The 55,501-nt window shown below is 66.9% G+C and carries 54 protein-coding genes and 3 pseudogenes (2 of these 57 only partly in view); 34 read left to right on the top strand and 23 right to left on the bottom strand.

The annotated features are described in order from the left end of the window. Window positions 1–199: the final stretch of a hypothetical protein gene (locus ACFMRZ_RS13840; protein ID WP_400179468.1), read on the top strand. It extends 608 nt beyond the left edge of the window; only the last 199 of its 807 coding nucleotides appear in the window; its start codon lies beyond the left edge, outside the window; its stop codon occupies window positions 197–199. Window positions 200–1,014: 815 nt separating this feature from the next. Here ACFMRZ_RS13840 and ACFMRZ_RS13835 read toward each other — a convergent pair. Further along, window positions 1,015–2,709: a hypothetical protein gene (locus tag ACFMRZ_RS13835; protein WP_400179467.1), complete on the bottom strand. Its 1,695-nt coding sequence runs from the start codon at window positions 2,707–2,709 to the stop codon at window positions 1,015–1,017. Window positions 2,710–3,758: 1,049 nt separating this feature from the next. On the opposite strand from ACFMRZ_RS13835, the pseudogene ACFMRZ_RS13830 reads away from it, so the two are divergent. Beyond that, window positions 3,759–3,893, top strand: a pseudogene (locus ACFMRZ_RS13830) (alpha/beta hydrolase); the annotation flags it as partial. A gap of 151 nt (window positions 3,894–4,044) precedes the next feature. Here the strand turns inward: ACFMRZ_RS13830 and ACFMRZ_RS13825 are convergent. Genes ACFMRZ_RS13825 through ACFMRZ_RS13815 form a run of 3 tightly spaced genes read right to left on the bottom strand, consistent with a single transcriptional unit; the run spans window position 4,045 to window position 6,520 of the window. Continuing rightward, window positions 4,045–4,944, bottom strand: coding sequence for an SDR family oxidoreductase (locus ACFMRZ_RS13825; protein ID WP_400179466.1), 900 nt, complete (start codon window positions 4,942–4,944; stop codon window positions 4,045–4,047). After that, window positions 4,941–5,894, bottom strand: coding sequence for an RNA polymerase subunit sigma-70 (locus ACFMRZ_RS13820; protein WP_400179465.1), 954 nt, complete (start codon window positions 5,892–5,894; stop codon window positions 4,941–4,943). The genes ACFMRZ_RS13825 and ACFMRZ_RS13820 overlap by 4 nt, the downstream gene beginning before the upstream one ends. Continuing rightward, window positions 5,891–6,520, bottom strand: a complete 630-nt coding sequence (locus ACFMRZ_RS13815) for a nuclear transport factor 2 family protein (protein ID WP_400179464.1) — start codon at window positions 6,518–6,520, stop codon at window positions 5,891–5,893. The genes ACFMRZ_RS13820 and ACFMRZ_RS13815 overlap by 4 nt, the downstream gene beginning before the upstream one ends. A 151-nt stretch (window positions 6,521–6,671) precedes the next feature. Between ACFMRZ_RS13815 and ACFMRZ_RS13810 the strand changes: the two genes are divergently transcribed. Beyond that, window positions 6,672–7,112: a hypothetical protein gene (locus ACFMRZ_RS13810; RefSeq protein WP_400179463.1), complete on the top strand. Its 441-nt coding sequence runs from the start codon at window positions 6,672–6,674 to the stop codon at window positions 7,110–7,112. Between the two features lie 41 nt (window positions 7,113–7,153). Here ACFMRZ_RS13810 and ACFMRZ_RS13805 read toward each other — a convergent pair. Then, window positions 7,154–7,386 (bottom strand): annotated as a pseudogene (locus ACFMRZ_RS13805) (hypothetical protein); the annotation flags it as partial. Window positions 7,387–7,503: 117 nt separating this feature from the next. Further along, complete coding sequence (locus tag ACFMRZ_RS13800; RefSeq protein WP_400179462.1) at window positions 7,504–8,235, bottom strand: helix-turn-helix transcriptional regulator; 732 nt, start codon at window positions 8,233–8,235, stop codon at window positions 7,504–7,506. A 68-nt stretch (window positions 8,236–8,303) separates the two neighbouring features. Here ACFMRZ_RS13800 and ACFMRZ_RS13795 point away from each other — a divergent pair, with 68 nt between their 5' ends. After that, a complete protein-coding gene (locus tag ACFMRZ_RS13795; protein WP_400179461.1) occupies window positions 8,304–8,687 on the top strand; it encodes a VOC family protein in 384 nt (127 codons plus the stop codon). Window positions 8,688–8,812: 125 nt separating this feature from the next. Here the strand turns inward: ACFMRZ_RS13795 and ACFMRZ_RS13790 are convergent, their stop codons facing one another. Beyond that, window positions 8,813–9,769: an SDR family NAD(P)-dependent oxidoreductase gene (locus ACFMRZ_RS13790; RefSeq protein WP_400179460.1), complete on the bottom strand. Its 957-nt coding sequence runs from the start codon at window positions 9,767–9,769 to the stop codon at window positions 8,813–8,815. A 93-nt stretch (window positions 9,770–9,862) separates the two neighbouring features. On the opposite strand from ACFMRZ_RS13790, the gene ACFMRZ_RS13785 reads away from it, so the two are divergent. The 3 genes and pseudogenes from ACFMRZ_RS13785 to ACFMRZ_RS13775 all read left to right on the top strand — a co-directional run bounded on the left by ACFMRZ_RS13785 (window position 9,863) and on the right by ACFMRZ_RS13775 (window position 12,394). Then, window positions 9,863–10,717 (top strand): helix-turn-helix transcriptional regulator, encoded by an 855-nt coding sequence (locus ACFMRZ_RS13785; protein WP_400179459.1) that lies wholly within the window; start codon window positions 9,863–9,865, stop codon window positions 10,715–10,717. A gap of 632 nt (window positions 10,718–11,349) precedes the next feature. Continuing rightward, a pseudogene (locus tag ACFMRZ_RS13780) lies at window positions 11,350–11,571 on the top strand (hypothetical protein); the annotation flags it as partial. Window positions 11,572–11,623: 52 nt separating this feature from the next. Next, window positions 11,624–12,394, top strand: a complete 771-nt coding sequence (locus ACFMRZ_RS13775; protein ID WP_400183064.1) for a transposase — start codon at window positions 11,624–11,626, stop codon at window positions 12,392–12,394. A 100-nt stretch (window positions 12,395–12,494) separates the two neighbouring features. On the opposite strand, the gene ACFMRZ_RS13770 is transcribed toward ACFMRZ_RS13775, so the two are convergent. The 3 genes from ACFMRZ_RS13770 to ACFMRZ_RS13760 form a co-directional block, all read right to left on the bottom strand. After that, a complete protein-coding gene (locus tag ACFMRZ_RS13770) occupies window positions 12,495–12,992 on the bottom strand; it encodes a hypothetical protein (RefSeq protein WP_400179458.1) in 498 nt (165 codons plus the stop codon). A gap of 377 nt (window positions 12,993–13,369) precedes the next feature. Further along, window positions 13,370–14,635 carry an IS256 family transposase gene (locus ACFMRZ_RS13765; RefSeq protein ID WP_400177628.1) on the bottom strand — a complete coding sequence of 422 codons (1,266 nt, stop codon included), beginning with the start codon at window positions 14,633–14,635 and terminating at the stop codon, window positions 13,370–13,372. A gap of 138 nt (window positions 14,636–14,773) precedes the next feature. Beyond that, on the bottom strand, window positions 14,774–15,046 hold the full coding sequence (locus tag ACFMRZ_RS13760) for a tyrosine-type recombinase/integrase (protein WP_400179457.1): 273 nt from the start codon (window positions 15,044–15,046) through the stop codon (window positions 14,774–14,776). 581 nt (window positions 15,047–15,627) lie between these two features. Between ACFMRZ_RS13760 and ACFMRZ_RS13755 the strand changes: the two genes are divergently transcribed. The 4 genes from ACFMRZ_RS13755 to ACFMRZ_RS13740 all read left to right on the top strand — a co-directional run bounded on the left by ACFMRZ_RS13755 (window position 15,628) and on the right by ACFMRZ_RS13740 (window position 19,018). Then, window positions 15,628–16,686, top strand: coding sequence for a helix-turn-helix domain-containing protein (locus ACFMRZ_RS13755; RefSeq protein ID WP_400179456.1), 1,059 nt, complete (start codon window positions 15,628–15,630; stop codon window positions 16,684–16,686). A 117-nt stretch (window positions 16,687–16,803) separates the two neighbouring features. Next, window positions 16,804–17,361, top strand: coding sequence for a hypothetical protein (locus tag ACFMRZ_RS13750; protein ID WP_400179455.1), 558 nt, complete (start codon window positions 16,804–16,806; stop codon window positions 17,359–17,361). A 152-nt stretch (window positions 17,362–17,513) separates the two neighbouring features. Next, a complete protein-coding gene (locus ACFMRZ_RS13745) occupies window positions 17,514–18,146 on the top strand; it encodes an oxygenase MpaB family protein (RefSeq protein ID WP_400179454.1) in 633 nt (210 codons plus the stop codon). A gap of 131 nt (window positions 18,147–18,277) precedes the next feature. After that, entirely contained in the window at window positions 18,278–19,018 is a 741-nt protein-coding gene (locus ACFMRZ_RS13740; protein ID WP_400179453.1) for an NADPH-dependent F420 reductase, read from the top strand. 169 nt (window positions 19,019–19,187) lie between these two features. Here ACFMRZ_RS13740 and ACFMRZ_RS13735 read toward each other — a convergent pair whose 3' ends face one another. Both ACFMRZ_RS13735 and ACFMRZ_RS13730 read right to left on the bottom strand, forming a co-directional pair. Then, window positions 19,188–19,829: a hypothetical protein gene (locus ACFMRZ_RS13735; protein ID WP_400179452.1), complete on the bottom strand. Its 642-nt coding sequence runs from the start codon at window positions 19,827–19,829 to the stop codon at window positions 19,188–19,190. Between the two features lie 148 nt (window positions 19,830–19,977). Further along, complete coding sequence (locus ACFMRZ_RS13730; RefSeq protein WP_400179451.1) at window positions 19,978–21,189, bottom strand: esterase/lipase family protein; 1,212 nt, start codon at window positions 21,187–21,189, stop codon at window positions 19,978–19,980. Between the two features lie 316 nt (window positions 21,190–21,505). On the opposite strand from ACFMRZ_RS13730, the gene ACFMRZ_RS13725 reads away from it, so the two are divergent. Then, the gene (locus ACFMRZ_RS13725; protein WP_280271207.1) at window positions 21,506–22,690 is read left to right on the top strand and encodes a spirocyclase AveC family protein; all 1,185 of its coding nucleotides are present in this window, start codon (window positions 21,506–21,508) and stop codon (window positions 22,688–22,690) included. A gap of 64 nt (window positions 22,691–22,754) precedes the next feature. Here ACFMRZ_RS13725 and ACFMRZ_RS13720 read toward each other — a convergent pair whose 3' ends face one another. The 5 genes from ACFMRZ_RS13720 to ACFMRZ_RS13700 form a co-directional block, all read right to left on the bottom strand. Next, the gene (locus ACFMRZ_RS13720; RefSeq protein WP_400179450.1) at window positions 22,755–23,498 is read right to left on the bottom strand and encodes a YoaK family protein; all 744 of its coding nucleotides are present in this window, start codon (window positions 23,496–23,498) and stop codon (window positions 22,755–22,757) included. A gap of 351 nt (window positions 23,499–23,849) precedes the next feature. After that, a complete protein-coding gene (locus ACFMRZ_RS13715; RefSeq protein ID WP_400179449.1) occupies window positions 23,850–24,500 on the bottom strand; it encodes an enoyl-CoA hydratase/isomerase family protein in 651 nt (216 codons plus the stop codon). A gap of 20 nt (window positions 24,501–24,520) precedes the next feature. Continuing rightward, complete coding sequence (locus ACFMRZ_RS13710; RefSeq protein ID WP_400179448.1) at window positions 24,521–25,165, bottom strand: TetR/AcrR family transcriptional regulator; 645 nt, start codon at window positions 25,163–25,165, stop codon at window positions 24,521–24,523. A gap of 38 nt (window positions 25,166–25,203) precedes the next feature. Beyond that, window positions 25,204–26,049: a pyridoxamine 5'-phosphate oxidase family protein gene (locus ACFMRZ_RS13705; protein WP_400182855.1), complete on the bottom strand. Its 846-nt coding sequence runs from the start codon at window positions 26,047–26,049 to the stop codon at window positions 25,204–25,206. Between the two features lie 60 nt (window positions 26,050–26,109). Further along, complete coding sequence (locus ACFMRZ_RS13700) at window positions 26,110–26,559, bottom strand: VOC family protein (RefSeq protein ID WP_400179447.1); 450 nt, start codon at window positions 26,557–26,559, stop codon at window positions 26,110–26,112. 152 nt (window positions 26,560–26,711) lie between these two features. Here ACFMRZ_RS13700 and ACFMRZ_RS13695 point away from each other — a divergent pair, with 152 nt between their 5' ends. After that, complete coding sequence (locus tag ACFMRZ_RS13695) at window positions 26,712–27,227, top strand: CGNR zinc finger domain-containing protein (protein ID WP_280368516.1); 516 nt, start codon at window positions 26,712–26,714, stop codon at window positions 27,225–27,227. A 10-nt stretch (window positions 27,228–27,237) separates the two neighbouring features. Here the strand turns inward: ACFMRZ_RS13695 and ACFMRZ_RS13690 are convergent, their stop codons facing one another. Beyond that, window positions 27,238–27,864 (bottom strand): TetR/AcrR family transcriptional regulator, encoded by a 627-nt coding sequence (locus ACFMRZ_RS13690; protein WP_400179446.1) that lies wholly within the window; start codon window positions 27,862–27,864, stop codon window positions 27,238–27,240. Window positions 27,865–27,969: 105 nt separating this feature from the next. On the opposite strand from ACFMRZ_RS13690, the gene ACFMRZ_RS13685 reads away from it, so the two are divergent. The 5 genes from ACFMRZ_RS13685 (at window position 27,970) to ACFMRZ_RS13665 (ending at window position 33,714) form a co-directional block, all read left to right on the top strand. Further along, the gene (locus ACFMRZ_RS13685) at window positions 27,970–29,142 is read left to right on the top strand and encodes a spirocyclase AveC family protein (RefSeq protein ID WP_400179445.1); all 1,173 of its coding nucleotides are present in this window, start codon (window positions 27,970–27,972) and stop codon (window positions 29,140–29,142) included. 2 nt (window positions 29,143–29,144) lie between these two features. Further along, on the top strand, window positions 29,145–29,960 hold the full coding sequence (locus ACFMRZ_RS13680) for a CbbQ/NirQ/NorQ/GpvN family protein (RefSeq protein WP_280271216.1): 816 nt from the start codon (window positions 29,145–29,147) through the stop codon (window positions 29,958–29,960). Further along, window positions 29,957–31,648, top strand: a complete 1,692-nt coding sequence (locus tag ACFMRZ_RS13675) for a nitric oxide reductase activation protein NorD (RefSeq protein WP_400179444.1) — start codon at window positions 29,957–29,959, stop codon at window positions 31,646–31,648. The genes ACFMRZ_RS13680 and ACFMRZ_RS13675 overlap by 4 nt, the downstream gene beginning before the upstream one ends. Window positions 31,649–31,682: 34 nt before the next feature. Continuing rightward, the gene (locus ACFMRZ_RS13670) at window positions 31,683–33,023 is read left to right on the top strand and encodes a cytochrome P450 (RefSeq protein ID WP_280271217.1); all 1,341 of its coding nucleotides are present in this window, start codon (window positions 31,683–31,685) and stop codon (window positions 33,021–33,023) included. Window positions 33,024–33,090: 67 nt separating this feature from the next. Then, on the top strand, window positions 33,091–33,714 hold the full coding sequence (locus ACFMRZ_RS13665) for a TetR/AcrR family transcriptional regulator (RefSeq protein WP_280271218.1): 624 nt from the start codon (window positions 33,091–33,093) through the stop codon (window positions 33,712–33,714). Here the strand turns inward: ACFMRZ_RS13665 and ACFMRZ_RS13660 are convergent. Beyond that, window positions 33,693–34,490 (bottom strand): alpha/beta fold hydrolase, encoded by a 798-nt coding sequence (locus tag ACFMRZ_RS13660; protein ID WP_400179443.1) that lies wholly within the window; start codon window positions 34,488–34,490, stop codon window positions 33,693–33,695. The genes ACFMRZ_RS13665 and ACFMRZ_RS13660 overlap by 22 nt on opposite strands. 131 nt (window positions 34,491–34,621) lie before the next feature. Here ACFMRZ_RS13660 and ACFMRZ_RS13655 point away from each other — a divergent pair, with 131 nt between their 5' ends. The 6 genes from ACFMRZ_RS13655 (at window position 34,622) to ACFMRZ_RS13630 (ending at window position 40,549) form a co-directional block, all read left to right on the top strand. Next, a complete protein-coding gene (locus ACFMRZ_RS13655) occupies window positions 34,622–35,548 on the top strand; it encodes a D-alanyl-D-alanine carboxypeptidase family protein (protein WP_400179442.1) in 927 nt (308 codons plus the stop codon). 4 nt (window positions 35,549–35,552) lie between these two features. Further along, window positions 35,553–36,917, top strand: a complete 1,365-nt coding sequence (locus tag ACFMRZ_RS13650; RefSeq protein WP_400179441.1) for an NAD(P)/FAD-dependent oxidoreductase — start codon at window positions 35,553–35,555, stop codon at window positions 36,915–36,917. A 105-nt stretch (window positions 36,918–37,022) separates the two neighbouring features. Continuing rightward, the gene (locus tag ACFMRZ_RS13645) at window positions 37,023–37,607 is read left to right on the top strand and encodes a hypothetical protein (RefSeq protein ID WP_400179440.1); all 585 of its coding nucleotides are present in this window, start codon (window positions 37,023–37,025) and stop codon (window positions 37,605–37,607) included. Between the two features lie 154 nt (window positions 37,608–37,761). Further along, window positions 37,762–38,868 (top strand): hypothetical protein, encoded by a 1,107-nt coding sequence (locus ACFMRZ_RS13640; RefSeq protein WP_400179439.1) that lies wholly within the window; start codon window positions 37,762–37,764, stop codon window positions 38,866–38,868. Between the two features lie 83 nt (window positions 38,869–38,951). Then, complete coding sequence (locus ACFMRZ_RS13635) at window positions 38,952–40,181, top strand: cytochrome P450 (RefSeq protein WP_400179438.1); 1,230 nt, start codon at window positions 38,952–38,954, stop codon at window positions 40,179–40,181. 167 nt (window positions 40,182–40,348) lie between these two features. Next, a complete protein-coding gene (locus ACFMRZ_RS13630; protein ID WP_280271224.1) occupies window positions 40,349–40,549 on the top strand; it encodes a hypothetical protein in 201 nt (66 codons plus the stop codon). Here the strand turns inward: ACFMRZ_RS13630 and ACFMRZ_RS13625 are convergent. After that, the gene (locus ACFMRZ_RS13625; RefSeq protein WP_400179437.1) at window positions 40,539–40,919 is read right to left on the bottom strand and encodes a hypothetical protein; all 381 of its coding nucleotides are present in this window, start codon (window positions 40,917–40,919) and stop codon (window positions 40,539–40,541) included. The genes ACFMRZ_RS13630 and ACFMRZ_RS13625 overlap by 11 nt on opposite strands. 83 nt (window positions 40,920–41,002) lie before the next feature. Here ACFMRZ_RS13625 and ACFMRZ_RS13620 point away from each other — a divergent pair, with 83 nt between their 5' ends. The 7 genes from ACFMRZ_RS13620 (at window position 41,003) to ACFMRZ_RS13590 (ending at window position 50,151) form a co-directional block, all read left to right on the top strand. Beyond that, window positions 41,003–41,851, top strand: a complete 849-nt coding sequence (locus tag ACFMRZ_RS13620; RefSeq protein WP_400179436.1) for a helix-turn-helix domain-containing protein — start codon at window positions 41,003–41,005, stop codon at window positions 41,849–41,851. Between the two features lie 132 nt (window positions 41,852–41,983). Then, window positions 41,984–43,795 carry an ABC transporter ATP-binding protein gene (locus ACFMRZ_RS13615; RefSeq protein WP_400179435.1) on the top strand — a complete coding sequence of 604 codons (1,812 nt, stop codon included), beginning with the start codon at window positions 41,984–41,986 and terminating at the stop codon, window positions 43,793–43,795. Continuing rightward, the gene (locus ACFMRZ_RS13610; RefSeq protein WP_400179434.1) at window positions 43,792–45,507 is read left to right on the top strand and encodes an ABC transporter ATP-binding protein; all 1,716 of its coding nucleotides are present in this window, start codon (window positions 43,792–43,794) and stop codon (window positions 45,505–45,507) included. Before ACFMRZ_RS13615 ends, ACFMRZ_RS13610 begins: the two co-directional genes overlap by 4 nt. Before the next feature lie 116 nt (window positions 45,508–45,623). Beyond that, on the top strand, window positions 45,624–46,985 hold the full coding sequence (locus tag ACFMRZ_RS13605; RefSeq protein ID WP_400179433.1) for an LLM class flavin-dependent oxidoreductase: 1,362 nt from the start codon (window positions 45,624–45,626) through the stop codon (window positions 46,983–46,985). A 113-nt stretch (window positions 46,986–47,098) separates the two neighbouring features. Then, window positions 47,099–47,878: a hotdog domain-containing protein gene (locus ACFMRZ_RS13600; protein WP_280271230.1), complete on the top strand. Its 780-nt coding sequence runs from the start codon at window positions 47,099–47,101 to the stop codon at window positions 47,876–47,878. 290 nt (window positions 47,879–48,168) lie between these two features. Further along, window positions 48,169–48,945, top strand: a complete 777-nt coding sequence (locus ACFMRZ_RS13595) for a PRC and DUF2382 domain-containing protein (RefSeq protein ID WP_280271231.1) — start codon at window positions 48,169–48,171, stop codon at window positions 48,943–48,945. Window positions 48,946–49,077: 132 nt separating this feature from the next. Beyond that, window positions 49,078–50,151, top strand: coding sequence for an alpha/beta hydrolase (locus ACFMRZ_RS13590; RefSeq protein WP_400179432.1), 1,074 nt, complete (start codon window positions 49,078–49,080; stop codon window positions 50,149–50,151). A 10-nt stretch (window positions 50,152–50,161) separates the two neighbouring features. Here ACFMRZ_RS13590 and ACFMRZ_RS13585 read toward each other — a convergent pair whose 3' ends face one another. Beyond that, window positions 50,162–51,319 carry a lipase family protein gene (locus ACFMRZ_RS13585; protein WP_400182854.1) on the bottom strand — a complete coding sequence of 386 codons (1,158 nt, stop codon included), beginning with the start codon at window positions 51,317–51,319 and terminating at the stop codon, window positions 50,162–50,164. A gap of 222 nt (window positions 51,320–51,541) precedes the next feature. Here ACFMRZ_RS13585 and ACFMRZ_RS13580 point away from each other — a divergent pair, with 222 nt between their 5' ends. Continuing rightward, window positions 51,542–52,036, top strand: a complete 495-nt coding sequence (locus tag ACFMRZ_RS13580) for a hypothetical protein (RefSeq protein ID WP_280271234.1) — start codon at window positions 51,542–51,544, stop codon at window positions 52,034–52,036. On the opposite strand, the gene ACFMRZ_RS13575 is transcribed toward ACFMRZ_RS13580, so the two are convergent. Beyond that, complete coding sequence (locus ACFMRZ_RS13575) at window positions 52,017–53,297, bottom strand: glycosyltransferase 87 family protein (protein ID WP_400179431.1); 1,281 nt, start codon at window positions 53,295–53,297, stop codon at window positions 52,017–52,019. The two genes, ACFMRZ_RS13580 and ACFMRZ_RS13575, sit on opposite strands and share 20 nt — an antisense overlap. An 89-nt stretch (window positions 53,298–53,386) precedes the next feature. Then, window positions 53,387–53,977 (bottom strand): TetR/AcrR family transcriptional regulator, encoded by a 591-nt coding sequence (locus tag ACFMRZ_RS13570; protein WP_400179430.1) that lies wholly within the window; start codon window positions 53,975–53,977, stop codon window positions 53,387–53,389. 71 nt (window positions 53,978–54,048) lie between these two features. Here ACFMRZ_RS13570 and ACFMRZ_RS13565 point away from each other — a divergent pair, with 71 nt between their 5' ends. Continuing rightward, window positions 54,049–54,885 (top strand): class I SAM-dependent methyltransferase, encoded by an 837-nt coding sequence (locus tag ACFMRZ_RS13565; RefSeq protein WP_400179429.1) that lies wholly within the window; start codon window positions 54,049–54,051, stop codon window positions 54,883–54,885. A gap of 86 nt (window positions 54,886–54,971) precedes the next feature. Further along, window positions 54,972–55,501: the 5' portion of an alpha/beta hydrolase gene (locus ACFMRZ_RS13560; protein ID WP_400179428.1), read on the top strand. 466 nt of this gene lie beyond the right edge of the window; 530 of the gene's 996 nt are visible here — the first part of the coding sequence; it begins with the start codon at window positions 54,972–54,974; its stop codon lies off the right edge, out of view.

The following is a 55,501-nucleotide window of genomic DNA, read 5'->3' as shown; positions in this document are numbered from 1 at the left end:
CTCAGCCACCCCCAAACACTCACCGGCACAACCGATCCCGGCACCTAGCGCGCCATCACGGCCTCTCAGGCTTCCCGGCAACGTCGCCGGGAGGAACCCCGACCCTCGAAACCCCTTGGAAGGAGGTGCATTTCGCATGTTCCACGACTTCGACCCCGAAGACGACGAGACCGGCGGTGAAGGCAAGCACGGCCAGTAACACGCACGCCCGGCCATGGGCACGCGGGTACTCGGCACCCAACCGCCGCACCCCCGACAGCAGACAGGCAGGTGATTCCGTGACACGGTAGGGGCTGCGCGTCCCCGTTCCCGTCCGTAAACACAGAGGCATCTGAATCCGGGACCGGAACGCACACCCCCAAGGCGAACCTTCCTTTCGTTTCTCGGAGCAGCCCTCCAGCACAATGCCGTGCTGGAGGGCTACTCTCATCCCGCGCAACACACTGGTGTTCGCGGCCGTGCTCTCCGTGTTCTCGTTCCCTGGGTCCCCAGGATGCCGGGGACCGCCCGCGCGTCGCGTCGCTACGCACCGGAGTGCCAACAGCATTCGCGCAACCAAGAGCATCCGAATCCATGACACCCTGTGCAGAAGTGGTTAGGTCGGGTCCTCCACAAAAGAAGAAGAAAAAGGGGGAAAGAAGAGTGGAAACCACCGACATGCTTTTCTGCCGAATACCCCTCTACAAAGTCAAGAACGGCGCGCTTCGCGCGCCGCCGGGGCACGCCCGTGCTCGCTCCGCTCCGCGCGGGCGACCCCGGACCTGCCACCCAAGAACGAAACCACCAAACATCTCCGGTCCCTTCAAAACTGCCGAGGCACCCACAAACTGCTTGCACAAGCGGTCTTAAGCGCCGACGCACCACTCTTCATCGCAGATACTGTGGGGTTGTCTGCTGCACAACCGCAACCATCTCAATAGCACCGATCGATCATGCCAGCCATGCCGCGATGCACCTCCTGGCATATCTATTAGCCGACCAAAGGTGCTGCCGCGCCCCTTCGGGGCTTGCCATCTATTCACCTACCACAGGCGCTTCATTTACCACCACGATCGAGATGTCCCTAGGTATCCTTTTACCGAATGTCTTTCTTCTCGGAAGGCTCAACCTGAAGCGAAATGAAAGCATCAGTATCATACATAGGGAAATCGATAAGATCGCTACGTAAATCCACAACGTGGCCGGATCGCGTCCTCCGAAGATGCTGTCGATCTTGCCGACAAGACTCGCTGCCCACCCCCCCTTTCTAGCAAACTCTTCCAACGTCTCAGATATTCGTGGCAGTAACGCGAAGAGAACTACCATAAATCCTGCAACGGAAATGCCCACGGACCGGCGACTCTGCATTCTTGAGTACCGTGCCGAAACGAGGCTTTCAAGCAGTTTTACACGCTCCAAAAGGCGCGTGTACAAGCTATGGTAGTCGTTAATTTCAAGTACAGCGTCTACAATAGCGGAATCGTCTGGGCCTGCCAGTAGATACCTTCGATACTCTTGAAGACCAACAGCTAGAATGTTTTGAGACTTAAACAGCGACCGGTCCCTTACGACGGCGTCTGAGGTAATACCGTCAATTTGCTCGAGCTGCTTCGCCTGAAGCATTGCCGACTCAATCGGTATGAGTATGTGAATATCATCTATGAGGTCCGGACCTGCGCCATTCCAGTCCACATATATGGCATTCCGAGCTGATAACCAAAGCTCCTTGTCCAGTATCTTTAGATGGTTCTTCAGAAGAGAGTGCTTAGTCGACTCCTCAAGTTCGACATCGTGCAGAGTCCTAAGCATCAGCTGTGAAAATTCATCGCGATGCACGATCTTCGCATCATGGTCATAACAGCAGATAGGAGCGCCGAGAGATAGCGTCGAATAGCAATCCCATCCGTCAGTCGACTGGCGTCCAGCAATACTCTCGACTGCCTTCAAATAAGCCTCGAAAACCGACTGCACAGAAAGGGGCTTGTCATCGAACTTCGCGGCTTCCGCACTTGCGGATATCTTCAACCATTTCTGGTTTTCGGCGTGCTCAAGGTTCGATCGACGCAAGGTGCGGTATTTGAACCTAATACCTTCCCTGCGCGCAAATCTCGCCATAATCGGGACGGATATCTTCACCCAGCGAAGATGCCTGTCTCCACTATATATGCAGCGTCGCAGATCTTTGATACCCAAGCACCGACCAACCCCGGCGCTGAAGGTCATTGCGCAAACCCCTGAACGATGAATCATCAACGAGATCTCGAACGCATCCTCTTCATCTCCACGTTCATCCTCGAAAAATGCGCGATTCAACGCAAGCCGTATATATGGTTCGACGGAGAAATATCTCGGAAGATGCCGCTGCTGCTCCATGCGGACTCTTAATGCACCAATTGTAGCGTACTCCATCAGCGCCGATTGAAGCATCTCTTTCGACTCTGTTGCGGATCTTAGTATGTCGCCGTAACCACTCTCAGCAGACGGCTCTGGCTCCTTCGCTGGTCGAAGCTTGAGCCACGTCATTAGTATTAAGGCTAGATTCCTCAAAAATTTCACTAGCGCCCAGCGAGGTGTTAATAGAAAAAAGCGAACGATGCCCAACTTTCCTGAAGCAAGCTCTCGCGTGAGTGATTCGAACTTCTCAGCTTCCTTCAAGGACCTGTCGGTATCAACTATCCCGTTACTCACCCTAAGTTCGTTGTTTGTGGGACTAGCGGCGATTGTTGCCATATTTTCGCGCAAAAGACGATCAGCGAGAAAATGTATGTTTAATCCAGGACCCAGGTCGAAGAAATACGAGTAATGGACACCTCGGCCGGTAATCAGTAGCGGATGTTTATCATCGCGATCACGCTTCGCAGCCTTCCGAACCACCTCTAGCAGCTTTCTCGCTCTTACCACTATTCCGCTTACCTCCCACAATGCCCTGACGCACTACCGCGCGCCCACGCTCCACCAGCAAACGCCTACCTGAGCCACGCCTAATACCATAAGGCAAGGCTGCCGCGCCCCTTGGGGCTTGCCGCACAACCCTATGTAGTGCTTAACCGAAACGTGACCCCGCGACCGCTACCTACCTCCAGGCTGGCATGTCCCAACATCACCGACGCCCGTCCTGGCCACTGGCCCATTCGGTGACTAGGAGTTTGCTGTGACGCTATTCGATCGGCGTGTCTTGCTCGCGACACGCCGCCAGGAGCGGCGGGGAGCGCCCAACTAAGTCCCAACAAATCCCCGCATCGCCCTACGGGATAGAAGGTGTGTGCGATCCCGCAAAGTTGCGCACCGTTGCAGTTTCCGCTGGTCATCAGGTCTTTGTTACATCACTTGGTCGTCTCTAGTTGCCTGTGGTAGTCGAGCCTTCCCGCACTGTGGGGGTCAGGGGTTCGAGTCCCCTTAGCTCCACCGAAAGATGCAGGTCAGGACCGGTATTGTACCGGTCCTGACCTGTCTAGTTTGGCCTGACCCCGCGGAAACCCCACGTTTTCGATTCGGCATTTGTTGTGGCCAGGCATGGAAGCCGAGCGATATCTGTCCTGTTGTTTATTCGTCGGATTCGAGCGGAGCGGCGAGAATGCTCAGAGCACCTTCGTACCAGGCGTGCACCGCTAGCCAGACGTATGGGGGCGATCCTTCCGCATCTTCTAATTCCCGGGCCTTGCGGACGAGGTGGTACCCGTGAATGCAGTATCGACATGGGTGCTCCCCTCCGGGGTCACGGTCGGGCGATAGGGGTCGTCCGCGAGCGCCGTTGCAGAGCGATCCCGAAAGGCACGACCATGCACTTCACTTCTGAACAGCGCTTCGATGAAGGCGTCCTCGAACGCGAATTCACCCTCGGCGCGATCCCCGGCATCCTGTGGACGCCCGCATCCGCCCACACGCCGACTCCACTGATGCTGCTCGGCCCTCCTCTATCGGAGGCGAATTCCAGTCAAGGGTTCGGGACCGTATGACCTCAACTATAGTTGAGGTCAAGTGTGGCCGCTGCAAACGCGCCACTGCGCGTCGGTCAGACCCCGACCGCTGTCGTTCGGAGCATTACGAAGACGGATACCGGTCTGGTCACCGCACGGGGGCTCCTTCCGCGAGGTCTTCGAAGGTGGCGGCGTAGCGACGGGCGAACGCAGCGAAATTGGTCGGCTCGATACCGAATTCGCGATGGGTGTCGAGGACCACCTGCGATTCGGGGGATTTCGCTCGGCCGCGGTAGATTTCGTCGAGGAGGTCGAGCACGTCGGGTGGGAGTCCTTCGGCCTGATGCAGGGCTCGCTTCTGCTCGAGGGTTACCGCTGTGTAGCGGTACCGGCGACCGGTGGCCGCGGTAATCCGGGCCGCGATTTCGTCCATCGTGAGCGCTTCGGGTCCGGTCATGTCGAAGGCCCGGCCCGCGATGCCGTCTGCTTGCATCATCGCGACGGCCACTTTGGCGATATCGGCGATGTCGACCGGTGCCAGGCGACTGTCTCCGATGGGCATGACCAACTCTCGCCGTTGGCGGTCCACGCCGGTCAGCGTGCCGGGTAGGTAGAACTGCATGAACTGGCTCGGTCGCAGGTGGGTCCAGGCCAGCCCCGATGCCTCGAGATAACGCTCGATTTCCAGGTGCCAGCGGGTGCCGCGAAAACTGTTCGGGTCGAACGTGGTGCCCGATTCTCTGCCGCTGAACTTGATGATGTGCCCGACGCCGGCATCCTTCGCGGCGTCGATGAACCGGCACTGGGTCTCGACCATGTTCTGCCTGGGCGAAGAGATCATCAGAACACGGTCGATATCGGCCAGCGACGCTGTGAGTGTGTCCGGCTGGAGCATGTCGCCGTATACGATCTCGACGGTGGGGAGATCGTCGAGCCAGCGTCCTTTGCCGCGGTCGCGGACGAGTACTCGGACAGGAACCTGTTGAGCTGCGAATTCACGGACCACCATCGAGCCCGCGTAACCGGTGACCCCTGTGAGAAGTTTCATCGTTCTGCTTTCTGAATGAGATCGGGAAGGTCGAAGAGTGGGAAAAGTGCGGGGTCGTGAAACATGTCGATGCGTGCGATACCCGGTTCGGCGAGGGTGAGAAGCTGCAGGGCATGCGGGTGATGGGCGCCGCCGTGACCGTGCAGGTACACACCGAATGCAGGCTGGGTATTGGCAGCGGTAGGCACCAGCCGGACGGCACCGGGCGTGGTCAACCTGGAGCGCAGGAATTCTCCGACATGGTCGCGGCCCCGGAACCAGGTGGGGACAGGAGGCATTTCCAGCACCGCGTCTTCGGTGAGCACTCGCACCAACTCGGCGATATCGGCGTTTTCGAACGCGATGGCATATCGGTCGAGTACTTCGCGCCGCCTCGGATCCGTTGGTTCGGACAGGTCGTATCCAGTCGGGGCGAGTGCGGCCAATTGGGTCCGTGCGCGCTGCAGTGCGCTGTTCACTGCCGTGGTCGTGGTGGCCAGCAGAGTGGCGACCTCGGCGGCCGGGAACATCAGTACGTCACGCAGGATGAGTATGGCTCGCTGTCGTCCGGATAGGTGTTGCAACGCGGCGATGAACGCCAACCGGGTCGCGTGCCTCGACTCGACCGTCGCTGCCGGGTCCAGTGCCGTGTCGGGTGCCGGCTCGACCCAGGACAGTTCACGCAAGCGTGGGTGCACCGGCTCTGCCGGGTCACCTGGCCCGCCCAGCCCCGAGGGCAGCGCGCGACGACCGCGGCGGTCAATCGCTTTCAGGCAGACCCGGGTCGCGATGCGGTAGAGCCAGGTCCGCAGCGATGCACGGCCTTCGAAATCGTCGTATCCGCGCCACGCCAGCAGATATACCTCTTGAATCGCGTCTTCCGCATCGTGGGGCGAACCGAGCATTCTGTAGCAGTAGGTGAACAACTCGCCACGAAACTGTTGGGCGGCGGACTCGATCGGGTGCGTCATGCACGGATCCGATGAGTATCGAAAACCACGGTGTCTGCGGCGATTCGACCGTCCCGGACGACCACATGGTCCACGGTGCGCAGCGTTCCGAACGGCCCGGTGTGCATGTCGTAGACGACCACGGCGCGCTCGTCATCACCGAAGGCGTCGATAATGTCGACTCCGGTGACCGCCTGGGCGAAGTCGGTGACAGCCGCCAGCACGTCCGTCGCGTTGGTGATACGCACCCGCGGGCTCTCGAACAGCACATCATCGGCCAACAGCGCCGATACCGCGGACATGTCACGTTTGCCGAACGCCTCGACGAACGCCACCGCAACAACCACCGCTGCCTGGCCGGCACCGGCGGCCGGGTAAGAGCCGACGACCGTGGCGGGCGACGACCGTGGTGCTTCCTGCACACGGGAACGAATATCGCGCTGAAACTCCGCGAACGCCGTCAACTCGGTCAACGACGTACCGTCACGCTCATCGGCAGCGACGTGCACAAAACTCGCATCGTCATCCAGCCGATACACTACGTAGCGCAATCCCGCTGGTTGTCCCCGATGCAGCTGGGCGAAAACACCCTCGATCAACCGCTGGTTCTCGTCCGCGGCCGCCGCATGCGTCCGATACTGCACCATGACAGTCGTGGTCATCCTGGCTCCTTCAGTGAATCAGTGTCACCAGTACTGATCCGAAAGAACCCGCGAACTCATCGGCCCAGCATGTAATCAGCTGCCACAGACGGTCTGATCCGCCGAGCCGGGCCCTCTACCGCTGAGATGGCGATTTTTGCCGGGCACGCGGTATCACCAGCCGGTCACCGACGAGGAAGTCGCCGATGCGCTGATCGCATTTACCCAGTCGGTCCTCGATGACGAACCCCGCGCCGAACGCGACCACGAGTCCAGCCTCACCGGTGGAGTACGTCAGAGCCGCCTGCTCCTCGACAGCCCCGGCATTCCCCCAGGTCTCGAATCATCGGAACTGCCGCCGGTCATCACGACACCGACCGCCACCACCGCCGCCGGGATCAGGAATCCCACACCGCAAACACCCAAGTCGAACCACGCCCCGGCCGACGCCGCGGCTGGGCCGAGCCCTGCAGGTGGTACCGCGGAGGAGCCGACTGTGCCGGGCCCGCACCGTAGGACCCCGGACTCGGCGGCGGCCCGCTCGTATTCGGCGCGGGACTCGGCAGTGACGGCGGTCGCCACTGTCCTGTGCCGCTGAATCTGAGCCAGTCGTCGGGCTGTGACCTGGCTGGCTCATCTTCAGTGACAACGGCTCGAAGTGAATCCCCCCGGTGAGTCCGGAAAGATGATGTTCCCCGGCATGCCGGGGGATTCAAATGAACACCGCTCGACCGGCGTGTCGGTCGAGCGGTGTTGTGGTGTCGGGCTCGAGGTCAGTTCTTGGAGCGAGTGTGGGCGAGCCGGTAGGAGTCGGTGCCGGTTTCGATGATGTGGCCGCCGAAGGTGAGCCGGTCGACTATCGCGGCGCTTATCTCGACTCTGGGCACCAAATCCGCTGTCTGAACTGCTTATTCGTGTTGTGGACATCTGTCTTCGAGTATTGGCCGGTGGTGGTGAGGCGGTGTTCGGTACGTGGCTGTGAGCGTGAGTCAGTGATTGCCGGTGCCGATGGACCATCGGTGTGCGTAGGGGTCGACGAGGATGCCGTAGCGGTCGCCCCAGAATCGGTCGGCCATGGGTGAGACGACGGTGGCGCCGGCGGCGAGCGCTCGTTCGAAGGTGGTGTCGGCGTCGGGGACGTAGAGGTGGATGGTGACCCCGGTGTCGCAGGTCGGGGCAGCAGGGCCGTCGAGGTCGCTGAAGTCGTCGTGGACGAGCAGTATCGAGTCGCCGATATTGAGTTCGGCGTGACTGATGCGGCCGTCGCTGTGGTGGTGGCGGCTGAGTTCCCGGGCGGCGAACGCGTTGGTGTAGAAGCTGATTGCCGCGTCAGTGTCGCGGACGGTGAGCTGGACGGTCAGACTGTGAAATCGTTCGGGGATGCCGCGGGCGACGGCCTCACCCACGAGCGCAGCCATTCGGCGGCCTTCAGCGGCGACGGCGTGCAGGCCGTCGTCTGTGAGCCGATAGGGCCTGCGCCGCTCGTCGACAGTCGTTTCGGTGGTGTCGGCGTGGGCAACCAATCCGTCGTCGAGCATGCGCCGCAGGGTGCGGTACAGGGTGGCAGCACCGAGAGCAGTGGCGTCCTGCTCGATCTGGCCTGCGCGTTGCATCAGCCGGTACCCGTGCGCAGGTCCCTCGGCCAGCGCCAGGGCGATCAGTAACTCCGCATGCGTCAGCCGCCGCGGCTGCCGCCCTTCTTCCGCTGTCGTGTCCCTCACCTTGCCTATTCTCTCACCCCAACTATACTCACCGTGGATATAGTCACTGTGAACATAGGAGGAGATTCGTGATCACCGGTATCAGCATCGTGTCCGTCCCGGTGGACGACACCGACGACGCCATCGAGTTCTACTGCGGCGTTCTGGGCATGGAAAAACGCAAGGATCTGCCGATGGGTGGCGATACCCGATACGTGGAGGTGGCGCCGCCCGGATCACTGACGGCGTTGTCGCCGTACACCTACTACACCGGCGGTCCGGCCCAAGCCACGATCGGCGAGTACTCACGCATGGTGTTGCGGGTCGACGACGTGCACCGCGCCTACACCGAGCTGGGCGCGAAGGGCGTGAAGTTCGTGGGCGAGCCGTTCAGCGCTCCGGGCGGCATCTTCGTCAAGTTCGTCGATCCCTGGAACAACCTGTATCTGCTGACCGACAACACCGACTTCTGAACTCGCACCCCGGATTTGCGTGATACCAGCCGAATCCGTGTGGCGTGACGACCCGGAGCGCACCACCGAACCATAGACAGCTCCGGCATCCGCACATGCCGCTGATCGTATGTCGGGCTCGCCGGTCATATCTTTGTGTCCGAGGTAGGCGACGCGCCTGCGCGTTCCAACAACTCGGCGGTCGCCTCCCACAGGCGCCGCTCCCGGCCGCGGTCGTGGGCCACTGGCTGGACCTCGGTCAGCTTGGTCTTCACGACGAACGCGCCGTCACGCAGGTGTGCCCACCGCTTGTCGAGGGCCATCGCCGCCAGCAGCGGCCCCGAGCGCTGCGGCGTCGAGACCCCGGGAATCCGACCCAGGGCGCGGCTCATCACCTGGAACGCCGCGGGGGCGCCGCGACCCAGCGCGGTGCCGGGCATCCAGCCCGGCTCGAACACGGACACGTTGATCCCCGGGCCGGCCTGACGCTGCAACTCGTGGGCGTAATAGAGGACCGCGAGCTTGGCGTTGGAGTACGCGATGCCGGAGGCCTCCATGCCCGGGGCTCGCTCACCACCGGCCGGGCGGGCGAGTTCGACGGGATCGGTCCACTCGGCCTCGGCCACGTGTAGCAGCTTGCGCCAGAAGTTCGCGTGGTAGGTGTTCGAGCCGACCAGCACGACCCGCGCCGGGGCGGCGAACGAGCTGAGCAGGTCACCGATGAGCTGTGCGTGGGCGAGGTGGTTGACGGCGAAAGTCAGCTCGTAGCCGTCGGCCGAGACCCGCCTGGTGTCGGCCGACATGGTGCCGGCGTTGGCAACCAACGCGCGCAGCGGACGGACGGCGCCGTCGGCGAGGAGGCCGCGAGCGGTAGCCGCGGCGGCACGGACCTCCGCCAGGCTCGCCAGGTCGCAGCCGATCTCGTGGACGCGCGCCCCGAGGGCACGAGCCTCGTCGGCGACCGCGGTCAGGTCACGCCCGGCGCGGCCGACGAGCAGCAGGTCGGGTCGCTGCCTGTCCGGGCGGTCGGCCATTGCCAGCATGGCGTGGCGGCCCAGATTGCGCGTGGGGCCGGTGATGAGGACGGTTCCGGGTTCGGTCATGGCTCCAGCCTGCGAGCACGAGGGGGTCGCAGCCAGTCGTCCGGTTTTCGTAGGACCGTCAGGGCCACGACAACCGGTGCGGACTCGTCCAGAATGGACCGCGTGGAAGCGTGGGAGTTCGGCCCGACTGTGCGTCGCTGGCGCGACCGGCTGGCACCCGAGGCCGTCGGTGTCTCGGCGGGCCGGCGGCGCCGGGCCAACGGGTTGCGCCGCGAAGAACTGGCCGCGCTCGCCGGCATCTCGGCCGACTACCTGACCCGCCTCGAGCAGGGACGCGCGACCGCGCCGTCGACGCAGGTCGTGGAGTCGCTGGCCCGCGCGCTGCGCCTGGCCGACACCGAGCGCGACCTGCTATACCGGCTGGCCGGGCACGCCGCGCCCGGCCCGGACGTCGTACCGTCGCGGGTCACCCCCAGTGTGCAGCGGCTGCTCGACCGGCTGTCGCACACGCCGGTGGTGGTCTACGACGCCACTTGGACGCTCGTGCTTGCCAATGCGCCGTACGACGCGCTCATGGGCGACACGACCACCTGGCGCGGGCTGGAACGCAACGCCATCTGGCGCAACCTCACCCGGCTACCCTCTCGGGTCGTGCACACCCCGCGCGAACAGGCCGAACACGAAGCCCGGCTCGTGGCGGACCTGCGCCTAACCGTGTCGCGTTACCCCGCCGACGGCGCGCTGCGGCGCCTGGTCGCCGACCTGGCCGACGGTAGCGCGCGGTTCGCCGAACTCTGGGACGTCGAACCCTCACCGTCCCTGGCCGCCCCATCCCGGCGCAAGACCATCGACCACCCAGCGGTCGGCCGGATCACCCTCGACTGCGACACGCTGCTCGTTGCCTTGGACGACCTGCGTATCAGCGTCTACACCGCAGAGCCCGGCACCGAGGACGCCAACCGCCTGGCCCTGGCCGCCGTCCTCGGCACCCAGTCGCTACAGCTCTGAACGCAAACGTTGGCAATGTCGGGCAAGATGCCGTCGGCACCCGGCCGCGTTTCTACCCAACATCCGCTCATGCCGCGACCCGCGCGCTCGAACCGGCTAGCACCGGCGCGTGGAAGATCAACGGGCCGAGAGACTCCCGGCCACCGTGTGTGCACGCTCATGCCGACGAGCGGGCACTTCTCGCTGCGCCATCCGCTCATGCCACTGGCAGGCGAACCGCAGTGTCACTGAGGCCCGACTGTGCTATCATGCGCGCGACTTAGACTGCGGCGGAATATGTCTCGGTCGGAAGGCGGCAAATGCGCACTTCGCGGATCTTTTCACTGTTGGCGCTGACGCTGTTCGCCACGGCGTGTGGGATTCTGTCCGAGGACCCCTTCGAGAAGGGGGACTGCCTGACACGGCGTGGTAGCGGTAACTTCATCAAGGTGTCCTGCTCTGATGCCGCTGCGGACTTTGTGGTGCTCGACCGTGTACCCTTCGATGAGAAACAGATGAGCTGCCGCGGCAGCGTCGCTGGCACCGACAGGGCATACTCCGACGGCGCCACTGGGTACGATTACTGCCTCGGCGATCTAAAGTCACACTCCGCGCCAGGTTGAGGAATCTCAGCACACAGCACCACCCCGTCGATGACCCGGTCCCGGCCCCACGGTTTCCGCGTCAATGCTCCCGAGCGCGGTACCAGAAACATCCGCACATGCCGCATTCCGCTCGTCCGGGTAGTGCTGTCGGTACTGACCGGTGAAGTCAGCGCTTCCGAAGCCGCCCGACGGCGTGGAGTGAGTTCGATGGCGGTCGGGAAATGGAAGCAAGCGTTCCTGGACGCGGGAACCAAAGCCCTGGAAGACCGCCCGAGTGGACCGGCCGGTGCGCAGGGGTACACCGGAGCAACGGCGACTGCGGATGGAGAACGAGCAGCTGATCCCCGAACGCACCTACCGCCGACGACGAGCACGCCTGCACGACAGCGCCCCACCGCGCGGGCCGTGGCCCGCGCCCAAGGTAGAGCGATTCGAGCCCATCGCCGCCAAGTACGCCAACGAGTGGCCGGCATGGGGACATCGCAAGATCGCCGCCATGATGCGCGCCGACGGATACGAGGTGTCGACCTCCACGGTGGAGCGGGCACTGCGTCGCCGTGGTTTGCTGCTGCCGCGCGGGTATCGCGCCGACCGGAAATCGTGGGCGGTGTTGCGGCGCAAAGTGTTCCGCGACCCGCCCACGCGGCGGAACCGGGTGTGGCAGACGGACTTCAGCGAGTTCGAGACGACCGGCGGCGGTATCTGGCGGATCTGCGCGGTGATCGACTACGCCACCAAGTACTGCCTGGCCGTCACCGTGACACCGACCGGGCGCGGCGCTGATGCGCTCGCCTGCCTGATGCTCGCGGTCGCCGAGGCCGAGCGGGTCCTCGGCCTGGATGACCTGCGTGCCGATCGCGGGCAGGTTGAGGTCTTCGGGCCCGCAGGGGAAGTGCTCGGCATGGCGCCCGCGCCGATCGCGGTGGTGTCGGACAACGGTCCCTGTTTCCGCGGGGAGGTGTTCAAGACCGCGTTCGACGGGCCGGACCCGCTGTTGCGGCATGTCCGCACCCGAGTGCGCTCGCCACAGACCAACGGGGTGATCGAGCGATTCTTCGGCACCCTGAAGTACGAGCACCGTTCCGGGACGTGATCGCCGACGGCAACGCCCTGGATATGGAAGTCCACCGCGTGGCAATCGCTCTCGTGCTCAGGGTGCCGGCCCGGCGGTGTCTTGTGACGCACGGAGAGTCTTAGAATGAGTCGTGATCGAAGGTGTACCAGGGGCCGTCGAAGTGTCTGTAGCTGGTCTTATGACTGGTCGGGCGGGGGGCGCTATCGGGGAAGTATGCGAATCCCACGGAGGAGCCCATGAAGCTGTCCTCGGTGTAGAGCCAGCATCCCCCGTCTCGCTTGGCGATCGACGAGACGTGATAGACGCCGAGCCTGGTGCCGTTCGAGGGGGCGCAGGTAACGGCCGCGTGCTCCAGCGCGTCTTTCGACAGCGTCCAGCCGAGCTTTTCCGGCATCCCGGTCCACAACATGGAATAGGCCAGTACCGCTACCGCCGGAGCAATGAGGCTCCGGCGCCAAATGCGGTAGCGCCACAATCCGATCACGCTGATCGCCAACCAAACCAGGCCGACTAGCTGGAGCAGAATGTAGGAGCTGTAGGCGAACCCGAATGACTCTCTCGACATCGAAACCCAGAGCAGGGCGAGGCAGAGGGCAACTGCGGCAACGGCAACCACGGCGGATGCGCGCCTCCACGCCAGGGATGGCATCCGGTCATGCACTTGTCGGCTCCCGGGGTCGATATGGTCAGCGCTGCCGCGTGACCGTAGCAGCTGATGCGAGCTCCCGGCAGCCCCCTTTCCACGCGGGGGTTCGGACCTACTTGTCTGGGTTCGCGTCACCAGCCGTGCCGTAGCCCGCACGGCTGAACTCCCGGCTGGAGACGTTCGAACACACTCAATTCGGCAGAAGAGTGTGGTCAGGCGACCTCATCGAGCCGCCTTGCCGGACAACCGATCAGCGGCATTTCCGGATACTTCACCGGACTAATACTCCAGCATCACTTCGTGATGTGGGACTGTCGGTTTAACGGCGGATCCGACCTCGGTGTGGGTTAGTTCCCGGTCGGGTGGATCCGGCCTTCGAAGGTGATGGCGAAGGCGTTCAATGCTGGTTTCCACCGCATCGCCCATCGTGCCCGACCCTTCCCGGTCGGGTCCAGGGAACGGGTCACCAGATACAGGCATTTCAACGCGGCCTGCTCGCTGGGGAAGTGGCCACGGGCGCGGATCGCGCGCCGGTAGCGAGCGTTCAGGGACTCGATCGCGTTGGTGGAGCAGATGATTCGCCGGATCTCGACGTCGTAGTCGAGGAACGGCACGAACTCGGGCCAGGCGTTGTCCCAGAGTTTGACGATCGCGGGGTAACGCTCGCCCCATTTCGCCGCGAACTCGCCGAACCGTTCGCGAGCCGCAGCCTCGGTCGCAGCGGTGTAGACCGGGTTGAGATCGCGGCTCATCTCGGCCCAATGCTGACGGCCCGCATAACGGAAACTGTTGCGCAGCAGATGGATAACGCAGGTCTGCACGATCGTCTGCGCCCAGACGGTGTTGATCGCCTCGGGCAGTCCTTTGAGTCCGTCGCAGACCGCGATGCAGACATCGGCCACGCCACGATTCTTCAGCTCGGTCAACACCTGCAGCCAGAACTTGGCTCCCTCACCGCCATCGCCGGCCCACAACCCCAGAATGTCACGTTCCCCGGCGGTGGTGACACCGATGACCACATAGACCGGTCGATTGGCCACCTGACCATCGCGGATCTTCACGTGGATGGCATCGATGAACAAGACCGGATAGACGGCGTCGAGGGGCCGGTTGCACCAATCGGTCATCTCCGCGACCACCTTCTCGGTGATCGTCGAGATCGTGTCCTTCGACACCGAAGCCCCATAGATCTCGGCGAGATGCGCCGAAACCTCGCCCGTGGTCAGGCCTTTCGCGGTCAGCGACAACACGATCTCGTCGACCCCAGACAGGCGCCGCTGCCGCTTTTTGACGATCTTGGGTTCGAACGAGGAATTGGTGTCGCGCGGCACGTCGATGCCGACCGGGCCGATCTCGGTGATCACGGTTTTCGTTCGGGTTCCGTTGCGGGAGTTGCCCGTTCCACGGCCGGACGGGTCGTGTTTCTCATAGCCGACATGCTCGGTCATCTCTGCCTCCAACGCGGTTTCGAGCACGGTCTTGGTCAGCTGGTTGAGCAGCCCGCCCGGCCCGACCAGGTCGATACCCTGTTCCTTGGCCTGCGCGAGCAGCTGCTCGGCCAGCTTCTTGGTGTCCACCGCGTCTTTCGCCACGGCAGCCAGTGTCTCCGACATCAGTCGGTCCTTCCTGCCGAACCATCAGGTCCGGCCGATCGGACCGAGATCAAGATCCGCCGTTGTTCCGACAGTCCCTCCCGCGGACCGTAACCGACCAATACACTCAACTCGGCAAAGTAGTGTGCGGTTGAGACGTCATGTGCCCGAGGCCATGTAGGCGGCGAGGATGTAGTTCGGGTGCCGATCGAGGTTGGTGCGCGCCCGGTCGTAGCGCATGGTCGCGCGTGGGTCGGCGTGGCGCGCGGCGATCTGAACATCTCGGAGGTCGACCCCGGCGTCGAGCATCGTGGTGACGAAGGTGTGGCGCAGCATGTGTGGATGCATCCGTGGCAACCGCACCACTGATGCCTGTGCGAGCCGACGCAGCCGACGGGTCGCGCAGTGACGGTCCATCCGGCGGCCGCGCATTGAGCAGGATCGGCCCGCGCTCGGTCGCTACAGGATCGGTCGATGGCTCGGCCGACCGCCGGCGGCAGCGGCACCAGCACGACTTTGGTGCCCTTGCCGACCACCCGTAGGACGCGGTGGCCATGCTCCTCGCCGAGGTCGTCGATATCGGATCCGCAGGCTTCGAAGATTCGCAAGCCCAGCAGTCCGAGCATGGCGACGAGCGCGAAGTCGCTGGGATGCAGGGAATCTCGCGCCGCGGTCAGCAATGCTTCGAATTGCAGATGCGAAAGCCCCAGCGTCGGAGATTCGTTGGGCACTCTCGGTCGGCGCACGTACTCGGCTGGTGAGTGTTCCAGGACGCCGTCGATGACGCAGGTGCGGTAGAACCCTGCATCCAGCGCACATACCGTTCGACCTCCGCACGGACCATCTCGAGCGGCGTCAGCTCGTGATCGGCACACCAGCGGAAATACAGCCGGAGGTCGGAGGTGCAGTGGATACGGGAGCTTCCTGTGTAGCGAGCGAGGTAGGCCGTGCAGGCCAGCCGCAGCACGAGATCGTCACCGGCGAAAGCGACATCGATCTCGGTCGAGGTACCCATGCTCCACGATGACCGCGAACGGCAACCTATTCACCACCCTGATCGCGGCATGTGCGGATGCCGGAGCTGTCTATGGTTCGGTGGTGCGCTCCGGGTCGTCACGCCACACGGATTCGGCTGGTATGTGCAGACCCTCGGAGATCGACCGGGCCTCGGCACCGAGGTCGCGATGCGCTTCTCGCTGGCAAACTTCGGCTTGCTGGGATTCGCTATGCTCAGCAGCCCCACCGCCGGCGACGCTCTTCGAGTCGCACTGCAAACTTTGCGGATCGGCAACCGATTCATCGACATCACGGTCAGCCTCAGCCAGACGACAGGGCGGATAACGTTCCGGCACGAGGTCCTGCCGGCTGACGTCCGTGCCTTCCTGCTCGAACGTGACATCGTCATCATCTTCGGAGCGATCGTGTTGCGGTGTCTCAGCCCACGACTCGTAGATCGTCTCGGCGATACGCGCTTCGAGTTGGCGCTTCCCGACCACCGTGCGGAGAAAATGACCGATGGCATGACTCGGATGCTTGCCGACCTCGCACACGATCCGATCCGACGATTCCGGATCATCGCCGACCGCCCGACCACAGAACTGACGTTTCCACTCGATCTTCTCGCGGAACCGATGTCGATGCCGGATCCGGCGACCGCTGCGCTGTGTGAGCAGCACTGCTTGGATCTCTTGCAGAGTCGACATGAGCGCGGCCGGCTCGCCGGCAGAATCCGCGCCATGCTCCTGCACCAGATCCAGGCCGCGCCCACGGCAAGTGAGATTGCGGCCGGACTGAACATGGACCGTCGCACTCTGCATCGACGACTCGCCGAGGAGGGCACCAGCTTCCGTATCCTCCGCGAGGAGGTTCGCTGTGCGCTCGCCATCGATATGCTCGGGCTCCTCGACCTCACCGTCAAAGAGACCGCGGCCCGCCTCGGTTACGCCAGCACCGCGGCATTCAGCAGATCGTTCACGCGATGGACCGGCAATTCACCGAGTGCCTACCGGACTCTTCCGCAGCCCGCGCGGCGCGACATCGGCGGCGCCGGAGCTCCGACGCCTTCGGGCTGAATCACACGGGTCATCGAGCCTTGGGCCACGTCAGGGGCTACGGAGACGCCCACGCGCCCCAGCTATCTCTCCGATGCCGAAGCGGAAACGATTGCCGCAGGACTGACCACGATCGTTGTGGAACGTCTTGTCGACGCGGTCGATCGTGGCAACGTCACGGAATTGGTGTTCCGAGATGGTTCGACGAGGCCGGTTCCGCACGGGAGCTGGGTGGTGAACTGCACAGGGTATCTGCTCGCCAGAGAGCATCCATATGAGCCGTACGCGTCGGCAAGCGGAGCAGTGCTGTCGATTCAGCAACGTTCGGCGACCCTGCAGCCGGTCACGGTTCAGTCCTATTTCATGACGCATCTGATGTTTCTCGATCGCCTGCGGGATGCGCCGCTGTACGAACTTGACGTCGAAGAGCTCCGACGTAAAGCCAATGGGGTGTTGCCGTACGCGTTGATGGCGCTCAACCAGCACAACTTCAGCGTTATCGCCGACAGTGTTCCGATGAAAGCGTTCCTCGACTGCGGAGTCGATGTCAGCCGCTGGTACCCGATTCCGCGACGACTGATAAATGCCGCGCAGTTCCTGCGGACGCATCGCCGAGATCGTGACCACCACAGCAGGACGTTGGAGACGGTGCGCGAACGATTCGACGTCCGATGTGGGCGATTGGGAACGAACTGACCGTCGTGGGGAAGGGGCGCACGTGAGCACATCGGGACGGCAAGCGTCACTGCTCCGGCGGTATGTAGGCGACCGCCGATTCTTGCTGGCTCTGCCGCGCGCTGGGTCTGCAGATTCTGCATCCGGCGATCGCGTCCGCGCTCGACCAGCATGTGCGAATGCGGCTGTGGCTGCACGAACGACGGACGGCGTCGCGCGCCATCGCGGCGGCCTACGACGATCGGCCCCGCCGGCATGCCATGGCCGCGATCCATGAGCACATCAAGGGCGTCGACGACAGGGGGCAACGTTTTCACGCCGTGCATCCGGACGTATTCCACTTCCAGCACGCGACCTACGCGGAAAGCCTTGTCGTAGCGATCAATACGTTCATTTCACCGATGTCCGACCGTGACCACGAGCTGCTCTATGAGCAATGCTGCGAGTGGTACTTGCGATACGGGGTCTCCGCGCGCCCGGTCCCGCCGACCTGGGCCGAGTTCGTGGACTATTTCGAGCACGCCTGCGGTACCCGCCTTCGCCCTACTCCGGCGTCGCGCAAGTTCATGCCCGTGGTGTTGCGGCCGGATGCCTGGGTTCCGAGGTTGCTGCCGTCCGCGGTGGCCCGCGAGCTACAGCACCCCCGAGCGCGAGAGCTGTTCGGCGTGGCGGCGGGCTCCGGAGACCGCGTCGCATTGCGCACCTACGCGGCCGGACTCCGGCTCGCGGCGCCCCTGGCGCCGAGCAGATTGCGGTACGTGCCCTCGGCGCGCGCCGACCACCGTGGTTCGGGACGGGGTTTCTGAGGCCGGAGTTGACCGGAGGCCGCCTCCGTTTTATGCTCGATCAAATACGGATGCCGACTCCGTTTTGCTCCGGTGGGGCAGCGGTACGGGTCTGTGCTGAGTGAAATGGACGCTGACAGAAGGAGTTCCGCATGAGAATCGGTGTGATCGGTACCGGGTTCATCGGCAAAACGCTGACCGTGAAGTTGAGTGCGGCCGGGCATGACGTGAAAGTGGCGAATTCGCGGGGACCGGAGACGATCGAGGCCGAGCTGCTTGCCTCGGGTGCGCGCGCGGTGTCCTCGGCCGATGCGGTGCGGGATGTGGACGTCGTGATCTTGTCCATCCCCTTGAACCGGATTCCCGATATCGCACCGTTGATCGCCACCGTGCCCGCCGAGACCGTCGTCGTCGACACCTCGAACTATTACCCGTCACGCGATTCCGCCATCGAGGCCATCGAGAATGGTCAAGTCGAAAGCCTCTGGGTCGCAGAGCAACTCGGGCGGCCGATCGTCAAGGCGTGGAACGCTATCGGGTCCGACTCGTTCGCTCGAAAGGGCGCGCCCGCGGGAACCGAGGGACGCATCGCCATCCCGGTCGCGGCCGATGACGAGAGCGCGCGTGCGGTGGGCATGGCCTTGGTCGACGACACCGGCTTCGACGGGTTCGATGCCGGAACGCTGGCGCAATCGTGGCGCCAGCAGCCCGGCTCCCCCAGCTACTGCACCGATCTCACCAGCGACGAACTGCGAACCGCACTGCCGGCGGCCGACGCCGCGAGATTGCCGAAGCGCCGCGACTTGGCCGCGGCGGTCATATTCGAGCGAATCGAGAAGTTGAAGTCGACCCCAGAACATGCCATCCGCGTGAACCGTACGGTATTCATGTAGATCTCCAGCGGGACCGTGCCCGCAGTTGAACACCGACAGGCCACACCACCGACGCGGCAGTGGTGGACCGGCTCCGCGCGCTTGCCGGGGCGGTGGGGTCACCGCCCCGGCGATCTCGAAAGATGTGTTGTCACAGTCTCATCGGGGGCTGGACGCCGCGCCCCGAGTCTCAAGCCGGACCGCCGTGCAGACGCGGTCCACGGTGCATTCCGGTCCCGCTGGTCCGCGGGTTGTCCCGGGGAGCGGTGGCACCTTCGGCCAGGCCGGGTGCGACGTTCGCCGGTCGGGTCGCCGCGTTGTCGACTTCACGCCGTCCGAAGGCGAGATCGCGGACACTGTGCACCGACAGCCGGCCCAGCGAGGACGCGGCGAAGAAGAGGATCACCGCACCGAGCCCGTAGAAGAGGGCGAGCTGTATGAGCGATTGTTTCCAATCGGAGCCCGCGACCGGGGTGCCGATGTCCAAGCCGAAGGGACCTGCCAGCACGGGGCCGATCACGAACCACGCGCCGGCCGCCGCGGCCAGCCACGCGCCCGCGAGCGCGACGACACGGTTCCCGCTCGACAGCATGAGCAGGCCACCGATCGCCGCGGCCACACCCGGGAGCACCTGCAGCCAGCCGCGCGCGGCCGACCACACCCACGGTTCGTCCGGGGTATAGGTGAAATCGAAATAGGGCCCGATGAACGGAATGAGCGCGCCCCAGATACCCAGCAGAAGCACGGCCAGCCCGCCCAATGCGCCGCGGCTGCGCGGAATACGTAGCCGACCGCCGCGCCCGGTAGACGTATTCTCCTCGACGTCTCTCATGACGCCTCCCATCATCGACAGTAATGGCGTTCTCGCATTACCCGTCGTGGGCGGAGCTACGCGTCGCACCGCGGTTTGTCTCACCGCGCACAGACGACTCCGCCGAGTGGCCTGCGGGAGGTCACTCGGCGGAGGTGTACGACCGGGTTTACAGCTTGCCGCCGCCGCCGATCAGCCACGGGTTGAAGGTGCAGACCAGTGGTTGTGACGGGTCGAGGGTGTTGAGGATGATCGAGAGCACCCGCGGGGAGTACATCAACGTCAAATGGTCCGACAGGTCCTGCTCACACCCGTCCTGCAGGGTGATGTTACGCACCGTCGCACCCGGACCCGCGGTGAGGAACGTCAGATCATACGGAGTGGTCACCTCGTCGTAGCGGGTACCGACCACCGTGTAATCCACCCCCGGCACCGTGTCATCACCCGCATTCAACGCGTTGACGAAATCCGAACCCACCGTCTGCTGAATCCCCGAATGCCCCACGAAGATCTCCACCAGACCCAGCACATCGATCCCGAAATTGTTGATCGCCCGCCCCAGCGCACCGATCCCATCCAGCGTGGTGCCGTGATTGGTGGCACCGAAGGTCAGCAGATGATCCACCTTCGACGCCCCACCCTCGAACTTCAGATACTGCCGCGACACCGCCCCACCCTGCGAATGCCCGACGATGTTCACCTTCTGCGCCCCCGTCGCCGCCAGCACCCGATCCACGAACACCGCGATCTGCTTGGCCGAGTCCTGGATCAACCCCGTCCCGTTCGCCCCCGGCAGCACCGACCCCAGCCCGCCACCCTCGACCAGATTCGACTGACCGTAGTTGAACGTGAACACACAATGACCCGCATCATGGATCGGCTGGGACACGAACGCGAAGTTGTCGTACGCGTTCTCCCACGTCCCATGGATCAACACCACCGGCTCGGGATGGGCCGCGGTCGGCTTACAGTTCCAGTCGTTACTGCCCGGCGGCGCCACATTCGGATTCAGCAACCCGTACCCGAACGCCGCCAGGAACGCCGACGACGCCGGCCCGTACCCCACCGTGTCCGACGAATGCCCACCCGAGGACCCCGAACTCGACCCCGAACCCCCATAACAATCACCCGAACCATTCCCCGACCCCGCCCCACTACCCGACGTGCACGCGGACCCGGAACTACCCGCGCTACCCGTATCAGCGATCGGACGCGCCGCCGGATCCTTCAAACCCTGCCCGATCACATCGGCCAACTGCTGCTCACCGGACACCGGCGCGGGATCGGCGTTCACTCCGGCGCCCGGTAGTCCTAACGCGAGGACCACCGCGCTCGCCACCAGGGCGGCGCGCAGTGTCCCGCGGATGGTCGTTCGCTTCATCAGATACCTTTCTGCACACAGGTGCGGTTCGGTTCCCGCAGTTTCGAATTCGCTCACTTCGAGAACCGCGGATGACGCTAAAACCGGTCGGCCGTGTGCACGGCAGTAAAAAGAAGCACTCCGTGGAAATCACCATCGGCATTACATCGGGGATAGGAACAGCCACAGCGCATCTCCGCCCTCGGACGGAAGTAACTCTCGCGGCATCCCCCATGGCGTAGCTGCTCCGCAGCACCTAAGATACTCGCTGTCTGTTGAGATACTTGTTGGTATATTGCTGGCGTAGAGCATGCGACGGCATGGGTATGGAGGCATCATGAGCGAGCTGTCGAGCGAGAAGCCCCCGGTGGCAACGCAATTCGGCGGGGCGGCCACCTCCGGCGGAGCCACCGATCCGGCAGCGCAGGATCGTCTCCGGGTGAAGCGCGTGCAGATCTGGGCAACCGCCGGCGGGCTACTGTTGGCGCTCCAGTTGTATGTATGGGTGCGATGGGTGACCGGGCCGTATTTCGAGCGGGTGCCCGACGGGCCGACGAGCCCACCGATGTATATGAAGGCGTTCTTGACGATGAACGCCGTCGTGGTGTGCGTCGGTCTGCCGGTGGCGATCTGGTGGTTCATCATCAGGCCGTGGCGCCGGGAGCGCAGGATCACCCTCGACGGCATCCTGCTGGTGTCCATGGGGCTGATGTTCTTCCAGGACCCGCTGCTGAACTACTTGAACACCTGGTGCACCTACAACACGTGGCTGTTCAATCGGGGGTCCTGGTCATCGAATATTCCGGGCTGGGTCTCGCCGGAACAACCGGGCCATCAGGTTGCCGAGCCGCTGCTGGTCAACGCTCCCGGCTACACGGCCGGGGTCCTGATGCTCACGATATTCGGCTGCTGGGTGATGCGCCGGATCAAGTCGCGCTGGCCGAATATCACCAATCTGCGACTGATTCTGGCTACCTACGCGTTCACCTTCGTGCTCGACTTCGTCATGGAAGCGGGCTTCATGCTGCCGTTCGGGCTCTACACCTATCCCGGCGCGATCCGTTCCGTGTCGTTCGCCGCGGGCACCTATCACCAGTGGCCGATTTACGAGGGACTCATGTGGGGTGCGGTGCAGGCGGGCCTGTGCTGTCTGCGCTACTTCACCGACGATCGGGGTCGCACCGTCGTCGAGCGCGGATTGGATTCCGTCCGTGGCGGATTCGTGCGCCAGCAGTTCGTCCGATTCCTCGCCGTGTTCGCCGCGGTGAGCGCGTGCTTTTTCTTCTTCTACAACGTTCCCGCACAGTGGATCGGCATGCACGCCGATCCGTGGCCCACGGATCACCTGAAGCGCTCCTACTTCAACGGGGGCATCTGCGGTGACGGCACCGACGTACCGTGCCCCGACCCCGCCCTCCCGATACCGACGAAGCGTTCGGGATACATCGACACCGAGGGCAAGTTGATCCTGCCCGAAGGGGCGCATGTCCCCGACACGGTGCCGTTCGAACACACGAAGTGACCCAAGCCTTTCCGGACCGGCACGCATGTCCGTGACAGGCGTGCCGGTCCGGCCGGACATATCGCTACGAGACCCCGACTCGCCGAAGCTCCGGCGCGTCGCGGTCGGCGGAGGGGTGGGATTCGAGTTCGTTCGACGGTGTGGGAAGGCGGCGGCTGCGGTCGTAGGCGAGCCCGGCGAGGGCGATGAGGACGCAGGCCGCGGCGGGCAACAGTAGTGCCGCCTCGCCGATCCGGCTGCCGAGGACGGTGCCCGCGACGCTGCCCCCGATGAACGTGATGACCGTGGCCGACAGTACGGTGGCCCGCCAGCTGTCGATCCGGTGCCGGCGTGAACGCCCGATGAGCAGGCCGAGATCGGTGACGGTGCCGGTGAAATGGGTGGTGCGGATCTGCATCGTGCGCAAGCTGGAACTAGCCCCGTTCTGCAGCCCGCAGGCGAGCGCGGCGAGGAAGACCGACAGTGTGTCTCCCAACCAGGCGAAGGCCAGCATGAGCAGTAACGCCTCGCCGGCCATGATGGCGCTGTGCCGAACTCCCGCATGGGTTTTCGCGGGCGCGAGGATCGCGCCGGCCGCCGCCGCACCCATCAGGAATCCCAGGATGATCGCGGCCAGCAGGCTTGTTTCGAACATCCACGGGCTGGCGGCGTCCATCCCGAGCTGCGTTGTCGTCGCGGTCACATTGGCGACCGGGAGGGCTAAGGTCAGGATGGCGACGGCATTGACGAATCCCGCGATCGTCACGAGCAGTGATCCGTAACCGAGAACGAGCGCGCGATGCGGCGTCGTGAGGCTCATGGCAGGCATACAGCTCCCCGAGTTGTTGTCTGACACTGGCAAACAGGACAAAACGTATCAGGGTTACCTCAGAAAAAGCTGTGAAATTCGTCCGTGCGGCCTCGAAGACGCAGGGCAGCAACGTAATCGCGCACCGACGGCCACCAAGGCGGGCACGCCCGCACGGACCGGCCGCTACGCCAATTCCCTTGCCACCTAAGGTTTGTAAGCGAATCTGACCGAATCCGCGCCCATGGTCCGACGTTCGGCGGCGCGTTCCAACGGAGCCGGCGGTGTCGGGGGCGATCGCGCCCTGAGTGCCATCCGGCACCACGACAACCCCTGGCATCCGGTCGTCCCCGTCGACGCACCGGATTTCAATTACTGACCCAACGCCTCGACGACGGAAGCGAACATGGTCGCCTTGATGGCCCGGACCGTGTCGGGGTTCTTGCCGAGCAGTGGGTTCAGGCGTTCGATGGCGCGGTCGAGTAGCTGGTCCTCGGTGGCGGTGTCGTCGACGAGTCCGGCGGCGCGGGCCTGCGGGCCGCCGTAGCGGTGGCCGGTGGTCATCGCGGTGATCGCGGCCTGCGGACCGAGTTTGGCCTGGATCAGGGCGGCCATGCCGGGCGTGAACGGGATGTTGATGTCGACCTCGGGGAAGCAGTAGTAGCCGCGGTCCTCGCGCATGACGCGGTAGTCGTGTGCGATCGCCAGCATGGCCCCGGCGCCGAAGCTGTGACCGTTGACCGCCGCCACGGTCGGCATCGGGAAGGTCAGGATCCGGGCGAACAGGCTGTGTACGCGCCCGACGTACCATTCCGCACGGTCGCCGTGGGTCATCAGGAAATCGAGGTCCAGGCCGTTGGAGTAGAACTTCCCGGCACCGACGGTCACCATGCCCTGCGCGGTGGCCTCGATCTCGGTCAGGTGTGTGTCGAGGCTGTCGAGCCAGTCTGGGGAGAACCGGTTCTCGTCGTCGCCGAGGTGCAGCACGGCGATCTTGTCGCGATAGGACAGCTGAGTGGTCATGGTGGTGCCTTTCGATTCGATCAGGCGGCCGGGTCGCCGGGCCGCGCCGGTTCGGGAGGAGTGAGTGCCAGTACCGCCCGCACCGCCGCGGCGAGGCGGGCGCGCGCGGGGGGATCGGGCTCGCGCTGCCCGCGCAGCAGCAACGCGGTGGGTAGTTCCACCACGCAGTCCCGCACGACCGCCACCGACTCGCGGTCGGCGCGATCCCACAGCTCGCGTGAGAGCCGGACGAACAGCGTGGTGAGGGCCTTGTCCAGGGCGGTCAGCCGGGCGGCCACCTCCGCCGGGAGATCGCCGGCGCCGAGCAGTTCCGCGCGGTCCACGGTCAGCAGAAATCGTCCCGAGACCGGGTGCCGGAGCAGATATTCCGCGGGCGCGTCCGCCGCGGCCACGACGGCTTCGACGGCGTTGCGCGGCGCCGGTCCGGCGGCCAGAGCCTTGTCTACGGCTTCGCGCTGTAATTCCAGGAAACGCTCTGCCGCGCGCACCCAGACCTGACCCGTCAGCCCCGCCCGCGAGCCGAACGCGTGATAGATCGCCCCGTTGGATACCAGCGTGGCCTGCGAGAGCGCGCGAACGGTGACCGCGGCCGGGCCGGATTCCACCGCGATCCGTTCGGCGGTATCCAGCACCCGGTCCAGGTCGTGAGTGCGAGGGCGGGGCATGACCGAACTATAACAGAGCGACTGCTCTGTAATTACGCTCAGGCGGGATTGACCGGTGAGAGTTCCGGTGGCCCCCAGCGGAGCGGTCCGGCGTGGGGTATCTCCACCACCTCGGTGATCTCGAATTCGATCGCGCACTGCGCCCCGGGCGCGAAATCGCTTTCATCCCAAAGGATTTCGGCTGTGCCGGTGAGTTGCAGGGTGGTGCCGGTGTGCCAATCCGGGATGAACAGCCCACAGCGCGGATCGGTGACGATATTGCCGAGGGTCATGAACATGGAGTTGCCCCGGTAGTCCGGCCAGCGCAACCGGGACGGTGAAAGTACCTGTAGGAAGCCGGGATTGCCGCCGCGATGCGAGGCGTCGGCGTTGCCTTCGGCGTCGACGGTGCCGATGAAGAAGGTGTCGGCGTCGGACACCGCCCGTTGCTGCCGGACGTCGAGCGTCGCGGAGCGCCTGGCCGGGCCCGGAAGGGTGGGGCGGAACTCCGTGATCGCCCGCCGGGAGATGTACTTCGGGCAGTTCGAATACACCTGGTCGGTGGTGATCCGAAGCCCGGCGTCGGTCGGTCCGGCGGTGCCGTTCACCCGCATCCGCCGGCGGCGCTGGGGCTGTAGCGCGATCAACCCGACCTTGCGCGCGCCGCGCAGTGGTTCGGCCAACGGGTCTTCCGACACCGGACGCGCGTCCACGGCCACCGTGCGCGCGTCCTCGGCGTGTGCGAAACCCGGCAGGCCGACGAGCTGACCGGTCCAGACCCGGCCCGCGTCGTCGGCCGCCGCGAGGACGACCATCGGCTGTTCGGCCAGGAACGCCGCGGCCGCGGCGGGGATCTCGGGGCGAATGATGCGGCCCACCCGATCGGCGCTGTCGGCCTGCCCCATGCGGCGCTGTACGGCCAGCTCACCGGCGTGAAATACCGTGGTCACAACGACTCCCGCGAATCAGAAGAAGCCACAGGTCGGTGCCGCGCCGCTCGGCGCGGGAGCCGATTCGGCGCCCCCGGGTGCGTACACCTCGAGCCGGATGCCGTCGGGATCGTCGAAGAAGATGCCGCCCGAGGCCGCGCCCTCACCGTGCGCGACGACGCCGTCGTGGGCGAACGTCACCGCGAGATCCTTCAGCACCGTCTCCACCTCGCGCACCTGCTCGATGGTCTCCACCTGGAACGAGAGGTGGTGCAACCCAGGGGTTTTCGGGGAGAACTCGCCGGCGCTCTGCTGCCACAGCGTCAGCTGGAGCCGACCGTCGGCGCCCAGGAAGGCGTAGCGGTGCACGCCGTCCCCGCCACCGAGCTGCTCGAAACCCAGTGCGCGCCGGTAGAAGTCGACGGACCGATCCAGATCGGTGACGTTGAGGCCGATGTGGCCGGTGGCGAGCTGCGGTGTCGTCATGGCGATCCTTCGGTAGGAGTAACCGTCAAAATTAGTTTTGACAGTTATAGAACCTAAGGCTGTGCCCAGCGCTCGTCAACCCCTGAAAAGAATTTTGAGGGTTAGAATGCACCGGTGACCCAGTGCACGGGAGGGGATGGTTAACCTCAGGCATGCGCGACCCACGCCCGCACGTCGGCGAACCGCTCGCCGTCGACCTGCTGAATACGCGGTGGATGTCGGCGGACGGCCCCCGGGACCTCCTGATCGACCTCGACGGCCTGCGCTGCTGGCTGACCGTCAACGATCTGTCCGACAGCGTGCCCGACGAGCGCACCCGCCACGCCCTGCTGTCCACCCGCGACGCGATCCGGCGCGCGGTGTGCGAGGACGCCTTCGAGGAACTGAACCGGATCCTCGACCACGGCCGCATCCGTCGCGTGCTGACCGCCGCCGGACCGGCCGAGCACCCCGACGTGCCGCGGTCCGAATGGCTGGCGGCCTGGCTGGCCGCGGACAACCTGCTACAGCTGCTGGCCGAGCGCCCCGGTCGCATCAAGCAATGCGCGCATCCGCAATGCGTGCTGTTCTTCTACGACACCTCGAAGAACGGCACCCGCCGCTGGCATTCGATGGCCGCCTGCGGCAATCGAGCCAAGGCCGCACGTCACTACGCCAGGAAATCCTGAGCGCCACAGGTCATTCGGCGGGGGATGGCTGGGGATCGGGGAGTTTGATCGCGGAGACGTACATCTCGAGGATGGGGCGGTAGAGATCCAAGGTGTCGAGCTGGCTGGCCAGTTCGATGGCATCGGTGGTGGCGATGAGGACGTGGGCGAACGTCAGGGGTGAGAGGGAGAGGGTGGCGCCGATGCGGTCGAGCCCTTCGGCGACGAAGGTTGCCAGGGCCTGGGCTACCTCGGATCGCTTGGCGGCCACACGTTCTCGTGCTTCGGGGTTGCGGAGCAGGTAGAGGGTGAACTCGTGGCCGAGGGCGGCCTGCCCGGCGCCGCGGTCGTCGCTGAGCCGGCGCCAGCGCTGGGCGATCTCGTCGAGTTCGGGTGCGCCGACTTCGGTAGCCGCCGAGATCACCTCGGAGAAGGTGTCGAAGTAGCGGCGCCAGTAGCGGTCGTTCACGGCCAGGAAGAGGTCTTCCTTGGCGGTGAAGTGCTTGTAGATGGCGCCCTTCGTGTAGCCGGCCATGCGGGCGATGTCGTCGAGAGTCGCTGACATGAAGCCCTTTTCGGCAAACACCGCCTCCGCCGCATCCAGCAGCAACGATCGGGTGTGCTCGAGGCGTCGCTCCACTGTCCACCGCTCAACCATGCCCCGGAGTCTACCAAAGAGAATCCGAGCAACCCATTGGATGCTGAGATACCCGTTGGTATATTGGCGTAGCCGTGCCGCGACGATCGAGAAGGAGACGGTGTCATGAGTGGACCGTCGGACAGCAAGACCGCGCCTACAGTCACCCAGTCGGCCGGTGAGGTGGCCGCGCTGGGCGCCCAGGTTCGATCGCGGGGGAAGCCGGTGCGCATCTGGGCGACGCTCGGCGGCTTGATCCTGGCTTTCCAGCTGTACGTGTGGATTCGGTGGGTCACGGGTCCGTATTTCGAACGGGTGCCGACCGGACCGAGTGATCCGCCGACACTCATGAAGGTCATTCTGATGACCTGGACCGCGGTGATCATCGTCGGTCTGCCGGTGGGCATCTATTACTTCATCGTCCGGCCCTGGCGACGGGAGCGGCGCATCACGCTCGACGGGATGCTGCTGGTGGCGTGCGGTTTGCTGTGGTTTCAGGATCCGCTGCTGAATTACTTCAACACGTGGAGCACATACAACACGTGGATGTGGAACATGGGCTCCTGGGTGTTGCACGTCCCGGGGTGGCGGTCCTACGGGGAGCCGGGTCACATGATGGCCGAGCCGATCCTGATGAACGCGCCCGGTTATTCCTACGGCGTGCTGCTGTGCACGATTCTGGGCTGCTGGATCATGCGCCGCGCCAAGGCGCGCTGGCCGCGGATCAACAACTACGGCTTGATCGGCGTGCTGATCGCGTGGACCTTCGTTTTCGATTTCGTCATCGAGGGCCTGTTCCTGATGCCGATGGGTCTGTTCACCTATCCCGGCGCCATCAAATCGCTGTCGATCAACGCCGGCACCTACTACCAGTGGCCGCTGTACGAGGGACTGATGTGGGGCGGTGTGCAGGCGGGTCTGTGCGCGCTGCGCTATTTCACCGACGACCGGGGCCGCACCTTCGTGGAGCGCGGACTGGAGCGGATCCAGGGCGGATTCGTCAAGCAGCAGTTCACCCGGTTCCTCGCGATCTTCGCGGCGTGCAGCGTGTTCTTCTTCGTGTTCTACAACCTGCCCGCGCAGTGGTTCGGCATGCACGCCGAGTCCTGGCCGGAGGACATCCAGCAGCGTTCGTATTTCGACATGGGTATCTGTGGTGAAGGTACGGATCGGTTGTGTCCCGATCCGGTTCTCCCGATACCGGGCAACGACACCGGCTACATCGATCCGAACGGCCGGCTCGTCCTGCCCGAAGGTAAAGAGCTACCGAAAATCGTTCCGTTCGACCGAGAGAACTGACCATGCTGACCAATAACCATGCCGCGCGCACTGTTTCGACGGCCCCGTTCTACAAAGCCGTCGGTGACGAGGTGGAGGTATTTCGCGCGGCGGCCGGTCGGGGCCTGCCGGTGTTGCTGAAAGGCCCCACCGGGTGCGGAAAGACACGGTTCGTGGAGGCCATGGCCGCCGAGATCGGGCGCGATCTGATCACCGTCGCCGGACACGAGGACATGACGTCGGCGGATCTCGTGGGCCGGTTCCTGCTCAAGGGCGGCGATACGGTCTGGGTGGACGGGCCGCTGACGCGGGCCGTGCGCGAGGGCGCCATCTTCTATCTGGACGAGGTGGTGGAGGCGCGCCAGGACACCACCGTGGTGATCCATCCGCTGGCCGACCATCGGCGCGAGCTGCCGGTCGACCGGCTCGGCACGACACTGTCCGCGGCGCCCGGATTTCAGCTGGTGATCTCCTACAACCCCGGCTATCAGAGCGTTCTGAAGAACCTCAAGGAGTCGACGCGGCAGCGATTCGTCGCGATCGAACTCGGGTTCCCGCCCGCCGAGATCGAGATCGAGGTAGTCGCGCACGAAGCCCGGGTCGATATCGACACGGCCCGCGCGCTGGTCACCCTGGGCAACGCCATCCGCAATCTGGACGGGTCACCGCTGCGGGAGGTGTCGTCTACGCGGATGCTGATCCTCGCCGGTGGCTTGGTCGCGGAGGGACTGAGCTTGCGCAGTGCCGTCCAGTCGGCCGTCGTGCAGGCATTGTCCGACGATCACGAAGTCGTCCGCGCGCTCGGCGAACTCGTCGACGCCATCCTGCCCCGATCATGACCGCCGAACCGGACAGCGTCGACCGGTTCCGGCTGCTCGCCACCTTCCTGGCGGGCCGGTCGGTCGACGTCGTGCCGGCGCCGGCCGGCACGGCCGCGCACACCAACGGCCGGACCATTTTCCTCACGGCCGGTTCCGACGCCGAGCAGCGCCGCGAATTGCTGGTGCAGGCCGCGCTGCTCGGGGCGGGAAGCCTGGAACAGCGCTTGCTGAAGTCCCTGCGGGGACGCCCCGCGGTGGCACGACGCTATCTGGCGCTCGAGGGTCGGCGAGTGCTCGCGGAACTCGCCGACCGGATGCCCCTCGCCGCCGACCTGCACGTCGTCGGGACAGCGGGCACCGCGACCGCCGAGGAATCACTCGCCGTGGCCCGAGGACGCAAGCCGGTCGCGGATCCGCCGGAATGGTTCGGTGTCATCAGGCCCTCCCGCTTGCTGGCATCGACCGCGGGACCCGGGGCGCGGCCCACCGACAAGGAGCTGCGCCTGGAATTCGACCCGCTCGACGTGCCCGAGGCCGACGACGAGGACGACGACACCGCGGAATCGGGCGAGAGCAAGATCGCGAAGCTGTTCGAGAATCCGCTGTTCAGCTCGCGCACGCTGTTGGACTTCATGCGAAAGCAGCTGGGCGGCAAGCGTTCTCCGGGTGACGGGCCGGCGGGCGCGGAGGCGCCGGTGCGTGCGGTCCGGCGGGCACAGCAACTCGGAGCGCATGCCCGCCCGCTCCCGACGCGAATCCATTTCACCGACGACGACAAGCCCGGCGTCGCAGTCGGCGTGGGCGGCGCCCTCTACCCGGAATGGGATGTCCACCACCAGCGATACCGGCCCGAATGGTGCCGGGTGATCGACTTCCCGTTCACGGCCGACGCCGATATCGCCGCCGCCGGGGTACCGGCCGACGACGTGCTACGGCGACGCCTGGCCCGAGTCGGCTTGGGCCCCAAAGTACTTCGTGGCCGACCCGACGGCGACGAACTCGATCTCGAGGCGCTCATCGACCTGTTCGTCGACCTGCGCTCGGGCTACTCGCCGCCCGAACACGTCTACCGCGAACACCGCAAACTGGCTCGCGATCTCGGGGTCCTCATCCTGCTCGACGCCTCCGGATCGGCCACCGACACCGATCCCGACGGCCTCGCCGTCCACGACCATCAGCGCCGCGCCGCCGCCACTCTCGCCGTCACTCTCGAGGAACTCGGCGACCGGGTCGCGGTCTACGCCTTCCGATCACAAGGCCGCCACGCCGTCCATCTCCCGGCGATCAAAACCTTCGGACAACGTTTCAGCGCCGTCGGGCGAGCCCGGCTCAACCAGCTCGAGCCCTCCAGTTACACGCGCCTCGGCGCGGGCATTCGCGGCGCGGGCGAAATTCTCAAAACCCAAGCGGGAACCCGGAATCGGCTCTTGCTCGTGCTGTCCGACGGGTTCCCCTACGACGACGGTTACGAAGGCCGCTACGCCGAGGCCGATGCCAGTAAGGCTCTGGAGGAACTCCGCGCCGAGGGGGTCGGATGCCTGTGCCTGTCCCTCGGCGCCGGCGCCGATACCGAAGCGCTCGAACGTGTCTTCGGCTCCGCGGGCTACGCCGGCGCCACCACCCTGGCAGAGCTGAGCCCCCGCATGGACGAACTGTTCCTCGCCTCCCTCCGGGAACTCAGCGCGCCGAAAGCGGTGCGCGGATGACGCCGGAGATCGCCACACCGGAGAGGATGTCACCTTGACCATCGAACACACCTCGGCGCGCGCCGACCGGCCGCACTACCATTTCGACCGGCACACACCGGAATACCGGTCCCGGTTCCGGGCGATCACCGACGAGATGCACAGCGCCTGCCCCTTGGCATGGACCGAAACCTACGGCGGCCACTGGGTCGCCGCGGGAAATCGCGAAGTCTTCGAACTCGCCCGCTGCCCTTATGTTTCCAATGATCGCGACGTCCACGGACAACGCCGCGGATACCAGGGCATCACCATTCCGACCGGGACCCAGGCGATTCCGATGCGCAGCGGCATCCTGGAGATGGACGACCCCGAGCACCGGGTGTTCCGGTCGGTGCTCAACCCGTATCTGTCACCCAAGGCGGTGAACCGGTGGCTGCCGTTCGTGGACGAACTCGTCCGCGCCTGCCTGGACGAGAAAATCGAATCCGGGCACATCGATTTCGTCGACGACCTCGCCAATATCGTGCCCGCCGTGCTCACCCTCGCCATGCTCGGCATTCCGCTGGTGAAATGGTCGGTCTACAACGAGCCCGCGCATGCCTCGGTCTACACCCCGCCCGATTCACCCGATATGGACCGGGTGACGGAAATGAACATGGTGATGGGTATGGACCTGCTGGCCAATCTGCACGAGATCCGTGAGCATCCCCGCCCGGGGCTGATCGACGCGCTGGCCACCATGCGGATCGACGGTGCGCAACCCGACGATATCGACCTGCTCGGCGTGCTGGCACTGCTCATCGGCGGCGGGTTCGACACCACCACGGCGCTCACCGCCCATGCCCTGGAATGGCTTTCGCAACACCCCGACGACCGCGTCACCCTCAGTCGCGAGCGTGCCGCGCTGCTGGACTCGGCGACCGAGGAATTCCTGCGCTACTTCACTCCCGCACCCGGCGACGGCCGGACGATCTCCGCCGACTGCGAGGTCGCGGGCCAGCCCCTCGAGGAAGGCGAGCGGCTGTGGCTGTCGTGGGCCATGGCCAACCGGGACGCCACCGTCTTCCCCGATCCGCACTCCGTGATCCTGGACCGGAAACGCAACCGCCACTTCAGTTTCGGGCTCGGAATCCACCGCTGCATCGGCTCCAACGTGGCCCGCGTCGTGTTCAAACGCATGCTCGTCGCCGTCCTGGACCGCATGCCCGACTACACCTGCGATCCCGCGGGCACCGTGCACTACGACACCATCGGCATCATCCAGGGAATGCGGAAACTCCCCGCCACCTTCACTCCCGGCCCGCGCCTGGGCGCGGGATTGGACGACACCCTGGAGACTCTGCAACGCCTGTGCGACGAGCAGCGTCTCGCCGCACCGGCCGCCCCGGGACCGTAACCGGCGGGCAGGGCATCGGGCCCTGATCGGCGCATTGATACTCTGCGTTCCAGGAGGTGGCCGGGCCGTGAATACGAGGGTGGCGCAGGCGAGGCTGGAGCGTCGGCGCACGATCGTGGCCGCGGCGGCGGGATTGTTCGCCGCCTGCGGCTATCGGGCGGCGAGCATGGAGGAGATCGCCTGCCGGTCCGGGATCAGCAAACCGGTGCTCTACAAGTCGTTCTCGAGCAAACTCGAACTGTATCTGGCGGTGCTGCACGACGCGGCAGAGGTGCTGCGCGAGACGCTCGCCGCCGCGCTCGCTCCCGGCCTGGACATGCGCGCGATCGTGACGGCGACGGTGGCCGCGATCTTCGACTTCGCCGACAGCCATCCGCGCAGCGCCGCCCTGCTGGCCGGGGCCGCCGTCGCCGAGGAGCCCGCGGCGCAGCGCATGGCTCACCAGGCCGCCGCGATCTGCACCGACACTCTCGAACAGGCACTGGCGCCGTATCGGCTCCCGCGGGCCGAGCAGGGCTGGCTGATCACGACGGAACTGGTCGCGATCGCTCGGTCGTGTGCGCGGGACTGGGTGCTCACCGGCAAGTCACTGCCCAAACACGAGGCCGTCGCCACGACCGCCGGGCTGTGCTGGACCGGCTTGGCCGGTGTCAGATTGGCCCCGCGCACTCATCTCGGCCGGACGCCGTAGAGCAGGGCGTCGCGCAGGACCGGCAGCAGCACCTTGGGGTTGACCATGTGGTTCTGGCCGTCGATCACTCGGTGCTCCGATCCCGGGATGGCATCGGCCAACTGGCGGGCGACCTCGAGCAGGCCCGCCGGACTCCGTCCGCCGACCGCTACTCGTGCGGGCACCTCGATCTTGTTCATGCGATCGACGGGCGGCAGGTCCCGGGTCAAGGCGATGTCGTAGGCGAGGGTGGGGGCGAGCGCTCGCATCGTGGCCCATCCGGGGACGAGGGGGAGCAGGTGGACGAACAGACGCGGCATGCCGATGCCCCGGAGGAACTGCTTGATCGCGCGGGCGTTCTCGCCCTTCTCCAGTAGTGCGTCGACCTGGCCGGACAGTGCGGCGTAGGAGTCGCGCTCCGCTTCGTCGTGCACGTAGGAGGCGTCGTAGACGAAGGCTCGACCGATCTTGTGCGGCAACCGCAATGCCGCCTCCAGCGCGAGCACCGCCCCGGACGAATGGCCGTACACGTGCGCTGTCCCGCCGGCGGCATCGATGATCGCCTCGATATCCTCGACCTCCCGCGCGACGCTGTAGGGAAGCGTGTCGCCGCTGTCCCCGCGGCCGCGGCGGTCGTAGGTGTACACGGTGAACTCGGAGGCGAATACCTTCGCATCGGCGATCACCGGGCGGAATGTGCGGAAACAGGTGGCGCCGGTGATGTAGACGAGTGCGGGTCCGTCGCCGCGCACGTCGTAGGCCAGCTCCGTCCCGTCCGCCGAAAGTGTGGTGTGCAAGTACTGTGCCCTTCCAGGAGTAGACGCGCTCGGGCGGTCGTGGTCTGTCACCTGTAGACGAGGCGGGGGCGCCGGACTCATCGGTGCTCGAAATCCCGCGGCCGGACCGGTCGTGGCGGCACAATGTCGCGATGCGGATATTTGCCCGAGTGTTGCAGGCCTTGGTGGTCGGGGTGTTGGTGTTGGCCGGCGGTCACGCTGTGGCCGCGCCGACCACGAGTGTCGCGAGTAGTCGGCTACCCTCCTGGCCGGCTCCCGAGCCGGAGGGGGTGCAGGCGGCGGGGGCGGCGTTGGCCGACGGGTTCACCGGTGCGATGCGGTGGTCGCGGGAGGTGAACACTCCCGCGCCGATCGGCAGTATCGCGAAGGTGATGACGGCGTTGGTGGTGCTCGACTCCGGTGACCTCGAGCGGGCCGTCGAGGTGCCGGAGGGAATCATCGCCTACGACAACAAGTTCGGGGCGAGTACGGCGGATCTGGTTCCGGGCGAGGTGCTGACGGCGCGGCAACTGCTGTATGCGCTGATGTTGCCGTCCGGTTGCGACGCCGCCTACGCACTGGCCGAGGCGTACGGGCCCGGACAAGCCGGATTCATCGACAAGATGAACGACACCGCACGGCGATTGGGCTTGGCCGGTACGCATTTCAGCGATCCCAGCGGGCTGCCGTATCCGACCGGCCACTCCACCTTCGCCACTCCGGCGGATCTGATCACGCTCGGCATGCGCGCGATGCAGTCGCCGGTGTTCCGGGAGATCGTCGGGTCCGCGACCCACCACGTCCCGGCGGGCCCGAACAACCGCGAACACTTCTGGGAGACAACGAATCTGCTGCTGCACGACTATCCCGGGACCGTCGGCATCAAGACCGGGTCCACCGACGCCGCGGGTACCTGCCTGCTGTTCGAAACGATCCGGGCCGGAATGCCGTTGATCGGCGTGGTGCTGCACAGCTCGGCCGACAGCGCGGTCGCCGCGGCGGAGGATGCCGAGCGAATGTTGAACTGGGGCTACGGGCCCATCGCGGGTGCGCTGCCGTTCAGTTGGTCGCTAGGGTGATGCCATGGGTCCCGCGAAGATCGTGATCGTCGGCGGTGGTTTCTCGGGTGTCGAGTGCGCCCGCTATCTGGAACGTCATCTGCGTCCGGAGGAAGCGTTCGTTCAGCTCGTCACCCCGGATGCCGGTCTGCTCTATCTGCCGCTGCTACCGCAGGTCGCGTCGGGGGTGCTCAATCCGCGGTCGATCTCGGTGTCGTTGCGGCGGGTGCTGCGCCGCACCGAGGTGGTGCCCGGCATGGCGATCGGGGTGCATCCGGAGACGCGCCAGGTCGTGGTGCGGCGTTCCGCGGGCGCCGAATGCGCGCTGGACTACGACCATCTCGTGCTGGTGCCGGGCAGTATCACACGGGTACTCGACGTGCCCGGCCTGCACGAGCACGGTTTCGGCATGAAGACCCTCGCCCAGGCGATGTTCCTGCGGGACCACGTCTTGCAGCAGCTGGACGTGGCCGCGATGCGCGGCGAGGAGGACGAGGACCGCGAGCGGCTGCACTTCGTCACCATCGGCGCGGGCTACGCCGGGACCGAGACCACCGCCGTGCTCAACAAGGTCACGCACGCCGCCGCGCGGCGCTACTTCCCGAAACTCGAATCCGGCATGGTGCGCTGGCATCTGGTCACCCGCGGCGACCGGATCATGCCCGAACTCGGCGAGCGGCTCGGCGAGGAGGTCAAACAGAATTTGGCCGAGCGCGGCGTCGAACTGGTCTGCGGCGCCTCGGCGAAAGAGGTTACCGCGCACGGTGTCCAGCTCACCAACGGCCGATTCATCCCGTCGCGCACGGTGTTGTGGACGGCCGGGGTCGAACCCAGCCCGCTCGCAGGGCATTTGGGCGCGGCCACCGACAAGGGCCGGATCGTCGCCGATGCCGACCTCGCCGTGCCCGGCCTCACCGGCGTGTGGGCGTGCGGGGACGCGGCCGCGGTGCCCGATCTGACCGGCGAGGACGGGGCCATCTGCGCGCCGACCGCGCAGCACGCCATGCGGCAGGGCCGCCACCTGGGCAAGAACCTGGTGACCGAACTCCGCGGCCGGGGGCGCACGCCGTACCGGCACCCGGATCTCGGCCTGGTGGTCGACCTCGGCGGCAAGGACGCGGTGGCGCGACCACTGAAGATCGGGTTGCGCGGTATCCCCGCGCAGGCGGTGACCCGCGGCTACCATCTGATGGCGCTGCGCACCCTCGTCGCGCGCGCCCGGGTGGCCTTCGACTGGACCGTCCACGGCCTCAGCGGTGACGACTTCCTGCGAATCGGCTACGGCGACTACGACACTCACACCATCCGCGGATTCGAACAGACCGATTGCTATCTGCCCGCCGAGCAGATCCCGGCGGCCCTGGAGGCGCTGGGCGACCCGGCCAACTGATCGTTAAGTTTCTCGCAAGCCCGGGTGGATACAAGTATGAGGCGGTACGGGCGTGACTCGCTCCGGCCTCAGCAGGACTTGTGACACCGGAGGGAACAGGAAGTCATGTCGTACCCGTACCACCAGCAGGGGCACTATCCTCAGGTGCCGCCGGGCGGCTACCCCCAGCAATACGGTTATCCGCCTGCGCCGTACGGCTATCCGGCCCCGCCGCCCGGCTATCCGCAGCCCGCCGCGAGCGCGGTTCCGGCGGTGTGTGCGGGGCTGCTGTTCGGGCTGTGTTCTGTGCTGTGCTTCGTGCTCGCCGTCCCCGGCTTCGACGGTGCGAAGGTCAGCAGCATGACCCGGCTGATGGCGCTCATCGGCCAGGCGTTCTCCGAACACACCACGCGCAACATCAATTTCGGGGTTACCGTGACGATGACGGTCGGTGGCACGACAGCGTTGCTGGCGGTGCTGCTGATGTGCAGGCTCGGATTCGCTCGCTGGCTCCTGATCGTGCTGAGCGTGCTGGTCGTCGCCTACTACCTCTACGCGCTGGTGCGGCTCGCCGACCTGGACGCGCCGTCGAAGTTCTACACCTGGATCGTGGTGGCCTTGATCGGGTGGACGTCGGCCGCGATCCTCGCCGCCCTCCCCGCCACCGGCCGCGCCATGCGCGGCTATCGCCCGCCGGTCGCCCGGTGGTGATCGGCACGCGTCAGCTGTGATTGCTGTGAGTTCGCTACTGTGTTGTTCGGCGGTATTGTCGGTATGGCGGAGCGGTGCGGGAATGCGCGGGTGAGTGGCCGCCCGATCCGCGCAGCAGTGGACATGGGCGCGACGGCACGAGCTTGGAGGGCTGATGTTGCACACCGATATTCCCACGCGCGGCGAGGTCCGGCGGCTGGTGGGGGAGACCGACCCCTGGAGCGTATCGATCTATACGTCGACCGAGGGCGACCCGGCATCGCCGGACGGTAACCGAATCGCCTTCTCGAACCAGGCACGGGAGGCGCTCGAGCGGATCTCCGACCGGGCGGCGCAGGAGGCGCTGCGCGAGGAGCTGGACGATCTGGCCGACGACGCGGACTTCTGGCGGTTCCAGTCGAATTCCCTTGTGGTACTGGGCACTCCGCAACGGGTGCGGACCTATCGGGTGCCCAATCGACTGCCCGCGGGCGTGTTCGTCGGAGACCGGTTCCACACCAAGCCGCTGCTGCGGGCCACGACCTTCCCGCAGACGGCATTCGTGCTCGCGCTCTCCGAGGGGGCGGTCCGGCTGGTCGAGGTGGGGTCGGACGGCGGCGCCGAGGAGATCCGGGTGCCCGGGCTGCCGCAGAACGCGGCCGACCACGCGCGCAAGGCCTCGCTCAGCGGCCGCGCGCCGAAGGGGCGGATTCAGGGCACGGAAGGCCGCAAACTGCGGGTCCGGCAGTACGCGCGGGCCGTCGACCGGCAGTTGCGCGACGTGCTCGCGGGCCGGGACGTACCACTGATCCTGGCCGCGACCGAACCGATCGACTCGCTGTATCGGTCGGTCAACAGCTACCCGGTGCTGCTGGACGAATCCCTGACGGGCAATCCGGAACAACTCTCCGACGCCGAACTCGGGATGCGTGCCCGGCAGATCCTGGACAACTACTACGCCGCGGAACTCGCGGGGCTGCGCGAGCTGTTCGAGCGCCGCCGCGGCGAAGGCCGGGCCGCCACCGATCTCGCCGATATCGCTCGCGCGGCGACCTTCGGCATGGTGGATACGCTGCTGGCGGATATCAATGTGACCGTGGCGGGTTCGATTTCCGAGAGCGGTGAGGTCACCTTCGCCGATCGGTCCGAGGTGGGCGCACCCGGTGTGGTGGACGAGATCTGCCGCCGCGTCCTGCAGACCGACGGCCGGGTATTCGCCGTGCGCGCCGAGGACATGCCCGAAAGCGCCGCGGCCGCGGCCATTCTGCGTTACACGCCGTGATCGTGCGTCTACGCCGTATAGCGCCTATGATCCCTTGTCTGACAATAGCTTTCATTGTGATCATCGGCTGACCTGGAGTTACCTTGAATGCACGCGAATTCCCCGTACCCGCGGCGAGCTGCCCGGTGGCCCACGGGTCACCGGTCGACTCGGAAGGGCCGCGGGTGCCGCTGCATTCGCCGGAGTTCGCTGACGATCCGCACGGCGCCTACCGTGAGATGCGGCGGCGGTTCGGTTCGCTGGCGCCGGTGGAGCTTTCGCCGGGCGTCCCCGCCACCCTGGTCCTCGGTTACCGCGCCGCGCTGAGCGTGCTCAACGATCCCGAACATTTCCCGGCCGACCCGCGGCGCTGGCAGCAGGACATCCCGGCGGACTGCCCGGTGCTGCCGATCATGGAGTGGCGGCCCACCGGAAGCCGCAATGCCGGTGCGGAATTCGCGCGCTACCGGCAGGCGACCATCGCGAGCATCGAGGCGGTCGACCTGTACGGACTGCACGCCACCGTGGAGCAGATCGCGCTGCCGCTGATCGACGGGTTCCAGGCGGACGGCAAGGCGGATCTACTGTCGCAGTACGCGTTTCCGCTGACGTTCCAGGTCTGCTGCGCCATGGTCGGTTGCCCGCCGGAGATCGGTCAGCAGGTGGCGACGGGCATGGCCGCGATGTTCGACGGGACGAATGCCGAGCAGGGCAACCGGATGGTCGACGACGCGATGCGCCGGCTCGTGGCGCTGAAGCGGGCCGAACCGGGCAACGACGTCGCCTCGATGCTGCTGCAACATCCCTCGGAGCTGGACGAGGACGAACTGGTCCACCAGCTCGTGACCTTCTACGGCGCGGGAATCGAGTTGCAGCTCAACCTGATCGTCAACACGCTGCTGCTGATCATCACCGACAACCGGTTCGGCGGGACGGTGCTCGGCGGCAGCCTGTCGACCCGCGACGCCCTGGACGAGGTGCTGTTCACCGACCCGCCGCTGGCCAACTACTGCATCACCTATCCGCGCCAGCCGATCCTCGTCGACGACACGTGGCTACCCGCCCACCAGCCCGTCCTGGTCAGCATGGCCGCCTGCAACAACGATCCGGCGATCCGCGCCGTCGACCGCACCGGCAACCGCTCCCACCTGGCGTTCGGCATCGGCCAGCACGCCTGCCCCGCCCGCTCGCTGGCCTACCTGATCGCCCAGGACGCCATCGACCAACTGCTGGACATGCTGCCCGACATGCGTCCCGACCTGCCCGGCGGCGAACCCACCTGGCGCCCTGGGCCTTTCCACCGCGCGCTGGCGGCACTGCCCGTCACGTGGTGAGTCCACGCCGCCGGTAGGCCGCATACCCGTGTCGCGCCACGCCGTACGACGGGGCGCGCCGGGGGTTCCGGTGAAGGGTCGAGATCGACGCCGATGTAATGGGACAATCGCGGCAGACACCGCGGCGCGAACGTGGCCGGGCGGTACGGTGACGAGGCGAGGTAGCCATGAAGACCGGAAGCATCCTTCTCGTGATCTGGTTGATCATCGGATTCGTCGCCGCGGCGCAGCGCCACTACTTCGACTCCGGCCCGATCACCTGCGCCAGCTTCGGCAACATCGCCCTGACGATCGTCGCGGGCCCGCTCAATTACATGGGCGTCAATCCGCATCTGGGGAATTGCGAACTGCCGACACCTAGTCCGTGACACTGTGGCGGCCGTACTGCCGTACGAGCATGGTCAGCCCGGTGATCAGGAGCAGGGCCAGCGGGAACAGCGGCAGGTACGACACCCACACGACCGGTTCGGGTAGTGCCAGAGCGACGATGGTGGCGAGCACGGTCGCGGTGAACACCGCGGCCGACCACCGGTGCGTCGTGCGGATCGCCCCTGCCCGCCGCCCGCGCGCCAACAGGACGAGGCCGGACAGCAGAAGCAGGATCAACGGCGGCAGGGGCACGTAGGACAGCCAGGCCGGGCCCCGCAACGCCAGGCCGACGACGGTGACGACGAGTGTCGCGACGAAAGTCAGGGCCAGCCGGCGGTGCCACTGCCGAATTCGCGTGTTCCAGCTCATGACGGAGACGGTAGCCACGGGCCGGTGACCAGGGCTTCTCGATTCCTGATCGGTTCGGAACCGGACACTCGTACCATGACGGCATGCGAACTGCCGACCCGCTTCGTGACGCCGCGGCGTTGTGGGATATCGCGCTGCCGTCCCGGCCGGGGTGCCCGGCGGGAGTCAGCATGGCGGGGTTCCGCGGCCGGACGGGCGACCACATCAATATCCGGGTGGTGCCGTACCCCGCCGTCACGGTGTTCGTCGATTTCGGGGACGCGCTGCTGATCGACGACGGCAGCCGCGCACGGCAGCGCGGGACCGTGGTGGTCGGGATGGCTCCCGCCGGTGTGCGGGGACGCGGCCGCGATATCGACTGCCTGCAGATCCGGCTGTCACCGGTGGTCGCACACGCGGCGCTGGGGGCGAGCGCGGAGCTGAACGGGACGGTGACCGCACTCGACGACCTCTGGGGCGCCGACGCCGCGCGAGTCCGAGAGCAACTGCACGCCGCGCGAGACTGGGACGAGCGGTTCGCGGTCGCCGCGGCCGCGGTCGCGCGGCGGTGCCGGACGGGCCGCCCGGTCGATCCGGAGATCGCCTTCGCCTGGGATCGCATGGTGGCGAGCCGCGGACAGATCCGAATCGACCGGCTCGCAAGCGAATTGGGCTGGAGCCGCAAGCGGTTGTGGTCCCGGTTCCGGGCCCAGGTCGGTCTCACTCCCAAGCAGGCGGCCCAGCTGGTCCGCTTCGATCACGCGGCGCATCGTCTCGCCGGTGGCCACAGCGCCGCGGTGGTGGCGGCGGAGAGCGGTTATGCCGACCAGTCCCACCTGCACCGCGAGGTCATGGCCTTCGCCGGGGTGACTCCGGCGGCCGTCGCTGTCGCACCCTGGCTCGCGGTCGACGACGTGGCGTGGGCGGCCCCGGAACGGTCGCCCGCCCGCTGATTCCGGCCGCTCGTGACGTCGGCCACAGGGAACATTTGTCCAAGACGACCTCGTGCTGCGCTGGCGATGCTTCCAGTCATGTGGAAGCGCGCCCGGTCATGCGGTCCGGCGCGAGGTGCTCGAGGAGGAGTCATGGACGACGTCACCGGCGTCGAACGGTCGCTGGGCGGCCGGGCGCTGCTGCGCCCCCATCTGCCGGGCTTCGCCGCCGTAGTGGTGTTGCAGGTGATCGGGGCCGTGGCGGGCCTGGCGCCGCTGCTGGCGGTCGTCGAACTGGGCCGGAATCTGTTGTCGCCCGGCCCGATCGACCACGGCCGGGTCTGGTTCGCGGTCGGCGCCGGTGCGGCCGGATTGCTGGTGAAGCTGCTGTGCACGGCCGCGTCGTCGGGTATCGGGCATCTCCTCGACGGCCGGATACAACTGTCGTTCCGCAGGCAGCTGGCCGATCGGCTGGGCCGGGTGCCGATCGGCTGGCTGTCCCGCCGTCGGACCGGCGAGCTGACCAAGGTGGTCGGCGAGGATGTGAGCGCAGTGCATCCGTTCATCGCCCACACGCCCGGCGAACTGGTCTCGGCGTTCGTGGTGCCGCTGGTGTCGCTGGTCTACCTGTTCACGGTCGACTGGCGGCTCACCCTCGTGACGCTGATTCCGGTCGCGCTGGCGGTGGCGCTGGTGCCGCTGATGATGACCGCGCAGCGGCTGCGCGAACAGCGGGAGTTCGACGCGGCGATGGGCCGGATCGCGAACTCGGTGGTGGAGTTCGTGCAGGGCATCTCGGTGGTCAAGGCGTTCGGCGGCGCCGGCCGGGCGCATCGCCGATTCATCACGGCCGCAGACGATTTCGCGGACATCTTCCTGCGGATGGTCCGCGGGCTGGCCGCGCCCGCCGCCGCCATGCAGGTCGTGCTGTCGCCGCCGTTCGTGCTGCTGGCCGTGCTGACCGGCGGTGCGGTGCTGATCACCGGCGGCAGCCTGGCTCCGGCCGATCTGCTGCCGTTCCTGCTGCTGGGACTGGGACTGACGGCGCCGGTGGCGGCGCTGGGCCACGGCTTCGACGACATGCAGGCCGCGCGGCGCGCAGTCGGCCGGATCCGGGACGTGCTCGCGCAACCGCCACTGCCCGAACCCGCGCAACCTGTTGTGCCGCAGGGGCATCGGGTCGAGCTGCGCGACGTCTGGTTCGGTTACGACGCCGATCGTCCGGTGCTGCGCGGGATCGATCTGGTACTGGAACCGGGCACGGTCACCGCGCTCGTCGGGCCGTCGGGGAGCGGGAAATCCACACTGGTCCAGCTGTTGCCGCGGTTCTTCGACCCGGAGCGCGGGCGCGTCACCCTGGGCGGTGTCGATCTGCGCGACATCGACCCGGTGGAGCTGTACCGGCGGGTGTCGTTCGTCTTCCAGGACGTCCGCCTGCTGCGTGCGTCGGTGGCGGACAACATCGCGCTGGCGGTGCCGCACGCCGACCGCGACGACGTGGTCCGCGCCGCGCGGCTGGCCGACATCCACGACCGGATTCTGCGGCTGCCCGACGGCTACGACACCGTGCTCGGCAGTGGGTCCGCGCTCTCCGGCGGTGAGGCGCAACGTATTTCGCTCGCCCGCGCGCTGCTGGCCGACACACCCGTCCTGGTGCTCGACGAGGCGACCGCCTTCGCCGACCCGCAGACCGAACAGGCCGTCCGCCGGGCCCTGTCGACGCTGGCCGGCGACCGGACGATCCTGGTGATCGCCCACCGGCTGGAGACGGTCGCCGACGCCGACACGATCGTGGTGCTGGCGGACGGCGCCGTCGCCGAACGCGGCGCGCCCGCCGAATTGCTGTCGCGGGACGGGCATTTCGCCGCGTTCTGGCGGTCGCACCGGTCGGCCCTCGACGACGACATCGACACGCACGCGGTCGCGGCGACCGCATCCGACAACGCAGGAGAACCAGCCCGATGATCCGCATGCTGCTGCGCGTACTGGGCCCCGAGTACGCCCGGCCGGTGCGCCGCACCGTGGCCCTGATGACGGCGGCCGCGGTCGCCGAGGGGTTGTCCTACGCCCTGCTGGTTCCGGTGCTGCGCGCCCTGTTCGGCGGTACGCCCGGCGACGCCCGGCCCTGGCTGCTCGCCTTCGCGGTCGCCGTCGCCGTTTACGCGATACTGCGCTACCGCAGCGACCTGTCCGGCTTCCGGGTCGGGACCACGCTCTTGCGCGGCGTGTACCGCCGCCTGGGCGACCATCTGGCGCGGCTACCGCTCGGCTGGTACACCGCCGGACGGGTCGGTGAGGTGTCGGTGCTGGCGAGTCGCGGTGTGCTGCAGGCGATGAGCGTGATCGCGCACCTGCTGGCGCCGCTCGTCGCCGCGTCGGTGACGCCCGCGACGATCGTCGTCGTGCTGTTCGCCTTCGACTGGCGGATGGGGCTGGCCGCGGTGGCCGCCGCGCCCGTCGTGGTGGCGATCCAGCTCAGGACCGGGCGCTCGACCGCCGCCACGGACGCCGAACGGCACGAACGCGAGCAGGACGCGACCGGACGGGTCATCGAGTACCTCCAGGCGCAGCCGGTGCTGCGGGCGGGTGGCCGGACCGTGGCGGGCTTCCGGTCGCTCGACGATTCGCTGCGCGGGCTGCAGCGCGCGTCCCGGCGTTCGACGCTGGCGGCGCTGCCCGGCATCCTGGGCCTGACCCTCACGGTGCAGACGGTGTTCACCGTGCTGCTGGTGCTCGGCACCGCCCTGGCGCTCGGCGGAAACATCGGCGCCGCAGAGGTATTGGCGGTGCTGGTGCTCGCCGCACGCTGCGCCGACCCGCTGCTGTCGCTCGCGGAGATCGGCGGCCGGGTCCGCGCCGCCCGTGCCGAGTTGATCAGGCTCGACGCGGTGCTGAACACGGCGCCGCTGCCCGAGCCGCCCGAGCCGGCCCGGCCCGAGCGCTACGACCTGGCGTTCGAGTCGGTCTCCTTCCGGCACGGCGACCGCGCGGTGCTGGACGACGTATCGCTGACGGTGCCGCAGGGCCAGCGGCTGGCCGTGGTCGGGCCGTCGGGCGCGGGCAAGAGCACGCTGCTGCAACTGCTCGCCCGGTTCTACGACGTCGATGCCGGCGCCGTGCGCATGGGCGGTGTGGACGTGCGCTCGATCGACACCGAGGGCCTGATGGCGCGGATCGCCGTGGTGTTCCAGGACGTCTACCTCTTCGACGGGACCATCGAGGAGAACGTGCGGCTCGGCCGTCCCGATGCCGCCGACGCCGAGGTGCGGGCGGCGGCCGCCGCGGCGCGGCTGGACGAGGTCGTCGATCGGCTGCCCGACGGCTGGGCCACCAAGGTCGGCGAGGGCGGCGCCCTGCTGTCCGGCGGTGAGCGCCAACGTGTTTCGATCGCGCGGGCGCTGCTGAAGGACGCTCCCGTCGTGCTGCTGGACGAGGTCACCTCGGCCCTCGACCCGATCAACGAGACCGCCGTCCACGACGGCATCGAACAGCTCATGGCGGGCCGCACCGTGGTCCTGGTCGCCCACCGGCTACGCACCGTGCGCCGCGCCGACCGCATCGTCTTCCTCGACAGCGGGCACATCGTCGAGGACGGCACCCACGACGACCTGATCCGCCGCGGCGGCCGCTACGCCGAATTCTGGAACCTGTCGACGGTGTCGGCCGACATGGCCTGAGCCTCCCCGCCCGAGGCCCGGCCGCCTTCGCGTCTTGTTGATTCCAACTGGTGACGTGACAAGTCTCGCGGCGGACCCTGAGTGCGGCCCGACCTCCCGACTCCATCGAGGAACCCATGTCACGCGCACTGCATCTCGCCGGTTTCCTGATCGCCTCGCATGTCACGCATTCCCATGCGGCGTGGCGGCATCCGGGGTCGGAGACCGACTACCTCGGGCCGGGCTACTACCGCCGGGTGGCGCAGACCTTGGAACGGGGCAAGTTCGACTTCCTGTTCTTCGCCGATCTGCTCGCCACCCCGGTCCGGTACGGCAACGACATCCGCGTGCCGCTGCGCAGCGGCACCCAGGCCTCGGCCACCATCGATCCGTCGCTGGTGGCGGCGAGCCTGGCGAATGTCACCGACCGGCTCGGGCTCGCGATCACCAAGTCCACCACGTACTTTCACCCCTACGAGGTGGCGCGGATCTTTGCCACGCTGGACCATCTGTCGGCGGGCCGGGCCGGATGGAATGTCGTCACGTCGCTGAACCAGGCCGAGGCGCAGAACTTCGGCCTGGACAACCACCTCGGGCACGACGAGCGCTACGACCGCGCGCACGAGTTCCTCGAGGTCGCGCTGAAGCTCTGGGGCAGTTGGGATCCCGGCGCCCTGGTGCAGGACAAGGCGTCCGGCGTATTCGCCGATCCGGACAAGGTGCACGTGGTCGACCACGAGGGGACCTGGTTCAAGACCCGTGGCCCGCTGACGGTTCCGCGCTCGCCGCAACAGCGGCCGGTGCTCATCCAGGCCGGGTCGTCCTCTGTGGGTAAGGATTTCGCGGCGCGCTGGGCCGAGGCGGTCTTCGAGATAGACCCCACGCCGGAGGGCCGCCGGGCCTATTACGACGACATCAAGTCCCGCGCTTCGAATTTCGGCCGCAACCCGGACGACATCAAGATCTTCCCCTCGTTCGTGCCGTTCGTCGGCGAGACCGAGATGATCGCCCGCGAGAAGCAGGCCTTCCACAACGAACTCGCCGATCCGGTGTCCGGGCTGATCACCCTGTCGGTGCACACCGATCACGACTTCTCGCAGTACGACCTGGACGCCCCGATCGAGGATGTGGTGGTGCCGGGCACCCAGGGCCTGTTCGATGTCGCGCGTCGGCTGAGTATCCGGGACAACCTGACCCTGCGCGACATCGGCAAGCTCTACGCGCAGGGTGTGCTGCTGCCGCAGTTCGTCGGCACCCCGGCACAGATCGCCGACGAGATCGAGGCGGGCTTCCGCGGCGGCGAGGCCGACGGCTACATTCTCTCGGCCGCGCAGGCGCCCGGCACCTTCGATGATTTCGTGGATCTCGTGGTCCCGGAACTACAGCGGCGCGGCCTGTTTCGCACCGAGTACACCGGCACCACGCTGCGTGACCACCTCGAACTGGGGCCCGCGAACCTGCGACCCGCGCCGCGTGCGGTCGCGGCCGCCGCAGGGTAGCCGCATCGGCTGTGGCCGGTATCACGGGGCGAGCCACACCGTCGCGCACGCCTGGGCGGCTACCGTCGGAAGTGATGTTCTCGTTTTAGAGAACGTCTTACGGCGGCGGAGGGATGACCGTGACGACCTTACCGAGCAGCAGCCTCGAGGATCGCGGCCGCATCCTGCGCGAGATGGGCTTCGGGACCCAGCGGGTCGGCGACGAACTGCACGGCTTCGCCGAGATCACCCCCGAGATGCACGTTCCCGGCGCCGCGTCGCTGCGCACCTCCGTGCTGGCGACGTGGGCGGACACCGTGTCGGGTCTGCTGGCGTCGCTGGTCATGGGTCCACGGGTGCCCGTGACGCTCGAACTCGATGTGCACCTGTACCGCCCGGCGCCCGCCACGGGCGAGGTGCGGGCCGTCGGCCGCACGGTGAAGGTCGGCCGCTCGGTGTTCGTGGCGGAGTGCGAGTTCAGCGTGGACGACGAGCCGATCGCCTGCAGCGGCGCCTCTTTCATGGTGGCGCCCGATCCGGATGTGCAACTGCCGTCGTGGCTGAGCGTGGACCTGCCGCGCTCGTCGGAACGCTTGCCGGTGCCGCTGGCCGAGCGGGCCCGGTGCGAGCGGGTCGGGCCGGGGACGGTGCTGCTGCCGCGTACCCAGGAGGGGCTCAACGCGTCCGGCACCGTCAACGGCGGACTGCTCGCGCTGGCCGCCGAGGAGGCGGTGCTCACCCTCGCCCCCGGCGCGGGCTTGAGCTTTCTGGGCCTGCGCTACCTGCTCGGCGCCCGCGTCGGGCCCGTGCTCGCCAAGGCCCGCTTGCACCGCGGCCTCGCGCGGGTCGAGGTGCGCGATTCCGGCAACGAGCACCGGCTCACCACCCTCGCCACGGCCCGCGTCTTCGCCTGAACGACAACGCCCGCCCCGGTCGACGCGCGGATTTTGCTGTCACCCCGGTCGTTGTCCGCCGCACTGTTTGCGAGCTGGATCAACGGGTACTTGCCGTGATGTAGCTGTTGACGTTGTCAGACCCGCGGAACCACCGCGGGCAGCGAGTGGAGACAACGGCTACGGACCGTTCGGGCGGCAGAGGGTGTAGCGCCGTGGCCGAACGGCTCGACAACTGTTCCACGAATCATGCGGTGCACGCCGCCGCCTTCTCTGCGTGGCATGGGCACCGATGCACATGAGGAGGAGCTATGACACACGCGACGCTGGAATCCGTGATCGGTAATACCGTTTACGACTCCGCCGGCGACAAGATCGGCAAGGTCAAGCAGATCTATCTCGACAACGCCTCGGGAGCGCCGACGTGGGCGGCGGTGTCCACCGGAATGTTCAGCGGTGACTCGATGGTCCCGCTGGCCGGCGCCAAGCACCGGCCCGACAATGACACATTGCAGGTCGGAGTCGACAAGGCGCACGTCAAGTCGGCGCCCTACCTGGACGACGACGGCCACATCAGCCGCGAGGCCGAGCAGGAGTTGTTCCGCCACTACGGCATCAACCCGCAGCAGGCGGGCTGGACGGCCTACGGGCGCCAGCAGATTCGCCCGGGGCCCGAGGAGCCGATGACCTACGGCCGCGACAACGACGAGATGATCCGCTCGGAGGAGCGGCTCGAGATCGGCACCGAACGGCAGGAGGCCGGCCACGCGCGGCTGCGGAAGTACGTGGTGACCGAGAACCAGTCCGTGGACGTGCCGACCACCCACGAGGAGGTGCACATCGAGCGGGAGCCCATCACCGACCCCTCGCAGGTGCGCTCGTCCGAGATGGGCGATCAGGAACAAGAGGTCACCCTGCACGAGGATCGGGTGACCGTGCACAAGGAATCGGTCCCGGTGGAACGGGTCCGGCTCGCCGTGGACGAGGTGGAGGACCATCAGACGGTCTCCGACACCGTCCGCAAGGAACGGATCGACACCGAGGGCGTCGACACCGACAAGCGCCCCCGCAACAAGGGCGATCGCTGACCCCAACCGCGCAGGAGACCGGGGACCACCCCGGTCTCCTGCTGTGTGACACGCCCCCGACGGATGTGCGACAGTGATAGCTTGTGCATCCGGTCGGGGCCGGATTGGGTTGGCTACGGGGAGTTTTGGGATTTGACAACGAAATACCTGGTGCGCGGCGCGGCGATCGCCGCCGTCACCGCGGTCACGGCCGCGCTGTCCGCGGCGATCGGAGCGCCGGCGGGGGCGGCGCCGGTCGATCCGGTCACGGCCTCCGGGCAACCGGCCGCCTCGCCGGTCACCCCCGACGGGTCGCGCATCGCGAGCTTCACCGTTCACGACCCGCGCCATCTGACGCTGCGGGTGTTCTCGGGGGCGATGAACAAGCAGATCACCGTCGACGTGCAGCGGCCCGCCGACACCTCCGTGTCGCGCCCGGTGCTGTACCTGCTCAACGGATCCGGCGGCGGCGAGGACCTCGACACCTGGAATTCCATGACCGACACGCTGCGGTTCCTCGGCGACAAGAACGCCAATATCGTGCAGCCGATCGGCGGCGCCTGGAGCCTCTACACCGACTGGGTGGCAGACGATCCCGTGCTCGGCCGCAACAAATGGAGCACCTTCCTCACCGAGGAACTCCCGCCGCTGATCGACGCGGCGCTGGCGGCCGACGGCCGTAACGCGATCGTCGGTCTGTCCATGGCGGGCGATTCGGTGCTGGCGCTGGCCATCGCCAAACCGGGTCTGTATCGCAGTGTGGCCTCCTACAGCGGCTGCGCCCAGACCAGTGACCCGCTCGGGCAACGCGTGGTGAAGACGATGGTGGAGGTCTGGGGACACGGCGATCCGGCCAATATGTGGGGCCCGGACAACAGCCCGCTGTGGGCGGCCAACGATCCCTACGTGCACGCCGAACGGTTGCGCGGGCTGAACCTGTTCGTCTCGGCGGGCAACGGCCTGCCCGGTCCGCACGACACCCTGGACAGCCCCTTCCTGACCTACGGCAGCACCCGCAGCCCCGAGACCCTGGCGAACCAGATCCTGCTCGGCGGGCTCATCGAGGCGGGGGTGAACGCCTGCACCCGGAATCTGCAGAATCGCTTGAACGACTTGGGAATTCCCGCGACCTACGACTTCACCGCGAACGGGACTCACTCCTGGGGCTACTGGCAGGACGCCTTCAAGCAGTCCTGGCCGGTGCTCGCCGACGGCCTCGGACTGTGACGGTGGTTCCTCATCCGCGGCCGGGCGGCAGGAGCTCGCGGACGAAGGCCAGCGAGTCGGGCAGCGACGCCCGTAGTGTCCCGCTGTGGTCGGACGGATAGGTCCGCAGGGTGATCGGCATGCCGTTCGCCCGCATCGCCGCCGCGACGGCCAGGGTGCCGGGCGCGGGTGACATCGTGTCGAACAGTCCCTGCCCGATGAATACCGGCCGGTCGTAGCCGCCGACCGGAATGCCCATGTGGCCGCTCAGCAGGGCGGGCGCATTCGGCAAGGCGGCCAACGGTTTCGCGAACAGATCGCCGAGAACGACCGGGGGAGAAGCGACTTCGGCGGCGAGGTCGCTCCTGCAGAGCCGCTCCGCGCGGTCCAGCCAGTGGCGGCCCGCGTCGGTCAGGTAGGAGTCTATGTTCAAGTGCGGGAAGGAACTTCGCAGACCGGACAGCGAGAACAAGGCGACCGCGGTGGTCTCGGCCGGGAGCGGCGCGGGCGGCAGGTGCGGGCCCAGCGCGAGGAGCGCGTTCTCGAGCAGGCCGGGTACGCCGGTCGCGACCGCGCCGCGATAGTCGAGCCCGGCGCCGCGCCGGGTGGCGGCCCGCGCCGTCCACAGCGCCGCCGCACCGCCCTGTGACTGGCCGACCACCACCCAGCGATTCGACAGGACTCCCGGAAAGGCTCGTGCGCTCGCGGTGACGGCGTCGACCACGCTGTCGGCCGCGACCACCCCGTTGTCCTTCGGGTGCGGGCCGGGCGTGCCGAGGCCGACGTAGTCACTCGCCACGATGGCGTAACCCGCGCGCTGCCACGCGCCGAGATAACTCCAATCGCGTTCGCGCAGGGACGGTCCCGCGACGCTGTAGGCGCAGTGGTCGGCGACACCGACCGTGCCGTGTGCCCAGGCGACGATCGGCCAGCCGCCGGCGGGCGGTTCCCCGGCGGGGAGATACACCGCCGCGCTGCTCAGTGCCGGTTGCTCGCCGACGCCCGTCGACCAGTGCACCACGCGGCGGGCGTCGGCGGAGCCGGGCAGCGTGGCTTCCGGCGCGAGCCCCGTCACCGAGACGAGCTGTCCGGGGCCGCCGGGATCCTCGGCCGTCGCGGCGGGGGCAGCGAACAAGGCCGCTCCCGCGCCGATCGAGACGGACGCGAGGACGGCGACGATCGTTCGCACGCGGTCGTACCGGGACACGCCGAAGAGGATAACCACTCCGCGGCCCGCCCGGATGTTCCATATCGTGGGATTCTCGGCGGCTTCCGATAGACATCGCCTCTGATAGCTGGGAGTATGCCCGCGTCAGAAACGATGAGTTCAGGCCGGTGCTCCCGGCCGGGTTCGCCGGAGAAGTGGGAACACGCCGACCTCCGCCGGGAGGCCGGACGACGAGGGGGTCGTGTGGCGACGACTGCGCAATTGCGGGCGGTGCTGGCGGTACTGCAGGTGGGCGCGGAGGACGCGGCCGCCGACGGTGCCGCGCGCGATCCGTCGGTCGAGCACGCGGAGCTGACGGGTTTGCTGCATCGCCTGATCAGTAACGAGTTGCGGGAGGTGATCGTGGCGGCCCCGCTGGGCGAGACCGGTCGCCGGTGGTCGGCCGCCGCGACGGTGCCGGTCGGTGAGACGACGCTGTCCGAGCAGGCGCAGTTCGACGCGCGCTGGCTGCGGGACCGGATCGCCACCCTGGTCTCGCGCAGCGGCCCCGATCCGATCCCGGCGCTGCTGGCCGCCGCGGTGCAGGCCGTCGACGCCGCGACCGCGCTGCTGGCATTGTCCCGTGACCCGTTCGGCGACGGCAGCGAGAGCGCCTGGCAGTCCGTGATCGACGATCTCGCGACCGCGTTCCACCTCGTCAACGACGAGCACAACAGCGTCACGCAGCCGATTCGCTAGTCGCCCAACGGTTTCCGGCCCTCCGCAGGCAGACGAAGGCGGCCGCGAACAGCGCGAGGGTCAGCCAGATGTAGGCGTTGTGATAGAAGACGCCGAGATGGGCGCGGGGCGGTAGATTCAGCACGCTCGCGAGCATCGGGTCGTAGAAGGCCAGCACGCCGCCGGAGGCGATCACCAGCGCGGCCGCCAGCCCGAGTGGTGCGGCGAGGCCACGACGGCGCACCGCCAGGTCGGTCAGGTAGATCAGCAGCGGCGCCAGCCACACCCAGTGATGCACCCAGCTGTAGGGAGACACCGCGGTCGTGGTGAGCCCGACCAGTACCACCGCGGGTAGTTCCCGCCCGGTCGAGGAGAGCTGCCGGGCCAGCGCCAGGCACAGCACGGCGACGGCGGCCGCACCCGCCAGCCACAGCAGCTGATGTTCGCCGCCGACGCCGAGCGTCCGGGCGATCATCCCGCGCAGCGACTCGTTCTGCGGATTCTCGGGCACGCCCACCCGCGTGGGATCGGCGAACGCGCCGCTCCAGTACGTCAGCGAGTCCTTCGGCAGTACGGCGAGGCCGAGCAGCGCGGTCGCGACGAATGCGGCGGCGGACGTGGCGGCGGCCCGGAACCGGCGCGTGACAAGGAAATACACCACGAAGAACGCGGGCGTCAGCTTGATCCCGGCCGCGATTCCGGTCAGCGCGCCCTTCCAGCGCGAGGAATCGGGCACTGCCATATCCGCCAGTACGAGCAGCAGCAGGAAGATGTTGATCTGGCCGAACGCCATGGTCTCGCGAACCGGCTCACACCACAGCAGCAGTCCGGCGATGGGCAGGCTCGCCACCGCCAGCCGCAGATCCCGGCGGTAGCCGAGCATGGACAGCGCGGCCCAGCAGGACGCCGCGAGCATGGCGAAGTTGCCCAGCGCGCCGACGTAGCGGAACAGCTCACCGCTGAGCGCGACGAGCGGCGTGAACAGCAGTGCGGCGAACGGCGTGTAGACGAACTCCCAGACGCCGCGGGTATTGCCCAGCAGCGGGGTGTCGTACACGGAGGTGCCGTCGACCGCGCGCTGCCCGGCGATCTGATAGACCTTCAGGTCCATCAGATGCATCATCACCTGCGGTGTCTCGACCACCTGCTTGACCCAATACCCACCCGCGAGCGCGCCGAGTGCGAGAACGGTCCAGAACACGGCAGCGGGCAGGGGGCGACGCTGCGGGGTTGTTCCTGCCGAGGACGGCGCAACCGCGTCCTCGATCGTCGCCAGCGACACACACCCTCCCAACGATCGGGCTCCGGACCGGCCCCACGGTAATAGCAGTCGGGTGGCGACCGCCAATCCCGGCGTGCACTTCGCGGTGGCTACACCGTCTGGTCCCGGCCGATCACCCTGGTCACCATCCGGCGGACCGTCTGTACGTCCGGCCGGTCGCCGGTGCGGTCGGCGAAGAGCAGGTGAGCGGTGCCGACCAGCATGGGGGCGAGCCCGTCGGGGTCGGAATCGGGCGGGATGCGGCCGAGATCCTGTTCGGCGGACAGGTAGGTGGCGAGCATGGTGGCGGCGTCGGTCAGGACGGGGACGCCCGCGGGCCAGGTGTCGCGCAGCCGGGCGCGCAGCGCGTCGCGGAAGGTGATGAGCGGGATGATCGCCACGGCAACCGATTCGAAGACCGCGAGCAGCGCACCGGTCAGATTGTCGACCACCGTCCCGGCCCCGGCCGACGCCAGCAGCGCGGAAGCCTGCGGGTCCATCCGGCGGGCCCGGTCCAGGACGAATTCGGCCAGGAAGGCGTCGAAGTCGGCGAAATGCCGGTGCAGCACGCCCTTGGCGCACCCGGCCTCGGCGGTGACGGCGCGGCTGGTCAGCGCGCTCGGCCCGTCCCGGAGCAGGATGCGTTCGGCCGCGTCGAACAATTGCTCGCGCACGTCGCGCAGCGCGACCCCGGTCGGCATTGCGGGCGAATCTCCTTCAGCTGTGGGCGAACTCGACATCGAGTGGGCATGCGCCCATTTAAGGTGGGCGCATGCCCACTCTACCTTCTCCGGCCCCTGGTTCCTCCGGCCCGCAACCTCATCGGCAGCGGCACATCGCGGAATCGTTCGGCGTGGACGCCGACCGCTACGACCGCGCCCGCCCGCGCTACCCGGATGCTCTGATCGACCGAATCGCCGCCGGCCGCGGGCCGGATGTTCTCGACGTCGGCACCGGCACCGGCATCGCCGCCCGGCAACTCCGCGACGCGGGTTGCCGTGTCCTCGGGGTCGAACCCGACGAGCGCATGGCCGAGCAGGCCCGGCGCACCGGCATCGACACCGAGGTCGCGACCTTCGAGGAATGGGATCCGGCCGGGCGCACGTTCGACGCGGTGACCGCCGCGCAGTCCTGGCATTGGATCGATCCCCTCGCGGGCGCGGCCAAGGCCGCGCGGATTCTGCGGCCGGGCGGGCGGCTGGTGCTGTTCGCGCACGTGATCGCGCCGCCGCAACCCATCGCGCAGGCTCAACTGGCCGCGCTCCGGCGCGTGATGCCCGAATCGCCGTTCGCCGCGCGGCAGGGCGACGCATCACCCGAGCGAGCCCTCGAGGTCTACCGGACCGGAATGGCGACCTTCGCCGACGGTATCCGGGAGTCCGGCGGATTCGCCGCCCCGGAAGAGTGGCGCTTCGATTGGCAACGCCCGTACACCCGGGCCGAATGGCTGGACCTGGTGCCCACCACCGGCGCTCTCACCCGCTTGCCGCAGGACAAACTCGCGGAGTTGCTGGCGGAGGTCGGCGCGGCCATCGATGACTTGGGCGGCGGTTTCACCATGAACTACGTCACCCTCGCGGTCGCCGCTGGCCGCGCCGAGCCATCCTGAATCATCCGCCCCGGTCACGACCCGATTAACTCGGGATATCGAATGTGCCATTGACAACTGGCACTATGGTGGCTGATGCTTTCGGCATGGCTGAAACAAGGTCAACGGTGACCTCCCCGGCCGTCCCCGCGACGGCCTCGCCGCAGGCCCGTCTCGCGGCGGCGGCGTCGGTGCTCGGGATCCGGCAGATCAACGCGCTGTTGCCGCGCAACCGGGCAGGCATCTGGGCCGGCCGCGGTCTGATGGCGACGATCATGGCGGCCTTCGGGCCGACTCTTCCCGGAACCCATGTGCGGCAGGTGCGTTCGGGTGCGGTGCGCGGCGAATGGGTGCGGGCCGCGGGTGTGCCGCACGGCGATCGCGCTCTCTATTACGTGCACGGCAGCGGTTACGTGGTGTGTTCCGCGCGGACTCACCGGGGACTGGCCTCGCGCCTGTCGAAGGCCACCGGCCTGCCCGTCTTCGTGCTCGACTACCGGCTCGCACCCGAACACCGATTCCCGGCGGCCGCCGAGGACGTGGCCGCCGGGTACCGCTGGCTGCTCGGAAACGGTTACCGCCCTGAGGATCTGGTGATCGGCGGGGATTCCGCGGGCTGCCATCTCGGCCTCGATCT

Origin of the sequence: Nocardia sp. N2S4-5, assembly GCF_044628355.1 — a bacterium.
Lineage (GTDB): Bacteria > Actinomycetota > Actinomycetes > Mycobacteriales > Mycobacteriaceae > Nocardia > Nocardia wallacei_B.
Note: the sequence above shows the minus strand (reverse complement) of the source record. Positions and strands in the feature narration are given on the sequence as shown.

What these genes read in the sequence shown, in the direction of transcription:
- ACFMRZ_RS13835 (WP_400179467.1), bottom strand. Translation starts at nt 2,709, where the DNA reads ATGGCAACAATCGCCGCTAGTCCCACAAACAACGAACTTAGGGTGAGT.
- ACFMRZ_RS13825 (WP_400179466.1), bottom strand. Translation starts at nt 4,944, where the DNA reads ATGAAACTTCTCACAGGGGTCACCGGTTACGCGGGCTCGATGGTGGTC.
- ACFMRZ_RS13820 (WP_400179465.1), bottom strand. Translation starts at nt 5,894, where the DNA reads ATGACGCACCCGATCGAGTCCGCCGCCCAACAGTTTCGTGGCGAGTTG.
- ACFMRZ_RS13815 (WP_400179464.1), bottom strand. Translation starts at nt 6,520, where the DNA reads ATGGTGCAGTATCGGACGCATGCGGCGGCCGCGGACGAGAACCAGCGG.
- ACFMRZ_RS13790 (WP_400179460.1), bottom strand. Translation starts at nt 9,769, where the DNA reads ATGACCGAACCCGGAACCGTCCTCATCACCGGCCCCACGCGCAATCTG.
- ACFMRZ_RS13785 (WP_400179459.1), top strand. Translation starts at nt 9,863, where the DNA reads ATGGACCGCGTGGAAGCGTGGGAGTTCGGCCCGACTGTGCGTCGCTGG.
- ACFMRZ_RS13775 (WP_400183064.1), top strand. Translation starts at nt 11,624, where the DNA reads ATGGAGAACGAGCAGCTGATCCCCGAACGCACCTACCGCCGACGACGA.
- ACFMRZ_RS13765 (WP_400177628.1), bottom strand. Translation starts at nt 14,635, where the DNA reads ATGTCGGAGACACTGGCTGCCGTGGCGAAAGACGCGGTGGACACCAAG.
- ACFMRZ_RS13760 (WP_400179457.1), bottom strand. Translation starts at nt 15,046, where the DNA reads ATGCGCGGCCGCCGGATGGACCGTCACTGCGCGACCCGTCGGCTGCGT.
- ACFMRZ_RS13755 (WP_400179456.1), top strand. Translation starts at nt 15,628, where the DNA reads ATGCTCCACGATGACCGCGAACGGCAACCTATTCACCACCCTGATCGC.
- ACFMRZ_RS13740 (WP_400179453.1), top strand. Translation starts at nt 18,278, where the DNA reads ATGAGAATCGGTGTGATCGGTACCGGGTTCATCGGCAAAACGCTGACC.
- ACFMRZ_RS13735 (WP_400179452.1), bottom strand. Translation starts at nt 19,829, where the DNA reads ATGAGAGACGTCGAGGAGAATACGTCTACCGGGCGCGGCGGTCGGCTA.
- ACFMRZ_RS13730 (WP_400179451.1), bottom strand. Translation starts at nt 21,189, where the DNA reads ATGAAGCGAACGACCATCCGCGGGACACTGCGCGCCGCCCTGGTGGCG.
- ACFMRZ_RS13725 (WP_280271207.1), top strand. Translation starts at nt 21,506, where the DNA reads ATGAGCGAGCTGTCGAGCGAGAAGCCCCCGGTGGCAACGCAATTCGGC.
- ACFMRZ_RS13720 (WP_400179450.1), bottom strand. Translation starts at nt 23,498, where the DNA reads ATGCCTGCCATGAGCCTCACGACGCCGCATCGCGCGCTCGTTCTCGGT.
- ACFMRZ_RS13715 (WP_400179449.1), bottom strand. Translation starts at nt 24,500, where the DNA reads ATGACCACTCAGCTGTCCTATCGCGACAAGATCGCCGTGCTGCACCTC.
- ACFMRZ_RS13710 (WP_400179448.1), bottom strand. Translation starts at nt 25,165, where the DNA reads ATGCCCCGCCCTCGCACTCACGACCTGGACCGGGTGCTGGATACCGCC.
- ACFMRZ_RS13705 (WP_400182855.1), bottom strand. Translation starts at nt 26,049, where the DNA reads ATGGGGCAGGCCGACAGCGCCGATCGGGTGGGCCGCATCATTCGCCCC.
- ACFMRZ_RS13700 (WP_400179447.1), bottom strand. Translation starts at nt 26,559, where the DNA reads ATGACGACACCGCAGCTCGCCACCGGCCACATCGGCCTCAACGTCACC.
- ACFMRZ_RS13695 (WP_280368516.1), top strand. Translation starts at nt 26,712, where the DNA reads ATGCGCGACCCACGCCCGCACGTCGGCGAACCGCTCGCCGTCGACCTG.
- ACFMRZ_RS13690 (WP_400179446.1), bottom strand. Translation starts at nt 27,864, where the DNA reads ATGGTTGAGCGGTGGACAGTGGAGCGACGCCTCGAGCACACCCGATCG.
- ACFMRZ_RS13685 (WP_400179445.1), top strand. Translation starts at nt 27,970, where the DNA reads ATGAGTGGACCGTCGGACAGCAAGACCGCGCCTACAGTCACCCAGTCG.
- ACFMRZ_RS13680 (WP_280271216.1), top strand. Translation starts at nt 29,145, where the DNA reads ATGCTGACCAATAACCATGCCGCGCGCACTGTTTCGACGGCCCCGTTC.
- ACFMRZ_RS13675 (WP_400179444.1), top strand. Translation starts at nt 29,957, where the DNA reads ATGACCGCCGAACCGGACAGCGTCGACCGGTTCCGGCTGCTCGCCACC.
- ACFMRZ_RS13655 (WP_400179442.1), top strand. Translation starts at nt 34,622, where the DNA reads ATGCGGATATTTGCCCGAGTGTTGCAGGCCTTGGTGGTCGGGGTGTTG.
- ACFMRZ_RS13650 (WP_400179441.1), top strand. Translation starts at nt 35,553, where the DNA reads ATGGGTCCCGCGAAGATCGTGATCGTCGGCGGTGGTTTCTCGGGTGTC.
- ACFMRZ_RS13645 (WP_400179440.1), top strand. Translation starts at nt 37,023, where the DNA reads ATGTCGTACCCGTACCACCAGCAGGGGCACTATCCTCAGGTGCCGCCG.
- ACFMRZ_RS13640 (WP_400179439.1), top strand. Translation starts at nt 37,762, where the DNA reads ATGTTGCACACCGATATTCCCACGCGCGGCGAGGTCCGGCGGCTGGTG.
- ACFMRZ_RS13630 (WP_280271224.1), top strand. Translation starts at nt 40,349, where the DNA reads ATGAAGACCGGAAGCATCCTTCTCGTGATCTGGTTGATCATCGGATTC.
- ACFMRZ_RS13625 (WP_400179437.1), bottom strand. Translation starts at nt 40,919, where the DNA reads ATGAGCTGGAACACGCGAATTCGGCAGTGGCACCGCCGGCTGGCCCTG.
- ACFMRZ_RS13620 (WP_400179436.1), top strand. Translation starts at nt 41,003, where the DNA reads ATGCGAACTGCCGACCCGCTTCGTGACGCCGCGGCGTTGTGGGATATC.
- ACFMRZ_RS13615 (WP_400179435.1), top strand. Translation starts at nt 41,984, where the DNA reads ATGGACGACGTCACCGGCGTCGAACGGTCGCTGGGCGGCCGGGCGCTG.
- ACFMRZ_RS13610 (WP_400179434.1), top strand. Translation starts at nt 43,792, where the DNA reads ATGATCCGCATGCTGCTGCGCGTACTGGGCCCCGAGTACGCCCGGCCG.
- ACFMRZ_RS13605 (WP_400179433.1), top strand. Translation starts at nt 45,624, where the DNA reads ATGTCACGCGCACTGCATCTCGCCGGTTTCCTGATCGCCTCGCATGTC.
- ACFMRZ_RS13600 (WP_280271230.1), top strand. Translation starts at nt 47,099, where the DNA reads ATGACCGTGACGACCTTACCGAGCAGCAGCCTCGAGGATCGCGGCCGC.
- ACFMRZ_RS13595 (WP_280271231.1), top strand. Translation starts at nt 48,169, where the DNA reads ATGACACACGCGACGCTGGAATCCGTGATCGGTAATACCGTTTACGAC.
- ACFMRZ_RS13570 (WP_400179430.1), bottom strand. Translation starts at nt 53,977, where the DNA reads ATGCCGACCGGGGTCGCGCTGCGCGACGTGCGCGAGCAATTGTTCGAC.
- ACFMRZ_RS13565 (WP_400179429.1), top strand. Translation starts at nt 54,049, where the DNA reads ATGCCCACTCTACCTTCTCCGGCCCCTGGTTCCTCCGGCCCGCAACCT.